The sequence below is a fragment of the Streptomyces lusitanus genome, from assembly GCF_042647945.1.
GTDB classification, from domain to species: domain Bacteria; phylum Actinomycetota; class Actinomycetes; order Streptomycetales; family Streptomycetaceae; genus Streptomyces; species Streptomyces pseudogriseolus.
Genome location: NZ_JBHRWL010000009.1, coordinates 55,708 through 110,782, shown reverse-complemented (window position 1 = coordinate 110,782; position 55,075 = coordinate 55,708). Strand labels below are relative to the sequence as shown.

Sequence of the window (55,075 nt, the reverse complement as noted above, 5' to 3'; positions counted from 1 at the left end):
TGGAGTACTCCTGCTTCGGCTTCTCGGATTCGCATGCCCGTCGCGCCCCGCGGTGAGCTCTCGGATTCCGTATTACGGAAACTTACTTCTACTATCTGGAATGAATGTAAGAGCGGTCGCCCGAGGCCGTCAAGAGAGCCGCAACTGCGGGACATCCGCGGGCCGGAGGAGGACGATGGACCGGCTTCGAGAACTCCGGGAGTGGACCCATGTCCGAGAGCCTTCCGGTGCGCTGCCCCGCCTGCCGGCGCTCGCACCGCTACACGGCACCGGCGTACCCCTGCGCCTGCGGTGCGCCCGTCGCCGCGCCGCTGGACCCCGACCGCGTGCCGGACGCCGCCGGGCACCGCTCCTGGAGCGAGGAGTGGGTCACCGTCCGGTGCGGCAGCTGCGGCACGCGCGGTGAGTGGCCGCAGCCCGAACTGGGCTGCCCCTGCGGGACGGTGCTGCGCATCCCGGTCGTGGGCGAGCGGGCGGACGGGCGGGCCGGCGGAGGGGCGCGGCGGCCCGCCGTCCCCACCGTGCCGATCCGCAGCGCGCGCGACGCGGTCACGGCCGCCGTGCTGTATCTGCGCCACCTCGGCCACGACGACATCCGGCGCGCGGACCAGCGGCCCACGTCCGGCATCGGGCTGGCGGGCCGGGGCGTGCTGGCCCAACTCGACCCGTCGGCGCGGCCCGCGACCTCGCGGGACGTGGAGTGTCTGTGGCTGACCGCGATGACGGAGTCCGCGACCTGCCTCTACTTCTCCCTGGCCGGCTACACCGCCGAGGCCCGCGCCCGCGCCGACACCCTGGACGTCCCGCTGTTCGTCCTCGACCCCTCGGGCGCCGCCTGCCCCGAGAACACCCCGGCCCTGACCCTGGACGCGGACGCGTCCTGAAACTCCGGCGACGGGTGGGGCGGGTGCGTCCGATACTCGTCGGATGCGCATCCGTCCCGCCGCCCCCGGTGAACTGCCCGCCCTCCAGGACGTCGAACGGGCGGCCGGCGCGCCGTTCCGCGACCTCGGCATGGCGGAGATCGCCGACGACGACCCGCCCGCCCTGCAGGAGCTGGAGCGATACCGGGCGGCCGGCCGCTGCTGGGTCGCGGCCGACGAACGGAACGATCCCGTCGCGTACGTGACCGCCGAGCCGGTCGACGGCGCCCTTCATGTGGAGCAGGTCTCCGTCCACCCGCGCGCCGCCCGCCGGGGCGTGGGCCGCGCCCTGCTCGCGCACGCCGCCGAGCACGCCCGCGAGGAGGGCCTGAGCGCCCTCACCCTGACCACGTTCGCCGACGTCCCGTGGAACGCCCCGTACTACGCCCGCCTCGGCTTCCGCACCCTGACCGGGCCGGACCTCACCCCGGGCCTGCGCCGCATCCGCGCCGAGGAGGCCGCACACGGGCTCGACCGGTGGCCGCGCGTGTGCATGCGCTTCGAACTGCCGGACGGCGGCGGGACGTTCGGCACACTGTCGTGATGACGATCAGGCCGGCGCGCGCGGACGACTTTCCCGGTTTCCTCGGCCTGGCGGCCCAGGTCGAGCAGTGGTTCGGGCCGATGGTCGAGGAGCCCGGCTTCCACGACGCGGTGCGCGAGCACCTCGACGGCCGGGACGGCCACGCGGCCCTCGTCGCCCCGTCGGCCTCCGGCCCCGGCCTGCTCGGCGGGTTGCTGTTCGGGACGCAGGGGCCGACGTACCACGTGCACTGGCTCGTCGTCTCCGGCCGGGCCCGCGGCACGGGCGTCGGGCGCGCACTGGTGGCGGAGGCGGTACGCCGCTGGGTGCGCGGTCCCGGTGAGATCGAGGTGGTCACCTTCGGGCCGGACCACCCCGGGGCCGACGTCAGCGGCGCCCGCGTCTTCTACGAGCGGCTCGGCTTCACCCCCGCCGAGGCCGCCGCTCCGGGACCGGAGGGCGGCTCCCGGCAGGTGTTCCGGCGGGCGGTCGGCCACCGGCGGGGGGTCGGCTGAGCCGGCTCAGCCCGCCGCGTACCGCTCCCTCAGCTCGATCTTGCGGACCTTGCCCGAGACCGTCATCGGGAAGGTCTCCAGGAGTTCCAGGCGGCTGGGGACCTTGTAGTGGGCCAGCTGCCCGTCGCAATAGGCGTGCAGCTCGGCCAGGGTGAGCGGGTCGGCCGGGTCGCGGGGGATGACGCAGGCCAGGACCTCCTCGCCGTAGCGCTCGTGCGGGACGCCGACGACCTGGACGTCCGCGACCTTCGGGTGGCCGTAGAGGAACTCCTCGATCTCGCGCGGGTAGATGTTCTCGCCGCCCCGGATGATCATGTCCTTGATGCGGCCGACGATCTCCACGTAGCCGTCGTCCCGCATCACCGCGAGGTCGCCGGTGTGCATCCAGCGGCCCCGGTCGATCGCCTCGGCGGTCTTCTCGGGCTCGTCCCAGTAGCCCAGCATCACGCTGTAGCCGCGGGTGCACAGTTCGCCGGAGGTGCCGCGCGGGACGGTGACGCCGGTGGCCGGGTCGACGATCTTCACCTCGATGTGCGGCAGGACGCGGCCCACGGTGCCGGTGCGGTGTTCGAGGTCGTCCTCCATGCGGGTCTGGAGGGACACCGGGGAGGTCTCCGTCATGCCGTAGCAGATGGAGACCTGCTCCATGTGCATCTCGGCGACCACCCGCTTCATCACCTCCACCGGGCACGGGGAGCCCGCCATGATGCCGGTGCGCAGGGAGGTCAGGTCGTAGGAGGCGAAGTCGGGCAGGTTCAGCTCGGCGATGAACATCGTCGGCACCCCGTACAGCGAGGTGCAGCGCTCCTGCTGGACCGCGCGCAGGGTGGCCGCCGGGTCGAACGACGGGGCGGGGATGACCATGCACGCGCCGTGCGAGGTGGCCGCGAGGTTGCCCATCACCATGCCGAAGCAGTGGTAGAACGGCACCGGGATGCAGACCCGGTCCTGCTCGGTGTACGCGATCAACTCCCCCACGAAATAGCCGTTGTTGAGGATGTTGTGGTGGGAGAGGGTGGCGCCCTTGGGGAAGCCGGTGGTGCCCGAGGTGTACTGGATGTTGACCGGGTCGTCGCAGGACAGCTCCGGGTACGCGGGGTCGGGCGTGGCGCGGGCGATCAGCGCGTCCCAGGTCGGATCGCCGATGTACACGACCTCACGCAGCTCGGGGCATCTGCCGCGCACCTCCTCCGCCATCGCTCGGTAGTCGCTCGTCTTGTGGCTGACGGAGGCGATCAGCAGGCGGATGCCGGACTGCTTGAGGACGTACTCCACCTCGTGCGTGCGGTACGCCGGGTTGATGTTCACCATGATCGCGCCGATCCGGGCGGTGGCGTACTGGGTGAACACCCACTCGGGGCAGTTGACCGCCCAGATGCCCACCCGGTCGCCCTCGGTGACACCGGAGTTGAGCAGCGCCGACGCCAGCTCCTCCACCCGCGCGGCGAACTCGGCGTAGGTCCAGCGCCGTCCGGACGGCACGTCGACGAGGGCCTCGCGGTCGGGCCAGGCGGCGACGGCGCGGTCCAGGTTGGCGCCGATGGTGTCGCCGAGCAGGGTCGTCCCGCCGGCACCGTGGCTGTAGGAGAGCGTGGTCACCGGAAGTCCTCCTCGCGGTACTCGGCGGTCGATCCCGCCGCCGTGGCCTCGCGCAGCTCGATGCGGCGGATCTTGCCGGAGACGGTCTTGGGCAGTTCGCCGAACTCCAGGCGGCGCAGGCGCTTGTAGGGGGCCAGCGTCTGCCGGGAGTGCTCGAAGAGGACCTTCGCCGTGTCGGGTCCTGGCTCCCAGCCGTCGGCGAGCACGACGTACGCCTTCGGCACGGCCAGCCGCAGCGCGTCCGGGGCGGGCACCACGGCCGCCTCCGCGACCGCCTCGTGCTCCAGCAGCGCGCTCTCCAGCTCGAACGGGCTGATCTTGTAGTCGGACGCCTTGAACACGTCGTCCGCGCGTCCGACGTAGGTGATGTAGCCGTCCGCGTCGCGGGAGCCGATGTCGCCGGTGCGGTAGTAGCCGCCGGCCATCGCCTCCGCCGTGCGGTCCGGGTCGCCGTGGTAGCCCGTCATCAGGCCGACGGGCCGCTCGGACAGGTCGAGCGCGATCTCGCCCTCGGCCGCGCCGGGCGCGCCGGAGACCGGGTCGAGGAGCTCGACGCGGTAGCCGGGGCTGGGGCGGCCCATGGAACCGGTCTTGAGGACCTGGCCGGGGCTGTTGGACACCTGCACGGCGGTCTCGGTCTGCCCGAAGCCGTCCCGGATGGTGACGCCCCAGGCGCGCCGCACCTGCTCGATGACCTCCGGGTTGAGGGGTTCGCCGGCGGCGACGACCTCGCGGGGCGGGGTGCGCAGCAGGCCCAGGTCGGCCTGGATGAGCATGCGCCACACGGTCGGCGGCGCGCAGAAGGTGGTGACGCCCGCCTTGTCCATCTCGGCCATCAGGCGGGGCGCGTCGAAGCGGGTGTAGTTGTGCAGGAAGACGGTCGCCTCGGCGTTCCACGGGGCGAACAGGTTGGACCAGGCGTGCTTGGCCCAGCCGGGCGAGGAGATGTTGAGGTGCACGTCGCCGGGGCGCAGGCCGATCCAGTACATGGTCGCCAGGTGCCCGATCGGGTACGAGGTGTGGGTGTGCTCCACCAGCTTGGGGCGGGCGGTGGTGCCCGAGGTGAAGTACAGCATCAGCGGGTCGTCGGCGAGGGTCGGCCCGTCGGCGGCGAAGGCGTCCGACGCGCCGTAGGCGTCGGCGTAGGGCAGCCAGGCCCCGCCGGGCTCCTCCCCCACGGCGATGCGGGTGTAGCCGCCGGGCACCTCGTCGAACTTCGCGGCGTCGGCGGAGCGCACGATCACATGGCGGACCCGGCCGCGCTCGACGCGGTCGCGCAGGTCGGCGGGGCCGAGCAGCGGGGTGGCGGGGATGACGACGGCGCGCAGCTTCATCGCGGCGAGGGCGGTCTCCCAGAGCTCGGCCTGGTTGCCGAGCATCACCAGCACCCGGTCCTCGGCGGCCACGCCCCGCTGCCGCAGCCAGTTCGCGACCTGGTCGGAGCGGCGCGACAGCTCGGCGAAGGACAGGCGGGTTTCGCCGCCGTCCTCCTCGACCAGGTGCAGGGCCGTGCGGTCGTTGCCGTCGGCGATCGCGTCGAACCAGTCCAGGGCCCAGTTGAAACGGTCGGGCCGGGGCCAGTCGAAGTCCCGGTAGGCGGTGGCGTAGTCCTCACGGTGTTCCAGCAGGAAGTCCCGGGCCCTGCGGAACTGCTCCGTCGCCGTCGTCATGCGTCCTCCTCGGTGCCGGACCTTGCCGGGCGGCTCACGGTCATCGTGTAATCCGTGATGCAGGTCTCACTACCCCCGAACGGGGGTGTGCGCCGCACACGGGCCGCGGTGAAGGGGCGAACAGGTGACAGCAGACCCGACGAGGACGAGCGAGGCGGTGGAGATCCGGGGTGCGCTGGCCCGGCTGCGGCGCGCGACGGGACTGCCGGTGGCGTTCGGCGGGCTGGTGGAGCCGGGGCGCCGGCACGTGCGGATCAGCGAGCTGAGCGGCACCGCCACGCCGGCGCTCAGCTCGCTCGCCGTGACCTCGGGCAACGGTCTTGGCGGCAAGGCGGTGGCGCTGGCCCGGCCGTGCGCGGTGACGGACTACTCCGTCTCCCGGCAGATCAGCCACGAGTACGACGCCCCGGTCGCCGCCGAGGGCCTGCGCGCGGTGGTGGCCGTGCCGGTGGTCGTACGGCGGCGGGTGCGGGCGGTGCTGTACGGGGCGCTGCGCACCGCCGTGCCGCTCGGCGACCGCACGCTCGGGGAGACGGTGCAGGTCGCGCGGGACGTGGAGCAGGCGCTGCTGGTGCGGGAGGAGGCGGCGGAGCTGCTGGCGGCGGCCGGCCCGGCGCCGGGGGCGGACCCGTGGCGGGAGCCCGGCGCGGGCGCGCAACGGGAGCGGGTGCGGGAGGCGCACGCGGCGCTGCGGGCGCTGGCCCCGCGGATCGCCGACCCGGCGCTGCGGGCGGAGCTGCTGGAGGCGTGCGCCCTGCTCACGGCGCGGCAGACGCCGTCCGGTGCGGTGCGGCTCGCGCCCCGGGAGGTGGACGTGCTGGCCTGTGTGGCGGCGGGGGCGACGAACTCGGCGGCGGCCGGCCGGCTGGGGCTGACGGCCGAAACCGTGAAGGCCTATCTGCGGTCCGCGATGCGGAAGCTCGGGGCGCGGACCCGGGGCGAGGCGGTGGTCGCCGCCCGCCGGGCCGGGTGGTTGCCGTAGATTTGCGGTGTTCTCCCCCCGGGCGGTAATAGCAGGAGTGCACCCTTTGATTAACAGTTGATCGGAACGTTGTCATTCACCTCACTCCACCGTCCGCCGGAATTGAGGACCCTGTTGCCTAATATTGGCCAGGACACGCCACACGGAGGGGAGCGGTGACCGTGCGACGGGACGACAAGGAGCCTGCCAGGTACCGCCCCGACCTGGTCATCGGCCGGGACGAGCTGTTCGCCGACGCCAGGGCGCAGCTCGCGCGCGGCGGCAGCGTGCTGCTCCACGGCCCCGCCGGAATAGGTAAATCGACCGTGCTGCGGGCACTTGCGGCGGAAAACGCCGGGGCGAGCTCGCGGGTGTTGCGCTGCTCGGCCACGGAGTCCGAATCCCATCTTCCGTTCCTCGCCCTGGCCGATCTGTTCGGGTTGGTGCTGGACGAGGTGGCCCCCCGGCTGCCCGCCGCCCAGCGCACCGCCCTGGAGTCGGCGCTCACCGGGCGCGGCGAGTCCACCCTCCAGCGGGACGGCCTGGCGCTGCGGCTCGCCGTGCTGTCCACGCTGCGCGCGCTGTCCGCCGAGGGCCCGGTCCTCGTGGTCGCCGACGACCTCCAGTGGCTCGACCCGGCCAGCGCCGAACTGCTCGGCTTCGCCGCCCGCCGCCTGGGCGACAGCCCGGTGCGCATGCTGTGCGCGGTGCGCACGGAGGGCGAGGAGTACGACCGTCATCTGCGCGCCTGCCCGCCGGACACGCTGGCGGTGCGGCTGGGCCCGTTCTCCCGCGCCGAGGTCTCCGCGCTGCTCGACCACCGCGGCTACACCACCCTGTCCCGCTCGACGGTGCGTGACATCCACCGCACCAGCGGCGGCAACCCGCTGTTCGCGCTGGAGCTGGGCCGCGCCCTCGCGGAGAGCCCCACCCGGCCCCGGCCCGGCGAGCCGCTGCCGGTGCCGACGTCGCTGCGGGCGCTGGTCCTCAGCCGCCTGGAGATGCTGTCCGACGCGGCCCGCCGCACCCTGCTGGTGGCCAGCGCCGGCGCCCGCCCCACCCTCGCCCTGCTGCACGCGGCCGGCCGGGACAACGCCGAGGCCGAGACCGCCCAGGCGGCCTCCCTCGGGCTGCTCATCACCGACCCCGAGGACCCGGCGCTGCGCTTCACGCACCCGCTGATCTCCGCCGCCCTCTACGCGGAGGCCCCCGCGCAGGAGCGGCGGGCCGCCCACACGGCGCTGTCCACCGCCGCCTCCGACCCGATCGAGCGGGCCCGGCACCTGGCGCTCGCCGCCACGGGACCCGACCCGGAGGTCGCCGCCCGGCTCGCCGAGGCCGCCGCGATGGCCCGCGACCGTGGCGCGCCGTCGGTCGCCGCCTCCCTCGGGCTGCTCGCCGCCCGGCACACCCCCGCCGACGGCGCGCCCGCCCCCGACGAGCGGCGGCTCGAGGCCGCCGAGGACGCCATCACCGCCGGCGAGGTCGACCTGGCCCGCGACATCGCCCGCGAGGTGCTGACCCGGGCGACCGTGCCGGCCGAGCGGGTGCGGGCGTGGATGGTGGTCATCGAGGCGGCCGGGCAGGCGCTCGGCGAGGTCGACGCCGTGTTCCCGCAGGTGCTCGCCGACGCCGGGGACGACCCCCGGCTGCTCGCCCTGGTCCACTACCAGCTCGCCTGGCGCGAGGTCGTGGTCAACGGCGACTTCGCGAAGTCCCGCCAGGAGGCCGCGCACGCGGCGGAGCTGGCCGCACGCGGCGGGGACCGGCGCACCGAGCTGATGGCGCTCGCCTTCCAGTCGTCCACCGAGACCCTGATGGGCCACCCGGACGCCCCCGCCACCATCCGGCGCGCGCTCCAGGAACCCCAGGACCCCGACGTCGCCAGCCACCACAACGGGGCCGCGATGTCCCGGTTCCGCTGGCTGCTGATGAGCGACCAGCTGCCCGAGGCCCGTACGGCCATCACCGCGCTGCTGCGGGAGGCCCGGCGGCGCGGCATGGTCGAGAGCGAGGTGCACTTCTCCCGGCTGCTCGCCGACACCGAGCTGCGCTTCGGGCACTGCGGGCGCGCCCTGGACCTGGCCGGGGAGAGCCTGCGGCTGGCCCGCGACTCCGGCATCGGGGAGAGCGCGTCCGCGATGCTCGCCTCCGTCGCGGAGGCGTCCGGCGGGGACGTGGAGCGGGCGATGGCCCTGGCCCGCGAGTCCGCCGACCACGCCGAGGTGGACGGCGACCAGCTGTACCTCTCCCTGGCCCTGGCGGCCCTCGGGTATGCGCAGCTGGTGTCCGGGGACGCGCAGGCCGCGGTGCACTCGCTGCGCCGGGTGCGCGAGCTGGAGCAGGGCATGGGCATCACCGACCCGGCGCGCGGCCGCTGGCAGGGCGACCTCGCCGAGGCGCTGGTGCGGATCGGCGAGCCCGGCGAGGCGCAGGAGCTGATCAACACCACCCGGGTGCACGCGCTACGGCTCAACCGGGCGAGCGTGCTCGCGGTGCTGGACCGCGCGGAGGCGCTGGTGCGCGCGGCGCGCGGCGAACACCAGGCCGCGATCGCCCAGTTGACGTCGGCTCAGGAGCGCCTGGCGAAGCTCGGTTACGGCCTGGAAGAGGCGCGCGCCGCCTTCGCGCGGGCCCGGCTGCGCTCCCGGGGGCCGGGTCCCGCCGGGTACGACGAGGCGGCGCGGCTGTTCCGGCGGTGCCGTGCGCTGCCGTGGCTGCGGCAGGTCGACGAGGCGGTGGCGTCGGGACCGGCGGAGGCCGACCCGATGCCCGCGGCGACCCCGGCCGCGCTGGACGGGCTGGCCTCGATGGAGCGTCAGGTCGCGGCGCTGGTCATGGAGGGGGCGACCAACCGGGAGATAGCCGGGCGCCTGTTCATCAGCGTCAAGACGGTCGAGGCGACGCTCACCCGGGTCTACCGCAAGCTGGGGATACGCTCCCGCGTGGACATCGTGCGGCTGGCGGCGGGGCGCAGGGCGCCGTAGGGGCCGTAACGGCGTGTCGAGGGTGCCGCAACGGCCTTGCAGGGGTGCGGTATTCGGCCGTGCTGACCGGAAACCGGCGGGTCAGGGCCGCGGCGACCGAGGGTTTTCCCTGTCCCGGTCCCCTTAGGGGGTTCCCTCATTGGGAGGGCGCCGGGACCGGTTCTAGCGTGTGACACGTGCCGATCGCTCGGGCACATCGGGGCCCGCCCCGATGCCCGGCCCCCACCCCCGCGCGACCCCCCACCGGCAACTGGAGGAGACCCATGTCAGGGCTCGCCCGCATCAGACGGTCCGCCCCCGGGCGCGCCATCGCCGCCGCGCCCGTCTCCTTCTCCGCCACCCTTGTCCGCCCCGCCGCCGTGAAGTGCCGCCGTCCGGGGCCGACCCCTTGATTTCCTGAGCGACCCTCAGGTGACGACCAGGGGGCGTTGCGGGCTTCCACGAGCAGCCCGCAACGCCCCCTATCCAATGCACCCTCGCTTCCCCCTCGGGGTTTCTCCGGGGTTCCTGCGGGGCTTGTCCGGGTTCACTCCCGCACCGTCCCGAAGCGGACGTCGTACGTCCGGCCCGGGTGCAGCACCCCGAGCATCCGCTCCGCCTCGGCCGTGACCTCCGCCCGCCGCGCCCGCTCGAGGCGTCCGAAGGGCTCGATCACCAGGGCGTCGTCGTCCAGGCGCCACAGTCCCGCCAGGAAGCCGTCCACGAGCAGGGTGCGGTAGGCGACGTTCCCCTTCCAGTGCCGGCCCTTCAGCCCGGGCGGCACGACGCGGGTGCGGTCGGCGTGGGAGAGCAGCAGGTTGTCGAACTCGGGCAGGAAGCGGGGCGGGGCCGGGGTGTCCGGGTCGGGGCGGGGCGCGTCGGGGAGGTCGAAGAGTTCGGTGCCGGTCTCGTCCCGGAAGGTGACAAGGCGGGGCCTCAGGCGTTCGAACGCCTCGCGGAGCCGGGTGAGGCCGGCCCAGGTCTGCATGTCCTTCACGGACGCGGGACCGAACGCGGCGAGGTAGCGCAGCACGGTGGCGTCCGGGGCCGGGACGGGTTCGGCGGGTCTGCCCAGCCAGTGCTCGGCGGTGGTCAGCCGCACCTGGCCACTGCGGCCCCACAGCCCGCGCGGGGTGACCTGCACGAGTGGCAGGGTGCAGCGGGCGGCCACGGAGAGGGCCTGCGGGTCGGCGTCCGGCCAGTACTCCAGGAGCGCCTCACGCAGCTCCTTCATGGTGCGCGGCTCCTCCTCGACGAGGGCGCGGGCCCGGACGGCGAGGCGCTCCAGGTCGACACCGGCGAGCCCGGCGCGGAAGTGGTGCAGCTCCCGGTCGCGGGCGGCCTGCACCAAAGGCCGCAGGGTGAGGCAGTCGTCGGCGGTGTGGGTGTGGATGGTGGAGCGCAGGGTGACGATACGGACCACCTCGCGGTCGGCGAGGGGCCGGGACAGCGCCTCCGGGGTGAAGCCGTCGAGGCGGGCGGCGAGGGCGTAGTACGGCGGCTTGACGTTCTGCGCCTGGAGACCGACCAGATGCTCGACGGCGGCCGTCGCGGACATCGGGGAGCGGCTCAGCAGAAGCTGCCGGGCCAGGGTCGCCCGGTTCAGCGCGCGGGGGCCGAGGACGGGCGGCGACGGCGGGGCGGTGGTCCGCTGCGAGGTGGTCATGGGGGCACGGTAGCGAGGAAGTAGGCCGGATCCCGTCCTCTTTCTCGTATCCGGACAGCTGCCTCGTCCATGGACAAAACCCGGCGGAGTGTAACGCCCTGCCCGTCCGGCGGCGCTGAACATCTGGGGCCGGACACCGGCCCCGCGTGCACGACATCCCCCCACGAAGGAAAGACCCCATGACTTCCCCCGACGACCTCCCCGTCTACGACAGACTCGTGCGCGAGCGCGGTGACGTCGTGGCCGAGGTCCGCGAGGTGGCCGAACGGACCCAGTTCGAGGTCCGCCAGGCCCTGGCGGGCACGGTCCGTCCCCGCCCGCCCCAGACGGGCCCCCGCCAGCAGCAGGGGCCCGGCGGCCCACGCCATCCCCAGGCGGGCCCGCGGGCTCCGCAGGGCGGGCCGCGCCAGCCGCAGGGCGGGCCGAGGCAGCAGGAGCCGGGCGGGCCCGGGCAGGGGCAGGGGCTGCCGCACGGGCAGGGTGGTGAGCCGCCTCAGGGCCGTGGGCCTTCGCAGGGTCCGGGGCAGGGTCACGAGCTTCCGCAGCGGCCGGGCGCCGACGCGCAGGGACCGGGTCATGGCGGCCCCGGGCAGCCGCAGGGACCCGGCTCCCGTCCGCAGGAGGGCGGATTCGGACAGCAGCGTCCGGGACTGCCGCAGAGGCAGGGGCCCGGGCCGTCGCGGGGACCGGGTCACGGGCCCGGCGGGCAGACGCAAGGCCCCGGTGCCCAGGGACCCGGCCCGCGTCCGCAGGAGGGCGAGCCGGGGCAGTAGGGACCGGGGCTGCCGCAGAGGCAGGGGCCCGGGCCGTCGCGGGGACCGGGTCACGGGCCCGGCGGGCAGACGCAAGGCCCCGGTGCCCAGGGACCCGGCCCGCGTCCGCAGGAGGGCGAGCCCGGGCAGTAGGGACCGGGGCTGCCGCAGAGGCATGGTCCCGGGCCGTCGCAGGGGCAGATCGAGGGACCAGGCAAGCGCCGGGCCCCCGCTCCGCAGGTCGCCGGGCCACGGTCCCGGCCGGGGTGCTCGGACCGCGTCCGCAGGACGGCGAGCCCGGGCAGCAGAGGCCCGGGCGGTCGCAGGAACCCGGCTCCCGTCCGCAGAAGGGCGGGCCCGGACAGTGGAGGCAGGGGCTGACGCGGAGGCAGGGTCCTGCGCCGTCGCAGGGGCCGGGTCAGGCCGGCGGGTGGCCGCGCCGGGCGCAGGGGGCACGGCGCGCGTCCGCAGGAGAGTGGGCCACGGGGCGGCCGGGACACAGGCCCGTACACGCACAACGCCCCGGCGCGTAGGCGCCCTGCGCGGGCCGCGTCCGCAAGAGACGAGGACGGGCAGGGCGTCGGAAGGGCCCGGGAGGTATCCCGGCGTTCCGATCTCCCGCGGCCCGATTGCCTGCCCGTCCCCCGGGGCACTCGGTGCGCCGTGCGAGAAGAACGGCGTTCAGGGCCGCGCAAGGTCCTCCTGACCGGGTGGTTCAGCTTTCGGGACGGGGAGGCGACCGCCGGGGACGTGCTGGCCCTGCGGCGGGTCGAGACGGTGCTGCTCGGGTCCGGTACGCCGTACGACGTCGCCTGGAGCCCCGGTTTCCGGCCGGACGCGCTGCACCTCGACGACGTACGGCCCCACGACTACTCGCACCTCGTGTTCGTGTGCGGGCCGCTGCACGGACCGCAGGTGGAGGAGCTGCACCGGCGGTTCGCGCACTGCGTGCGGATCGCCGTGGGGACGTCGGTGATCGACCCCGGCGAGCCGGCGGTCACCGGGTTCCAGCGGGTGCTGGCCCGGGACGCGCCCGGTCGCGCGCCCACCGAGGATCTGGCGGCCCGCGCCCCCGACGTGCCGCCGCGGCCGGTGGTCGGGGTGATCCTGACCCACGGACAGCACGAGTACGGCGCGCAGCGGCGGCACGCGGAGGTCGCCGAGCGGGTGACGCACTGGCTGGCCGGGAAGGACTGCGCCCGGCTGGAGCTGGAAACGCGGCTGGACACCCGGGACTGGCATCTGAACGCGACGCCGGCGCAGGTGCAGTCGGTGCTGGCGCGGCTGGACCTGGTCGTCACCGACCGGCTGCACGGGCTGGTGCTGGCGCTGCGGGTCGGCACGCCGGTGATCGCGATCGACCCGGTGGCGGGCGGCGCGAAGGTGGCGGCGCAGGCGCGGGCCTGCGGGTGGCCGGCGCTGCTGCCGGCGGAGCAGGTGGACGGGCGGCGGCTGGACCGGTGGTGGGACTGGTGCCTGACGTCGGGCCGGGTGGCCGCGCGGCAGGCGCGCGAGACGTTCCGCGAGGGCCGGCTGCCGGACGGCGCGGACCGTCTGCTGGAGGCGCTCACATCCCACGCCGGCGCCGGTCACGGCGCCGGTTAGGCCGTACGTCCGCCGGGCACCCGGATCGCACGTCCACCCTGGCGGAGCGTTGGAGGAGAGACGGTGTCCCTCGGTCGGCTCCCTGAACACGAACAGCACATCCTCGACGAGATCGAGCGGTCGCTGCGGCGGGACCGCCGTCTCAACCGGCTGATGCGGGGCCGTCGGGCCCGCCGCGGCCCTGATCTGAGGCGGGTCGCGGGCCGCGTGGCCCGCTGCGAGCCGCGCGGCCGGACGGTGGCCCTCCTGGTCGCGGTGTCGGTGGCCCTGATGGTGACCGGCGTCGTCACGGCGGCCCCGTGGGCGATCTGGGTGTTCGTCACGGTGTGGCCGGTGACGCTGTTCGCGGCGTTCCGGCTGCTGTCCCGGTGGTCGGGCGACGCGGGCGGCCCGCGCCGCGGGCGGTGAGCGCCGGCCCCGGTCAGCCCGTGTAGCGCCGGGCCTTCGACGCGCGCTGGACGGGTTCCAGGAGGCGGAGGCGGCTCTCCACCTCGGCGGGCAGCACACGGCGTTCGCGCAGGATCCAGGGGAGGGCGGCCGCCGCCTCCGTGAAGGCGAGGAGCGACGTCGTGTCGCGCGGAACCGTGCGGGCGAGATTGACGGTGCGGCGCAGGGCGGGGCCGACCGGGCGGCGCAGCCAGGTGAACCACAGGGTGTTGCGGATGCCGTGCCGCCGGCGCAGGGTCGCGTCCCGCGCCTCGGACGCCTGGTGGTGGATCGTGAGATGGTCGGCGTAGACGAGCCACCAGCCGTCGGCGGCGAGGTCGACGGCGAGCAGTTCCTCCTCCCCGCCGAGCCACAGCTTGGGGTGGAAGCCGCCCGCCTTCCGGAAGGCGTCCGTCCGCAGCACGGTCGCGGCGGCGAGGAAGGAGCCGAGGGCCGGTCCGGGCAGCCACGGCGGTCCCGGCACGGGCGACTCCCGCAGCTCGCGGACGATCGGGTCCTCGGTGCCGTGCGGTTCGACGACGATGCGCGCGGTGACGGAGACGACGGCGGGGTGACGGTCGAGCAGGTCGGCGGCTCCGGCCAGGGAGCCGGGCGCCCACCAGGAGTCGTCGTCGCAGAAGGCGACGTACGGGGTGGTGACGTCACGGACGGCCAGGTTGCGGCCGACCGCGCCGAGGTTGCGGCCGGGGCGCAGCAGCCGGACCTCGGGGTGGTGGCGGGCGACCGCGTCGGCGGTGCCGTCGGTGGAGCCGTTGTCGGTGACGATCACCTCGGGTCGTTCGGGGAGTTCGGCGAGCCGGTCGAGGGTGCGCAGCAGCTCGCGGCGGCGGTTGTGGGTGATGACGACGACGGTCGTGCGGACGTCGGTCATGCGGTCGCCCCTTCCAGCTCCAGGAGACGGACGGCGCGTTCCACGTGCGGGGGCAGCGGGCGGCGGGCGCGCAGCGCGGCGGGCAGCAGGGCGAGCGTCTGGCGCAGCGCGCGCCGGGCGGTGGTGTCGGCGCGGGCCTCGGCGGCGAGGGCGCCGGTGCGGGCGAGGGCGTGGCGGACGGGGCGGCGCAGCCATGCGGTGAGCACCTCGTTGCGGCGCTGCTGAGCGGGCCGGCCGGGGCGTCCGGAGGTGGCCGGGTGGTGGTGGGCGACGACGTCGGGGCAGTGGGTGACGCCCCAGCCGCGGGCGGCGAGGTCGTAGGCGAGGCAGGTCTCCTCGCCGCCGAAGAACAGCACCCGGTGGAAGCCGCCCGCGTCGAGGTAGGCGCTGCGGCGGACGACGGAGGCGCAGGCGAGGAAGCCGAGCACCTGGACGCCGGGGAGGTCGGTGGCGGGGCCGAGCGGGGAGCGGGCGAGGAGGTCGTTGAGCGGGTCGGGGGCGTTCTCGGGGCCGACGAGGGTGTGGGCGGCGATCAGTCCGAGCCGGGGGTGGGCGTCGAACAGGCCGGCGGCGCGGGCGAGTGCGCCGGGCGCCCACCAGGAGTCGTCGTCGGCGAACGCGATGTACGGGGTGTCCAGGGCGCGGGCGCCGTGGTTGCGGGCGAGGGCGCCGTGGTTGCGGGTGAGGGCGAGGACCCGTACGTGGGGGAAGTCCCGGGCGACCATGGCGCGGGTGCCGTCGGTGGAGGCGTTGTCGGCGACGAGGATCTCCGGCCGTTCGGGCAGGTCGCCGAGGTGCCGCAGGGTGACCGCGAGGCGTTCCCTGCGGTCGCGGGTGGCGATGACGACGCCGACGCGGGGGTGGCCGGTCATGGGGCGGGCTCCTCGGGGGCGGGCAGACGGTGCAGGGCGTCCAGCACCTCGTCGGGGGTGACGCGCAGCAGCGCGGGGTTGGGGCGGCGGGCGTGCGGGTCGCCCTCGGGGCCGTGCCACAGGGCGATGTGGCGGGGGTGCGGGGGCGGGCCCCAGTGGCGGGGCGGGACCGGGCCGAACAGGGTGACGGTGGGGGTGGCGTGGGCGACCGCGAGGTGGGCGATGCCGGTGTCGCCGCTGACGACGGCGCGGGCGCCGGCGACGAGGGCGGACAGCCGGGGGAAGGGCAGGCCGCCGGAGAAGACGTCCGTGTCGGGCAGCCGGGCCTCCTTGGCGAGCCGGGCCACGAGGTCGTCCTCCCCCGTGCCCCCGGTGGCGACGACCCGCAGCCCGCGCGTCCGGAGGGCGGCGGCGACCGCCGCGTACCGCTCGACGGGCCAGCAGCGGGCGGGCGCGCCCGCGCCGGGGTGCAGGACGACCGCGCCGGGGGCGGGCGAGGGGGTGTCGGGTCGGGGCAGCCGCAGGTCGGCCGGGTCGGCGTCGAGGCCGTAGAAGCGCAGCAGCCGGCACCAGCGGTCGCGTTCGTGTTCGTCGCGGCGCCAGGGCGGGCCCTGGATCTCGGGAGTGTCCGGGTGCGCGAAGGCGAACAGCCGCGCCGGGCGCAGGGATCGCAGCAGGCGGTGGCTGGGCGGTCCGTTGCCGTGCAGGTCGACGGCGAGGTCCGGGGGCGGCCCGGTCCAGTCGAGGGTGCGGGGGACGGCGCGGCCGGGCGCGGAGGCGGGCAGCAGCCGGTCGACGGCCCCGGTCGCCCTGGCGACGGGGGCGAGTTCGGCGGGCGCGGCCAGCACCGTCTCGTGGTCCGGGAGGCCCCGCCGCAGCGCGCGCAGCGCGGGCACCCCGGCGAGGAGGTCGCCGAGCCCGAGCGCCCGCAGCACGAGCACCCGGGGTGCCGTCATCGGGTGACCTCCTTGAGGAGGCGTTCCCAGTCGTCGAGGAAGCGGGGCAGGCCGTACCGGGCGAGGGCGGCGGCCCGGGCGAGCTCGCCGGTACGGCGCGCGCTCAGCGGGTCGGCGGTGAACTCCCGCACGGCGTCGGTGAGGACGTCGATCCGGTTGGAGACCACGCCCGCGCCGGGCGGCACCGCCTCGGTGACCTCGGTGGTGGCGAGGGCGACGACGGGCATGCCGAGATGCATGGCCTCGAGGAGGGACAGGCCGAGGGAGGTCCAGCGCACCGGGTGGACGTAGACGCGGCGGCGGGCCATCTCGGCGTGCAGCCGGGCCTGGGTCAGCTCGTGGGTGCGGCACCGGTCGGCGGGCAGGCCGAGGTGTCCGGCGAGTCCGTCGGTGCCCATGCCGAACACGTCCAGCGGCGCGGCGGCGGCGAACGCGGGCAGCAGGTCGGTGCCGGTCGTACGGCCGCGCCGCACCGGCTCGTTGACGACGACGGCGGCGTGCGGCAGCTCCCCCGTCCACAGCGGGCCGGGGTCGACGATGCCGTGCTCGATCACCGTCGTGGGGGTGGCGCCCGCGTCCCACATCAGCCGGTTGAAGTGGGTGACGTGCACGAGGGTCACGCCGGGGAGGTCCGCGGCGGGGTGCCGGGTGTCGGGGACGTCGCCGTGCGGGGCGTTGTGCTCCAGGTAGACCAGCGGCGGGCGGCGCCGCAGCCACCGGTCCACCAGGCCGATCTCGTGCGGGCGTTGCAGCACGACGACGTCGACGTCCTGCTCGGCCAGGCGCTCGGGGGGCACCTCGACGACCGAGTCGGGCCAGTCGAAGGTGCGGGCGCGGCCGAGGCCGTCGGGTCCGCGGTCCGGGGTGACCGGGACGACGTAGGTGTGCGGTCCCTGCACGAAGGCCGTGGTCCACGACCCGTGCACGTGCCACAGCAGGATCCTCATGCCACCTCCACGAGCTTGTCGACCGCGGCGACGACGTCGAGCGCGGTCACGGTGTCCAGGCAGGGATGGCCCGGCACGGGGCAGCGCCGGGCGCGGCTTCCGGCGCACGGGGCGTCCTGGTCGCCGAGCAGCAGATGGGGCACGCCGTAGGGCCGCCACCGTTCGGCGGGGACGACCGGCGCGAACAGCGACACCACGGGGGTGCCGACGGCGGCGGCGAGATGGGCGGGGCCGGTGTTCCCGGCGACGACGCAGTCGGCCCCGGCGAGCACCGCGGCGAGCTGCGCGGCGTCGGTACGGCCGCCGAGGTCGACGGCCCGGCCGCCGGCGACGTACGCGGTGAGCTCGCGTTCGCCCGCGCCGCCGGTGACGACGACGCGCCGTCCGGCGGCGGTCAGTTCGCGCACCGCCTGGGCGCACCGTCCGGGGCTCCAGGCGCGGGCGGGCACGCTGGCCCCGGGGTGGACGACGACGTACGGGCCGTCGCCGGCCGGCCGGTCCCCGGCGGGCGGCGGGAGCACCCGCAGCAGCCCGTCGTCGACGCGGGGGAAGCCGGCCGCCTCCGCGAGGTCCAGCGCGGCCTCGGCCTCGTGGGCGTGCGGGGCGCGGTGGTGGCGTACGTCGAGGAGGCTGCCGGGGTGGTCCTCGCTGTCGGCGGCGATGAACGGGACGCCGGCCAGCCGCAGCAGCAGCGCGGTCGGCAGCGGCGACTGGTGATAGGAGGTGAGGACGAGCGCGGCGTCGGCGTCGACGGACGCGAGCAGCCGTTCGATGTCGTCGCGGTCGACGGGCGGCGGCCGGAACCCGGTCCACGGCGAGTCCCAGACGAGCACCTCGTCCACCCCGGGCAGCAGCCGCGCCGCGGGCGCCCCGTGCGGTCCGCACAGCAGGGTGACGTGGTCGGCGCGGGCGGCGACGGCCCGTACGGCGGGTCCGGCGAGCAGCACGTCGCCGAAGCTGTCGAGCCGGGTGACGAGGGCTTTCACAGGTACCTCCCGGTCCGGGGCGGCGCCGCGTCCGGGCCGGTGGGCAGGCGTCCGGACGCCCACCGCACGTGTTCGGCGCCGGCGTACAGACCCAGGGCCGGGGTGGCGTCGGGGGCCTCCCACGGCGGGCCGTCGAGGACGAGCCGTACGGCGGCGGGCAGGTCCCGCGCCACGTGCGGGGCGGCGGCGGTCTCCTCGGGGCGGGTGACGGGCGTGGGGACGAGCACGGCGTGTGCCCCGGCGCGGCAGGCGGCCTCGACGTCGGAGCCGATGTCGCCGACGACGACGCAGTCGGCGGGGTCCGCGCCCAGCCGTCCGACGGCGTCGAGAATCATGCCGGGCCGGGGTTTGCGGCAGGGGCAGCCGTCGTCGGGGCCGTGCGGGCAGAACGCCCACACGTCGAACGGGCCGAGGAGTTCCTCGACGCGCTTGTTGACGCGCCGGACGTCGGCCTCGGTGAGCAGGCCGCGGGCGACGCCGGACTGGTTGGTGACGACGCCGGTGCGGATGCCGCGGGCGCGCAGCGCGTCGAGCGCCTCGCGCGCCCCTTCGACGGGGCGCACGCGCTCCGGGGCGGCGTTGTAGGGGACGTCGTGCACCAGGGTGCCGTCGCGGTCGAACAGCACCGCCCGCACGGGGCTCATCGGGCCACCTCCCGCCAGGCGGGGGCGTGCCGGTGGCGCCAGGCGCCGGCCAGGCGGTGCCAGGTGGCGGCGGGCGGGATGACCACGCTGGTGGCGAGCACGGTCGCTACCTCCTCGGGGGTGCGCGGCCCGGGCGCGATACGGGCACGGGCGAACTCGGCGGTGCCGGCCGCCCATCCCGCCGCACAGGCCGCGGCGGCTCTGCGGTGTCCGGTGGCGGCGAGCGCGCACGCGGCGGCGCCGGCGGCGGTGATCGCGGCGTGCCGGCGGATGCGGCCGCGCGGCGAGACCGCCTTGTCCCACCAGTCGGCGCCGTGCAGCCGGCGCATCAGGGCGTCGTCGGCGTGGCCGCGCTGCTTGCGGACCGACGCCCAGCGGGACGCGGCGCGCACGGGGTGCAGGGTGGTGCGGCGGCCCCGGCGGATGCGCCAGCCGGCGTCGAGGAGCCGCAGGGCGAGGTCGGCGTCCTCGCGGTGCGCGCGGGGGAAGCGCTCGTCGAAGCCTCCGGCCCGGCGCAGGACGTCGGTACGGTAGGCCATGTCGGCGGTGATCCAGCGGGCGCGGGCCAGTCCGGCGGTGCCGCGTTCCCAGTCGGTGGGGCGGCGTCCGCCGGGCAGCGGCACGGTGATGACGCCCGGTACGCCCGCGGTGTCGGACGTCGCCTCGTCCAGGTCGCGCTGGAGCTGGGCGCACCAGTGCGGCCCCACCTCGACGTCGTCGTCGACGAACACCACCCAGGGTTCGGTGACGGCGCGCAGTCCGGTGTTGCGGGCGGCGGCGGGGCCGCGGGCCTCCCCCGGCAGCACGGTGGTGCGGGCGCGCAGGTCGCCCAGGACGCTCAGCGCGTGCTCGAGGGGCGCCGGGTCGGGGTCGGCCGAGGCGGCGGGGCGGTCGTCCACGAGGACGATGCGCTCCGGGCGCGGCCCGCGCGCGGCGGCCAGCGCGGCGAGACAGTCGGCCAGGGTGTCCCGCACCAGGGTGGGGATCACGACGGCGTACGGCGTCATCACGGCGCCCTCCCGCCGCACCCGGCGCACGGCCCGCCGCACGTGGCGCAGCCCCCGCGGGCGCGCGGCCCGCCCGGGCGCGGACCCGCGGGGGCGGGGCGGCGTCCGGGGAACGGGGCGTGGTCACCGGGGTCGTGCATGGGGAGTGGGCTCCGTCCCTGCGTCGGGCGAGTGGTGGGGGGAGCGGGTGCCGCACCCGACCTGCCTCAAACGGTTGGACATACCGTGTCCCGCTCCGCGTGGATATGCGCTGCTCTGCACCAGCGTGCACCGAGACCGGGATGCGCGCAGGTCGGAGGGCGGGACGGGCCGGGTGGTTGCCCGACCGCCCCGGTGACAACTCTCACAGGGCGTGGTCACCCGTACGGAGGCATGCCGCAGCGGACTATAAACCCGGTGTATAAACCGTGTGTACAGTCCGCGCATGCCTTTTCCGACCAGGAAGACGACGACAACGAGAGCCGCGTTCCGCGCCCTTGCCGCCGTGGCCGCGATGGCCGCGGTGACCGCGCTGACGCCGGCGCTGACGGGGTGCGCGCGCGTGGAGACGACCGCGCCCAGCAGCGTCCGCGCGGCCGACGTGCGGGCACGGTTCGGCACGGTGGACTGCCGCGAGGCGCGGTGCATGGCGCTCACCTTCGACGCGGGGCCGAGCGAGCACTCCGCACGGCTGCTCGACATCCTCGCGGAGGAGCGGGTCCCGGCGACCTTCTTCCTCCTCGGCAGGCGGCACATCGACACGTATCCCGAGCTCGTGCGGCGGATGGCCGACGAGGGCCACGAGGTCGCCAGCCACACCTGGACCCACCGCATCCTGACCGAGCTGGAGCCGGAGGAGATACGCGAGGAGCTGGAGCGCACCAACGACGCGATAGAGCGCCTCACCGGCCGCCGCCCCACCCTGATGCGCCCGCCGCAGGGCCGCACCGACGACACGGTGCACGGGATCAGCCGCGAGCTGGGACTCGCGGAAGTGCTGTGGAGCGTCACGGCGAAGGACTACGCGACCACCGACCCGGACCTGATCACCCGCCGCGTCCTCGCCCAGTCCTCCCGCGACGGCATCATCCTGCTCCACGACCTCTACGACGGGACCGTGCCCGCGGTGCCGGGCATCATCGACGCGCTGAAGAAGCGGGGGTACGTCTTCGTCACCGTGCCGCAGCTGCTCGCACCGGGGAGGGCGGAGCCCGGAGCGGTGTACCGGTGACGGCGGGGAGGGCGGCCTAGGATCGGCCCGTGGCCACCTTCCAGCTCGAACGCACGACGCCCCTCGCCCCCGACGAGGCCTGGCGGCGCGTCACGACGTGGCCCCGGCACGGGGACGTGACCCCGCTGACCCGGATCACCGTCACCACTCCCCCGCCCACCGGCGAGGGCACCGTGTTCGTCGCCCGTACGGGTCCGGGTCCGCTCGGCTTCGACGACCCGATGGAGGTCACGAAGTGGCGGCCCCCGACGGGCGACTCCCCCGGCTTCTGCCGCCTGGAGAAGCGCGGGCGCACGGTCCTGGGCTGGGCGGAGATCGAGGTGCGTCCGGGCCTCGGCGGCCACAGCCGGGTGGTGTGGCGGGAGGACGTCCGCGTGCGTTTCCTCCCGGCCGCGTGCGACGGGCTGCTGGCATGGGCGGGGCGCGTGATGTTCGGGCGGACGGTCGACCAGTTGCTGCGGCGGGGCTGAACCCGACTGATTCGGCTGACGGTTGCCGTCCGGGGGGCCGGAAAAGCCGTCGCGTCCCGCGGTGCGGGGCCACTACCTTCCGGGTGGCAGCTGGACGCAACCCGACCACGGAAGGCCTGACATGGGCACCGAGGGCGCACGGACCGACCGCTTGAGCATTCTGCTGGAGCAGTTCGACAAGGCGACGGACATGGCCCGTGCGCGGCTGGCGGGACTCGGCGACGAGGAGTACCTGTGGGAGCCGGCGCCCGGCTGCTGGTCGATCCGGCCCCGTGGCGAGGCGGTGACGCCCAGGGCCTTCGGGCCCGGCGAGTGGGTGCTCGACCTGGGCGACCCGGACATCCCGGCGGGCGAGTACGCGGAGGTGGCCCGGCAGGCGGCCGGCGGCATGAGCGTCGAAAAGATCGCCGAGGACTGGAGCGTGAGCGTGGCGCGGGTCGAGGAGGTCCTCGCCCACACCGGGGAACCGGAGCCCGACGACACGCCGCTCACCACCATCGCGTGGCGGCTGGGGCATCTGCATCACGCGTTCGCGGGCGGCTGGGAGTGGGCGTTCGGCGAGCGGCGGCAGGACCCGAAGCTGATGGTCGACTTCTCCCCCTCCGCCGGCGTCGCGCTACGGCGTTTCTGGGCCGCCGTCGACCGCTGGCGGGCCGCCGTCGGCGCCGTCACCGAGGAGCAGCTCGACACGATCGGCTTCTCGCAGTACCCCTACGGTTCCGACGCCGACGAGCCGTTCGTCGGCGTGATCGCGGGGGCCGGCCTGGAGTTCATCCACCACATGGCCGAGATCGCGCTGCTCCGCGACCTGTGGCGGGTCCGCCACACGCTGTCGGGACGCTGACGCCCGGGGCCGGTCGGACGGGCCCGCTCAGGCGACCGAGCCGATGCGGCGGGCCGGGGCCTGCTGATCGTGGTGGATGGGGGTCTTCGCGCCGGTGAGGGCGGCTCCGGTGCCGCCTCGGCGGTTCGCGACGATCTCCGCCGCGATGGACAGGGCCGTCTCCTCCGGGGTGCGGGCGCCCAGGTCGAGGCCGATGGGGGACCTGAGCCGGGCCAGTTCCAGGTCGGTGACGCCGGCCTCGCGCAGGCGGGCCTCGCGGTCCAGGTGGGTGCGGCGGGAGCCCATCGCGCCGACATAGGCCACGGGCAGGCGCAGCGCCAGCTCCAGCAGCGGCACGTCGAACTTGGCGTCGTGGGTGAGGACGCACAGCACCGTGCGCGCGTCGACCGTCGTGCGGGCCAGGTACTCGTGCGGCCACTCCACGACGATCTCGTCCGCCTCGGGGAAACGGGCCCGCGTCGCGAACACGGGCCGCGCGTCGCACACGGTGACGTGGTGGCCGAGGAACTTGCCGACCCGTACCAGCGCCGCCGCGAAGTCGATCGCGCCGAACACGATCATCCGCGGCGGCGGCACGGACGACTCCACGAGCACGGTCAGCGGCGCCCCGCAGCGCGCGCCCTCCTCACCCACGTCCACGGTGCCCGTACGGCCCGCGTCCAGGAAGGCGCCCGCCTCGGCGGCGACCGTGCGGTCCAGCTCCTCGCCCGCGCCCAGGCCGCCCTCGTACGAGCCGTCGGGGCGGACGGTGAGCGCGCGGCCGCGCAGGTGCCCGGGGCCCTCGACGACGCGCGCGAGCGCCGCCGCCCGCCCGCCGGCCGCCGCGGCGAGCGCGGAGGCCAGCACGGGGCGGGCGGGGTCGGACGCCCGTACCGGGGTGACGAGGACGTCGACGACCCCGCCGCAGGTGAGACCCACGGCGAAGGCGTCCTCGTCGCTGTAGCCGAAGCGTTCGACGACGGTCACGCCGTCCTCGAGCGCCCGCACGCACAGCTCGTACACCGCCCCCTCCACGCACCCGCCGGAGACCGAGCCGACCGCGGTGCCGTCGGCGTCGACGGCGAGCGCGGCGCCGGCCCCGCGGGGCGCGCTGCCGCCGACGGCCACCACGGTGGCGACGGCGAAGTCACGGCCCTCGGCGACCCACCGGTCCAGCTCTTCGGCGATGTCCAGCATGTCTCGCTCTCCTCGACTGCGGTGAAGGGGACGACAGGGTTCTGAGAGTTCAGCGCACGCCCAGCCAGCTCTCGATCGGGGCGAGGGCGAAGAAGACCAGGAAGACCAGGGTCAGCCCCCACATGAACGGTCCGACCTCCCGCGCCCGCCCCTGGCCCGTCCTGATCGCGGTGTACGCGATGACGCCGGCGGCCACGCCCGCGGTGATCGAGTAGGTGAACGGCATGACCACCACGGTCAGGAACACCGGGATCGCGGTGGCGCGGTCGGCCCAGTCGACGTGCCGGGCGTTCGACATCATCATCGCGCCGATCACCACCAGGGCCGCGGCGGCCACCTCGCCCGGGACGATCGCCGTGAGCGGGGTGAAGAACAGGCACGCGGCGAAGAACAGCCCGGTGACGACGGAGGACAGCCCGGTACGGGCGCCCTCGCCCACGCCGGTCGCCGACTCCACGAACACCGTCTGCCCGGACGCGCCCGAGACGCCGCCGATCGCGCCGCCGGCGCCGTCGATGAACAGCGCCTTCGACAGGCCCGGCATCCGGCCCTTGTCGTCGGCGAGCTTCGCCTCCGTGCCGACGCCGATGATGGTCGCCATCGCGTCGAAGAACCCGGCCAGCACGAGGGTGAAGACGATCATCCCCACGGTCATCGCGCCGACCTCGCCCCAGCCGCCGAACTCGACGTGCCCGAAGAGCGAGAAGTCCGGCATCGACACCGCGCCGCCGTTCAGCTCGGGCGGGCCGCTCGCCCACTGCTTGGGGTCGATCACCCCGAACGCGTTGAGCGTGACGGCGAGTACGGTGCCGCCGACGATGCCGATGAGGATGGCGCCGGGGACCCCTCGGGCTTGCAGCACGAAGACGGCGAGCAGGGTGACCGCGAACAACAGCACGGGCCAGCCCGCGAGTTCGCCCGCCGGGCCGAGGGTGACCGGGGTGGACTCGCCCTGGTGGACGAAGCCGGCCTTGTAGAAGCCGATCAGCGCGATGAACAGGCCGATGCCCATGGTGATCGCGTGCTTCAGGGCGAGCGGGATGGCGTTCATGATCATCTCGCGGAGGCCGGTGACGACCAGCAGCATGATGACCACGCCGTACATCACGCACATGCCCATCGCCTGCGGCCAGGTCATGACCGGGGCGACCTGGGAGGCGAGGACGCCGGACACGGAGAGGCCGGCGGCGAGGGCGAGGGGGACCTTGCCGAAGAAGCCCATGAGGAGCGTGGAGAGGGCGGCGGCGAAGGCGGTGGCGGTGATCAGGGCGGTGGGGGCGAGGGTGTTCCCGGCGGCGTCCTCTCCGGAGAGGATCAGGGGGTTGAGGAGGAGGATGTACGCCATCGCCATGAAGGTGGTGGTGCCGCCGCGGAGTTCTCGGGCGAGGGTCGATCCTCTGCGGGTGATGTGGAAGTGGCGGTCCAGCCAGGGGCGGTTTTCGGGAACGGGGGTTTTCGTGCCGCCCGCGTCGGCGGTGGTCGTCGGTTGCAGTGACTGGTGGGTCATGTGGGCCTGCTCCCAAGGTTCATAGGGGCACCCGGTCGTCCCCAGGGAGGGGGCGTCGGGATTTGGGGAGGTGCACGACCCGGGGGACGGCCCGAGACGAACGGGGGACGCCTGCACGGCGGCGGGCGTGACGGCGACGCGCCTTCAGGGGCGCGGGGAACTGCGCGACCAGCCACGGAACACCCGCACCCGGCGTCGGCGGGATGCCGCTGCGCCCACCCGTGCCACCCAGCGGCACGACTGCCCGCAGCGGCAGGCGTATCGGCACGTGGCCCGCCCGGCCGGCGTGGCGGCCACGCGCCCTCAGGGGCGCGGGGAACTGCGCGACCAGCCACGGAACACCCGCACCCGGCGTCGGCGGGATGCCGCTGCGCCCACCCGTGCCACCCAGCGGCACGACTGCCCGCAGCGGCAGGCGTGTCGGCATCTGCGTTACGCCGTGCCTGTCAGGTGTTCCGGCCGGACCGGCGTTCTGTTCAACTCCAGACCCGTCGCCGCCCGGATCGCCGCCAACACCGCCGGTGTCGACGACAACGTCGGCGCTTCGCCGATGCCTCTCAGACCGTACGGCGCGTGGTCGTCGGCGAGTTCCAGGACGTCGACCGGGATGGTCGGGGTGTCGAGGATGGTCGGGATCAGGTAGTCCGTGAAGGACGGGTTCCGTACCTTCGCCGTCACCGGGTCGACCAGGATCTCCTCCATGACCGCCACGCCCAGCCCCTGCGTGGTCCCGCCCTGGATCTGGCCCTCGACGGACAGCGGGTTGAGCGCCTTGCCGACGTCCTGGGCGCACGCCAGCTCGATCACCTTGACCAGACCCAGCTCCGTGTCGACCTCGACGACCGCGCGGTGCGCGGCGAAGGAGTACTGGACGTGGCCGTTGCCCTGGCCGGTGCGCAGGTCGAAGGGCTCGGTGGGGCGGTGACGCCACTCCTCCTCGACCTCGACGGCCTCGTCGCCGAGGACGTCCACCAGGTCGGCGAGGACCTCGCCGCCGTCGGTGACGACCTTGCCGCCCTCCAGCAGGAGTTCGGCGTGCGCCCAGGCGGGGTGGGAGGAGCCCAGCTTGCGCCGGCCGAGGTCGAGGACCTTCTCCCGGACCCGTTCGCAGGCGTTCTTGATCGCGCCGCCGGTGACGTACGTCTGGCGGGACGCGGACGTCGAACCGGCCGAGCCGACGCGGGTGTCGGCCGGGTGGATGGTCACCTGGGCGACGCCCAGCTCGGTGCGGGCGATCTGGGCGTGGACGGTGACGCCGCCCTGGCCGACCTCGGCCATCGCGGTGTGCACGGTGGCGACCGGTTCGCCGCCGGCCACCTCCATGCGGACGCGGGCGGTGGAATAGTCGTCGAAGCCCTCGGAGAAGCCGACGTTCTTGATGCCGACCGCGTAGCCGACGCCCCGGACGACGCCCTCGCCGTGCGTGGTGTTGGACAGGCCGCCGGGGAGCTGGCGCACGTCGGCGCCCTCGCTGGACTCCCACTGGCGCTCGGGCGGCAGGGGCATCGCCTTGACGCGGCGCAGGAGTTCGGCGACCGGGGCCGGGGAGTCGACCGGCTGTCCCGTGGGCAGGAGGGTGCCCTGCTCCATGGCGTTGCGCCGGCGCAGCTCCACCGGGTCCATGCCGAGCCGCGCCGCCAGCTTGTCCATCTGCGCCTCGTAGGCGAAGCACGCCTGGACGGCGCCGAAGCCGCGCATGGCGCCGCAGGGCGGGTTGTTGGTGTAGAGGGCGATCGCCTCGATGTCGACGTCGTCCACGGCGTACGGGCCGACGCCGAGCGAGGAGGCGTTGCCGACCACGGCCGGGGAGGCGGAGGCGTACGCGCCGCCGTCGAGGACGATGCGCGCCTTGACGTGGGTCAGCTTGCCGTCGGCGGTGGCGCCGTGCTCGTAGTGGAGCCTCGCGGGGTGGCGGTGGACGTGGCCGAAGAAGGACTCGAAGCGGTTGTAGACGATCTTGACGGGTTTGCCGGTGCGCAGGGCGAGCAGGCAGGCGTGGATCTGCATGGACAGGTCCTCGCGTCCGCCGAAGGCGCCGCCGACGCCGGCCAGGGTCATCCGCACCTTGTCCTCGGGGAGGCCGAGCACGGGCGCGATCTGGCGCAGGTCGGAGTGGAGCCACTGGGTGGCGATGTAGAGGTGGACGCCGCCGTCCTCCTCGGGCACGGCGAGCCCGGACTCGGGGCCGAGGAAGGCCTGGTCCTGCATGCCGAAGGTGTACTCGCCCTCGACGATCACGTCGGCGCGCTCCCGGGCCGCCGTGACGTCGCCGCGCACGATGGGCTGGCGGTGGACGATGTTGGGGTGCGGGACGTGGCCGATGTGGTGGTCGTCGCGGTGTTCGTGGACGAGGATCGCGTCCGGGGCGGTCGCGGACGCCTCGTCGGTGACGACGGGGAGTTCGCGGTAGTCCACCTTGATCTTCGCGGCGGCGCGGCGGGCCGTCTCGGGGTGGTCGGCGGCGACGATCGCGACGGGTTCGCCGTGGTGGCGGACCTTGCCGTGGGCGAGGACCGGGGTGTCCTGGATCTCCAGGCCGTAGTGCTTCACGTCGGTGGGCAGGTCGTCGTACGTCATGACGGCGTACACGCCCGGGGTGGCGAGGGCCTCGCTCGTGTCGACGGAGACGATCTCGGCGTGGGCGACGGTGGAGCGCAGGATCTGGCCCCAGAGCATGTCCTCGTGCCACATGTCGGAGGAGTACGCGAACTCGCCGGTGACCTTGAGGGTGCCGTCGGGGCGGAGGGTGGACGCGCCGATGCCGCCCTGGACGCCGGAGCCTTGTGTGATGGTCGTGGGAACGCCGTTCGTGGGCATGCTCAGACCCCCTCGGACTGGCGGGCGGCCGCGAGGCGGACCGCGTCCATGATCTTCTCGTAGCCGGTGCAGCGGCACAGGTTGCCGGAGAGCGCCTCGCGGATGTCCGCGTCGGACGGGCTGGGGTTGCGCTCCAGCATCTCGTCGGCGGCGACCAGCAGTCCGGGGGTGCAGAAGCCGCACTGGACGGCGCCGGCGTCGATGAACGCCTGCTGCACGGGGGAGAGTTCGGCGCCCTCGCCGGTCTGCGAGTCGGTGCCGTGGGCCTGCCATCCCTTTGCCTCGTCGAGGGAGATGCCGCCCGTGCCGCAGGCGTCACCGGTGCCGCAGGCGTCACCGGTGCCGCAGGCGCGCTGCCGGGCGAAGTCCGCCAGGCCCTCCACGGTGACGACCTCGCGGCCCTCGGCCTGTCCGGCGGCGACCAGGCAGGAGCACACGGGCACGCCGTCGAGCCGTACCGTGCAGGAGCCGCACTCGCCCTGTTCGCAGGCGTTCTTGGAGCCGGGCAGGCCGAGGCGCTCGCGCAGGACGTAGAGCAGGGACTCGCCCTCCCAGACGTCGTCGGCCTGCTGGGGGCGTCCGTTGACGGTGATGTTGACGCGCATTACGCGGCTCCCTCCGTGGTGCGGCGGGCGCCGCGGTACGACTCCCAGGTCCAGGTCAGGGTGCGGCGGGCCATCACGCCGACCGCGTGACGGCGGTAGCTCGCGGTGCCGCGCACGTCGTCGATGGGGTTGCAGGCGGCGGCGCACAGGTCGGCGAACTGCTTGGCGACGGACGGGGTGATGATCTTCCCGTTGTCCCAGAAGCCCCCTTCCTCCAGGGCCGCGTTGAGGAAGTCCTCGGCGGCCCGCGCCCGGACGGGGGTCGGGGCGGCCGAGCCGACGCCGGTGCGGACCGTGCGGGTGGCGGGGTGCAGGGCGAGGCCGAAGGCGCACACGGCGATGACCATCGCGTTGCGGGTGCCGACCTTGGAGTACTGCTGCGGTCCGTCGGCCTTGTCGATGTGGACGGCGCGGATCAGTTCGTCGGGCGCGAGCGCGTTGCGCTTCACGCCGGTGTAGAAGTCGTCGACGGGGATGCGGCGGGAGCCGCGTACGGACTCCACCTCGACCTCGGCGCCGGCCGCGAGCAGGGCGGGGTGGGCGTCGCCGGCCGGGGAGGCGGTGCCGAGGTTGCCGCCGACGCCCCCGCGGTTGCGGATCTGCGGGGAGGCGACCGTGTGGGAGGCGAGGGCGAGGCCCGGCAGCTCGGTCCGCAGATGCTCCATGATCGTCGCGTAGGGGACGGAGGCGCCGAGCCGTACGGTGTCCTGGCCCACCTCCCACTCGTAGAGATCACCGATGCGGGTGAGGTCCATCAGGTACTCGGGACGGCGGTGGTCGAAGTTGATCTCGACCATCACGTCGGTGCCGCCCGCGATCGGCACAGCGGTGGGGTGCTCGGCCTTCGCGGCGAGCGCCTCCTCCCAGCTGGCGGGGCGAAGGAAGTCCATGACCGGCTCTCTTCTTCGTCTCGTGGGGCGTACGGATCAAGCCAATCCGGGTACGGCGGGCGCGGCTCGTTCCTGGGATGTTCACCTGGAGTACGCCCAGTACACCGCCGTGTGCTCCGCCCGGGTCAGTCACGGAAACCATGAAGGAGTTGGCTGGCCAACGCGGGCATCTTGTAGATTCGTATGAACGGAGAGCTCCTGTGACCTTCCGGTCTTCCTCCAGTAACACGGGAGGAGAACCGGACGCCGGCGGAGCATGCCCGCAGGCCAGTCCCACGGGCCTCTCCCGACCATCCCCCTTCACCCTGCCACGGGTACCGAGACATGGAACGGCGGCGACGAGAATGCGGCTGCGCGCACTGCTGGACACCGACGCGCTGGGCCTGAAGCTGCTCGGCGGGGAGGACGAGCTGGACCGCGGTGTGCGCGGGGTGATGACCACCGACCTGCGCGACCCCAGCCGCTATCTGTCCGGCGGCGAGCTGGTGCTCACCGGTCTGGCCTGGCGCCGCGACGCCGCCGACTCCGAGCCGTTCGTACGGATCCTGGTGCAGGCCGGGGTGGCGGCGCTGGCCGCGGGCGAGGCGGAGCTGGGGGACGTGCCCGAGGACCTGGTCGTGGCGTGCGCGCGGCACCGGCTGCCGCTGTTCGCGGTGCACGAGTCGGTGGCCTTCGCGACCATCACCGAGCACGTGGTGCGGCAGGTCTCCGGCGAGCGCGCCGGGGACCTGGCGGCCGTGGTGGACCGGCACCGGCGGATGATGACCTCGGGACCGGCGGGCGGCGGCCCCGACGTGGTGCTCGACCTGCTCGGCTCCGACCTGGACCTGCGCGCCTGGGTGCTCTCCCCCACCGGCCGGCTGATCGCGGCGCCCAAGGAGACCGCGGGGGCGCGCGGCGCCGTGCCCGCGCTGGACGCCGAGGCGTGCGCGCGGCTCGCGGCGGAGCATCTGGCGGCCGTGCGGACCGGGCGGCGCGGCCCGCACCGGGTGGTGCTCGACCGCACGACGTACAGCCTCTTCCCGGTGCGGGGCAGCGGGCCCGGTCCGGCCTCGGAGCCGGACGACCCGCGCGCGACGATGCTGTCGGACTGGCTGCTGGCGGTCGAGGCGGACGCCGGGGACTGGGCCGAGGAGCGGCTCGACCTGCTCCAGGGCGTCACCCAGCTGATCGCCGTCGAGCGGGACCGGCGGGACGCGGCGCGCACCGTGCGGCGGCGGCTCGCGCAGGAGGTGCTGGAGCTGGTGCAGACGGGCGCCGCACCGGCGGAGATCGCGGCGCGCCTGCGGGTGGCCGCGCCGGTGCTGCTGCCCGGTCTCGGCACCGCGCCGCACTGGCAGGTCGTGGTCGCCCGCGTCGAGTGGGAGGACGGGCGCGGCGACGGCGGCCCGGTCACCCAGGCGCTCCTGGAGGAGATCCTGGTCGACCCGGCGGCGACCGGACCCGAGCCGTCCGACCGGATCGCGGTGGCGCACGCCGGCGACGAGGCGGTCGCGCTGGTCCCGCTGCCCTCGGTGACCGACGAGCACGAGGCGGCCGGACCCGGGGTGCCGGCCGACGCGCTCCTGGAGTCCGTGCGCGGGCCGCTGACGGCGGGCCTCGACGGCGACGGCCGGCTCACCGTCGGCGTGTCGGCCGCGGTGCACTCGGCGGAGGGGCTGCGCGGCGCGCTGGAGGAGGCGCGGCACGCACGGCGGGTCGCCGCGGCCCGCCCCGGCCGGGTCTGCGCGGCCGGGCACCAGGAGCTGGCCTCGCACGTGCTGCTGCTGCCGTTCGTCCCGGACGACGTGCGGCGCGCGTTCACCGCGCGTCTCCTCGACCCGTTGCGCGAGTACGACCGCCGGCACCGCGCCGAGCTGATCCCCACGCTGGAGGCGTTCCTCGACTGCGACGGCTCCTGGACCCGCTGCGCCACCCGCCTCCACCTGCACGTCAACACGCTGCGCTACCGCGTCGGCCGGATCGAGCAGTTGACGGGGCGTGACCTGTCGCGCCTCGAGGACAAGCTGGACTTCTTCCTGGCGTTGCGGATGAGCTGAGCGCCGGCCCGGGAGGGGCGGGCTGAGGGACGGGTGGGGCGACGGGCCGGACTCCCCGGTTCCGCGCCACTCCCCATGACTTTGTGAAATCCTTCACCCGCCCTCTTGGCCGGGCCCGGTGGTTCGTGCTGAGATGCGGCCACCACTCAACAGCTCGATGGCGTGCTCGGGGAGGGCAACGTGGCGCATACCGCCATGTCCGGTGACGGAACGACCGCCGAAGACGATCCTCTCCAGACGGCGGTGTGGCGGCTGCGCTCCCGCGCCTGCTGGGTGGACGCGGCCGCGCTGCTCACCCCCTCCACCCCTCAGGCGGCCCTTCAGCGGGCGTCGCTGCTGGCGGAACGGTGCCTGTACACCGAGGCGGGGTGGGAGGACGCGGAGGACGCGCTGCGTACGGCCGAGGCGCTGGCGCACACCGACGACGAGCGGGGCGCCGCCGCTTGTGAACGCGGGTACTTGGCCTACGCGGCCACGCTGTTCCAGGTCCGCGACCGGGCCGACGAGGCGCGCGCCGCGCTGGGCCGGGCCGCGGCGCTGATCGCGCCGGGCGCTGCGGGGCGGCCGCTGCTGGACTTCCGGCGCGGACTGATCGCGGAGAACCTCACGCGCTCCCCGCAGGCCGCCCGTGCGGCCTACCGGCGGGCCCACGCGGGCGCCACCGCCCACGCCGACCCGCTGCTGCTCTCCGCCACCTGGCGCCATCTCGCCGGACTCGCCCTGCGCGAGGGCGAGCTGACGGAGGCACGGCACGGGTTCGCGGAGTCGCTGCGGATCCGGGAGGAGCTGGGGTACCTGGTCGGCACGGCGCCGGCGCTGGTGTCCCTCGCGGACACGGAGACGGAGCCGGAGGCGTCCCGGCTGCGCGAGGAAGCGCGCCGGCTGTTCCGCCTCCTGGGCGGCGTGCCCACCTGGCTGTCCCAGCGGCTGTCTCCGCCGGAAGCGGACGCGGCGACGGCGTGAGGTGCGGTGTGGGTCCCCCGATGGGGTGAACCGGGATGTACCGGGGGTTCGGGGGGCGCGGCAGCCGAGGCGCGTGGGGCCGTGTGGCCCTGTGTGCGCCCCTGCGACTCGCGGCCGGAGGGAGTGCTGCGGCGGTACGCCCGCACGGCGTTCACGGTGCCGCTGCGCCCCTCCCCCCATCGCCCTGCGGCACGACTGCCCGTAGCGGCAGGCGTGTGGGCACGGGGTCCCTGGCCCACCCGCACCGAGTCCCAGTGCCCGGGGCCGATGTCACCAGGCGGGCGCGCTCGCGAGCCCGGCGTTCGAGGAGCCGGGGCCGCCCCGCGGCACGACTGCCCTCAGCGGCGGGCGTGGGCGGAGCCCTCCGGGGGGTCGAGGGGGGGGCCGTAGGTCCCCTTACTCCGCGCCGTTGAAGTGTTCGCCCACCAGGGACCGCACCACGTCCGAATCTCCCGCGATCAGCGCGTCGAGCAGCGCCGTGTGTTCGTGGGCGTCGGCGACGAGTTCGGCTCGGGTGCCGCCGCCGGGGGCGCCGCCGCCCATCAGGGGCCACTGCGCGCGCCGGTGCAACTCCTCCGCCACGCCGACCAGTTGCTGGTTGCCCGCGAGGGCGAGGACCGCGCTGTGGAAGGCGCGGTCGGCCTCGGCGTACGTGGCGCGGCAGCCGGAGGACGCGGCGCGGACCGTGGCCTCGGCGAGCGGGCGCAGCCCGGCCCACCGCTCGGGCGGCACCGTACGGGCCAGCCGCAGCATCACCGGCACCTCGATCAGCGCGCGCACCTCCGCCAGCTCGGCGAGTTCGCGCGCGCTGCGTTCGACGACCCGGAAGCCCCGGTTGGGCACGACCTCGACGGCGCCCTCCTGGGCGAGCTGCTGCATGGCCTCGCGGACGGGCGTGGCGGAGACGCCGAAGCGTTCCGCCAGCACGGGCCCCGAGTAGACCTCGCCGGGCCGCAGGTCGCCGGTGACCAGCGCGGTGCGCAGGGCGGCGAGGACCTGGCCGCGTACGGACGACCGCTGGACGGCGGGCCGGGGGCGGGGCAGGGCGGGCTCGCTGTGGGTGTGCTCGCCGCGCGCGGAGCCCCCGCCGTCGATGCCGGCGGGCATGCCGGTGTCGCGGCACCGGTCCGCCTCTCCGGCCGCCGGCTGGGCGGGCACCCGGTAGCGGGCAGCCCCCGCGGCAGCCTCGCCCGTCGTACCGGCGGAGCCCTGCGTGCCCTGCTTCACAAGGTCCTCCTGCGGACGTGTCGGTACTTGGGGTCATTACGGCGGGTTGGCACCTGTGCGTCAAGCACCATAAGCGCTTCGGACGCCAGTTCACATCTCCGCGACATTGGGTAAGGTGAGGCTTACCTTTTATTCGGCGCTCCACGAGACGTGAAGGGGTGGTCCCATGGCCGTGCCCGGTTCGGCGGTGGCGGACGCGTACGCCCGCCTGGCGGAGGCCTTCCCCGCCCTCGCCGTGACCGAACTCGGCGCCGGCGAGGCGGCCCCTCAGGGCGGCGGCTGGGTCGCCGCCGCGGACCTCGCCGCAGGCGGGGACGGGCTCGAGGCCTTCCTCGCCTGGGACGACACGCAGGTGCGGCGGGACTACGGGCAGCAGGGCCGCCCGGACGTCATCGCCAGCTTCGGCCTGCACCGCTACGCCTGGCCGGCCTGCCTGCTGATCACCGTGCCGTGGTTCCTGCACCGCCGGGTCCCGCGCTACCCCGTGACGCACGTCTCGTTCGACCGCACCGCCCCCGGGCTCGCCGTCGGCCGCATGGCCGTACGCCCCGCCGGCTTCGCCTGCCTGCCGGACGACCCCGCCGCCGCCCTGCCCGGCGCGCGCGTCGTGCACGGCGAGGAGGCCCTGCGGGCGGAGGTCCGCGCGGCGGTCGCCGAACACCTGGAGCCCGTGCTGGCCGGATTCGGCCCCCGGATGCGCCGGCGCGGCCGGGCGCTGTGGGGCATGGCGACCGACGAGATCGTCGAGAGCCTCTGGTACGTCGCCCAGCTGCTCGGCGAGGAGGAGCGGGCCATGCGCGAGCTGGAGCTGCTGCTGCCGGGCGCGACGAAGCCGTACGTCGGCGCGGCGACGTTCCGCAGGCCGTCCGGCCCCGGCGGGGAGCCGGCCGCCGCCACCCGCGACCGGGTGAGCTGCTGCATGTTCTACACGCTGCGCCCGGCGGACATCTGCGCCGCCTGCCCGCGCACCTGCGCGAAGGACACGGAGCGTGAGAAGGAGCTGGTCGCGCAGGCCGGTTGACGTGACGCAGGGCAGGCGGCGGGGCGGCCGGACGGCGTAAGATCGTCCGGCCGCCCCGCCGTCGCGTCACCACCGCGGCGCCGTCGCGCGCCGCGCCCGGCGCCGTGAGGTCACGAGCACTTCACAATTTTTCCACCGCCCACGGGAACTCTCCCCGGAACCACCCGTACGGGTAGAGTTATTCGAACTCAACTCCCGCCCCTCACGCGGCAGTTCGAGCAGAATGCCGCCGAGGGCACCCCCCTCGCACTTCGTTGGCGGCCTCTTGCCCCGAAACCCCCTGAGGGACGCCGGGATTGGGACACCATGGCGGGCGTTACGCCCTATCCCAATGCAAGGGACCCCTAGATGAGATTGACCGACATATCGCTGAACTGGCTGCTTCCGGGCGCCGTGCTGCTCCTGGGCATGCTGGCGGCGGTGGCGGTGCTGGCGCGCGGCAAGCGCTCCTCGGTCAAGGACACGAGCGCCGACGACTCGTGGGAGCGCAGCGAGGAGCGCCGCAGGCGCAAGGAGGCCATCTACGGCACCGTCTCCTACGTGCTGCTGTTCTGCTGTGCGGCGGTGGCCGCCGCCCTGTCCTTCCACGGCCTGGTCGGCTTCGGCGAGCAGAACCTCGGCCTGTCCGGCGGGTGGCAGTACCTCGTGCCCTTCGGTCTGGACGGCGCGGCGATGTTCTGCTCGGTGCTCGCCGTGCGCGAGGCCAGCCACGGTGACGCGGCCCTCGGCTCGCGCATACTCGTGTGGACGTTCGCCCTCGCCGCGGCCTGGTTCAACTGGGTCCACGCGCCGCGCGGCGTCGGCCACGCGGGCGCCCCGCACTTCTTCGCGGGCATGTCCCTGTCCGCCGCGGTGCTCTTCGACCGGGCGCTGAAGCAGACCCGCCGCGCCGCGCTGCGGGAACAGGGCCTGGTGCCGCGGCCGTTGCCGCAGATCCGCATCGTCCGCTGGCTGCGCGCCCCGCGTGAGACCTACCGCGCCTGGTCGCTGATGCTGCTGGAGGGCGTGCGCAGCCTGGACGAGGCGGTCGAGGAGGTCCGCGAGGACAAGCTCCGCAAGGACCAGGAGAAGCGGCGCCGGCGCGACCAGGAGCGCATGGACCGGGCCCGGCTGAAGGCGATCAGCCGCGGCCACCGGGGCTTCGGCGGCCGGGGCGGCGGGCGCGAGCTGGAGACCACGGTGGAGCGGGACTCCGACGTGGTCGCAGCGGAGCCTGCCATAGCGGCGCCGGAGGCCCTGCCCGCACCCGCCCCGCGTCCCTCCCTGCAGCCGGTCCGCCGCTCCGGCGGTGAGGCGAGGACCACCGTCGACCTCACGGCCGAGGACGACACCCAGGCGCTGCCGCGTCTGGACAGCCTCGAGCGCAAACTGAAGGATCTGGAGCAGCAGTTCGGCTGACGCCGGTACGACGGCGCGACGCGGCGTGAGGGACGCGGGAAACCGCGTCCCTCACGCGGCGTCGGCGTCCGCCTCCGTGTCCGGGCCGAGCGCGAACCAGACGGACTTGCCCACCCCGTGTCTGCGGACGCCCCAGGCGTCGGCCAGACACTCCACCAGCATCAGGCCCCGCCCGTGCGTGGTGTCGTTGCCGGCCTGAGCGCGCGGCCGGGGCTCGCGGGCGGTGAAGTCCCGTACCTCCACGCGCAGTCCCCAGGGGCCGACGTCCGCGGTGAGGACCGCGTCGCGGTCGGTGTGGACGAGGGCGTTGGTCACGAGTTCGCTGGTAAGCAGTTCCGCGACCGCGGACCGCTCCGGATCGCACCGGTGGCGTAACAGCTCGCGCAGGGCGCGGCGGGACTCGGCCACCGCCCGCAGATCCGCGCGCCCCAGTGTGCGCCTCAGCCGATCCGCCGAAGCCTGTCTTCTCATGACCCCCGCCCCGCGTGCCGCCGCCGATTCCCCCACCTGCTCGTACGCCTACACGGGAATGCTTGCCCGGTCGTTCACATGCCAGTCATAAGGAACGTCCCTGAGCCGTTGTTGGCCGACATGCAACGGCCACACACCCGTGCGGGGCCGTCCTCCCGACCCCCGTGGCGAGAGGACGACCCCGGCTCTCACACGGTGGTCGCGAAACCGAGGAACCTCACAGGACCTCAGTGGAGCTTGGTGACCGCCTTCTTCGCGGTCTTCTTGAACGCGGCGAGCGGGGCGTCGCCGAAGTCGCCCATCTGCCCCCAGCCGACGACGGTCACGGTGCGGCCGTCACGCCCCACGGACAGCAGGTTGACGTCCGTGGCCCCGTACGACGTCTCGGTGTGCAGGCCGTGCACCGTCGCCCCCTCCTCGACGGGCAGCGTGCCGAAGAACCGCCCCTCGGCCTCGATCTCCGGGTACAGCCGCTCCAGCCGCGCCGCGCAGCCGCGGATCTCCTCGTCGAGCCGGGCCGCCAGCGCCTTGCCCTTCGCGGCGGACCCGGTCACGACGGTGACCTGCACGGCGCTGGTGTCCAGCTCGGTGTGGAACAGGCGGTGCCGGTAGTCGTAGGCGGGCACGCCCTCGCCCAGGCAGTACGCCAGCTGCTCCGGGAAGCCGTCGGTGACCGGACCCGCGGTCCAGCCGGTCGGGTGCGGGGGCAGCTCGGACGCCGCCAGGAACCTGGGGGCGGCCGCGGTCCTCTGCGCGGACGCGCCCTTCTGCGCGGTCTCGTTCGGCGCGGCGCCGGCCTGCGTGGTGGCGGTCGCGCCGACGGCGAGGGCGGTGGCGGTGAGCGCGGCGAGCGCCGCGCCACGGGTGCGGATGGGCATGGGTGTCCCCCGTGGGATGTGCGTGGTGGAATGACGACACGCGCACCGCGGCGGCCGGGATGGTCCGTCCGGGCCGTCGGGGCGGTTCGCCGTGGTCAGAGCATCCGCCGTCCCGGACGACCGGCGCAAGCGTCGCCGCCCGGTTCCCCGGCATGGAACCATCCCAGCCCGTCCGACGTGCAGTGATACAGGGTGCCTGGGATGCGCTGACGCCCTGGGACGCCCGGGCGAGGCGGACGAGCGAGCGGACAGGGGACGGGGGACGGACCGGTGCCGGCACAGGACGAGGTGACACAGTTCGCGGCGCTGCTGCGGGAGCTGAAGGGACGCACGGACCGCAGCTACGGCTCACTGGCCCGCCGTCTCCACATGAACACCTCGACGCTGCACCGCTACTGCGCGGGCGACGCGGTCCCCGTCGACTTCGCCCCGGTCGAACGCTTCGCCGCCCTGTGCGGCGCGACGGACGCGGAACGCCTCGAACTCCACCGCCGCTGGCTCCGCGCGGCGGAGGCACGACGCCGGCCGCGGGCGGGTGCGGAGGCGCCTGGGGGGACGGACGCCTCCGGTGGAACGGACGCGTCCGGCGGGGCGGGCACGCCTGGTGGCGCGGACACCCCCGGTGAGGCGGGCGCATCCGGTGAGGCGGGTGCGCCCGGCGGCGCGGACACGCCCGGAGCGGCGGCAGGCACTCCTGGAGCGGCAGGCGCCTCCCGAGAGGCGGGCGGGCGTCCGGCCGTCACGGGGCACGGATCGGAGCCGGACCCGTCGCCTGAAGGCACGGCGCCTCACGCGTCGCCGGACGGCGAGGGGCAGCACCGAGCCGCAGCGCACAGCACCGGGCCGGACGAGGACGACGGGCATGTCGTCACCGGCCCCGTGGGGCGCCCCACCGCGTCCTCCTCACGGCGTTGGCGGCGGAAGCGGGTGGCCGTCGCCGCCGCTGCCATGTGCGCGTTGCTCGCCACCGTGGGGAGTCTGTCGTTCCTGCCGGACGACCGAAGGACCGCGGCCGGGAGCGGGACCGTCGGTACGGCGGAGGGGACGGACGGGACCGGCGCCGGCGACGGTGCGGGCCCCGCGCGGTCCGTCGCGCCCTCCCACTCCCCCTCGGCATCGAGGCCGCCCTCGCCCTCCCCCACCCCCTCCGCCCGCCGCGGCGGGAACGGCGACGCGTCCAAGGCGCCGCGCCCCTCCAACTCGTCCGCCGCGCCCGACCCCGCGCCCGCGGGACCGCCGCCCCTCACCTGGTCCGTGAACTCCCACGCCTGGGCATACGGCTGCGGGCACGACTACGTCGTGGCGAAGCCGCCCGCCCAGGTGCCTCCGCCGCCCGCCCCGCAGGACGCCCGGACCTGGGCGGCGACGCAGGGCGCCGTGCACGGCGGGGAGACGCTGGTGGAGCTGTCGGTGCAGGGGAGGTCCGACACCGCCGTCGTCCTCACGGCCCTGCGCGTGCGGGTGGCGGGCCGTTCCGCGCCCGCGCCCGGCAACGCGTACGCGATGGACCAGGGCTGCGGCGGCGCGCTGACCCCGCGCTACTTCGACGTGGACCTGGACAAGGACCGGCCGATCGCCCGCGCGGTCGCCGGGAACGACGCGGGCGAGCCGATCCCGGCGGTGCGGATGCCGTACCGGGTGTCCGCGACCGACCCCGAGGTCCTGATGGTCACCGCCCGCACCGAGGGCTGCGACTGCCGCTGGTACCTGGAGCTGGACTGGTCCTCGCAGGGCCGCACCGGCACGGTGCGGATCGACGACCGGGGCCGCCCCTTCCGCACCAGCGCCGTCGAGGGGCTGCCGCACTACGAGTACGACACCCTGAACCGCTCCTGGCGGACCCGCACGGGCTGAACGCCTCTACGGGCGTGGCACGTTGCGCAGGTTGGAGCGGGCCATCTGGACCATCCGGCCGACCCCGCCGTCCAGCACGATCTTGGACGCCGACAGGGCGAACCCGGTCACCATCTCCTTGCTGATCTTCGGCGGGATGGACAGCGCGTTGGGGTCGGTCACGACGTCCACCAGCGCGGGCCCCTTGTGCTTGAACGCGGCCTTCAGCGCGCCCGCGAGCTCCTTGGGTTTCTCCACGCGCGCCCCGTAGGCGCCGCAGGCGCGGGCGACGGCGGCGAAGTCGGGGTTCTTCATCGCCGTGCCGTACGAGGGCAGTCCGGCCACCAGCATCTCCAACTCGACCATGCCGAGCGAGGAGTTGTTGAACAGGACCACCTTCACCGGCAGGTCGTACTGGACGAGCGTGAGGAAGTCGCCCATCAGCATGGTGAATCCGCCGTCGCCGGACATCGACACGACCTGCCGGTGCCGGTCGGTGAACTGCGCCCCGATCGCCATCGGCAGCGCGTTGGCCATGGAGCCGTGGGAGAACGAACCGATGATCCTGCGGCGGCCGTTGGGCGAGATGTAGCGGGCGGCCCAGACGTTGCACATGCCGGTGTCGACGGTGAAGACGGCGTCGTCGTCGGCGAGGTCGTCCAGCACGGACGCCACGTACTCGGGGTGGATCGGCACATGCTTCTCCACCTTGCGGGTGTACGCCTTGACCACCCCCTCCAGCGCCTCCGCGTGCTTCTTCAGCATCCGGTCGAGGAACTTCCGGTTGTCCTTGGTGCGCACCCGGGGCGTGAGACAGCGCAGCGTCTCCTTCACGTCGCCCCACACCGCGAGGTCCAGCTTGGAGCGCCGGCCGATGATCTCGGGCCGCACGTCGACCTGGACGATCTTCACGTCGTCGCCGGGCAGGAAGGCGTTGTACGGGAAGTCGGTGCCGAGCAGGATCAGCAGATCGCACTCGTGCGTCGCCTCGTAGGCCGCGCCGTAGCCGAGCAGCCCGCTCATGCCGACGTCGAACGGATTGTCGTACTGGATCCACTCCTTGCCGCGCAGGGCGTGCCCGACCGGCGCCTTGATCTTCCCGGCGAACTCCATCACCTCGGCGTGCGCGCCCTTGGTGCCGGCGCCGCAGAACAGGGTGACCTTCTCAGCGCGGTCGATCATGTCGACGAGCCTGTCGATCTCGTCGTCGCCGGGGCGGACCGTGGGCCGGGAGGTGACCAGGGCGGTCTCGGGCGCCTGGTCGGGGGCGGGTTCGTCGGCGAGGTCGCCGGGCAGCGAGACGACGCTGACGCCGGAACGGCCGACCGCGTGCTGGATGGCGGTGTCCAGCAGCCGGGGCATCTGCCGGGGGCTGGAGATCAGCTCGCAGTAGTGGCTGCACTCCCGGAACAGCTGGTCCGGGTGGGTCTCCTGGAAGTAGCCGAGGCCGATCTCGCTGGACGGGATGTGGGAGGCGAGGGCGAGGACGGGCGCCATGGAGCGGTGGGCGTCGTAGAGGCCGTTGATGAGGTGGAGGTTGCCGGGCCCGCAGGAGCCGGCGCAGGCGGCGAGCCGGCCGGTGACCTGCGCCTCGGCGCCGGCCGCGAACGCGGCGGTCTCCTCGTGCCGGACATGGATCCAGTCGATGGCGGAGTTGCGGCGCACGGCGTCCACGACCGGGTTGAGGCTGTCACCGACCACGCCGTACATGCGTTTGACGCCCGCGCGGACGAGGATGTCGACGAACTGTTCCGCGATGTTCTGTTTGGCCATGGTTCCCGTCTGCCCCTCGGGTGCCTGAGATGCCTGACGGGTTCCATGAAGTCACACCGGGCGCGCTCACGCCTCCCAGACGGCCACGGCCGTACGGTCGTCGGCGTACCCCTTCACCCGTACCTGGACGTCGGCCAGATACGCCGTCAGTCCCGGAGGCTCCGGATCGGACCACCGGCCGGCGAGGTGGGCGCGGAGTCCGGCCTCGCCGCGCAGCGGTTCGGCGAACCCGGTGCCGCACATCAGCAGCACATCACCCGGGCGGGCTACGGAGGTACGGAACCGGAAGGGCTCGCGGGGCGGTTCGGGGGCCGGCTCGTACGGGCTCGGGGGTGTGGGGATGCCGAGGTCCATGGTGAGGCGGTCGCCGTCCCGCGTCTCGTGCGGCGGTGAGCCGAAGCCGAGCACCGGCTCGCCCTTGACCTCCGCGACCTCCGGCTCGATGTCCTGCCACTCGCGGTCCCGCAGCCGGAACAGCCCTCCGGGGCCGACCCCGAAGAACACCCGGGTGCGGCACCCGGGGTCGGCGGACAGCAGCAGGCAGCGCAGGGTGGCGGCGTAGTCGTCGGGGTCGAGGCCCTGCTCGGTCGCGGCGGCGCGCAGCTTGCCGAGCGTGCGGTCGGTGAGGCGGTGCAGGCCGGCCTTGAGGTCGGCGCGGCGGGCGGCCCGGATGTCGTCGGTGAGCCGCTCGTGGCTGCGGCCCACCGCCGCCCCGATCCAGCGGCACGCCTCGGCGGCGGCCAGGTGCGCCCCCTGTGCGGTCCGCACCCCGGTCGCCGTCGCCACCAGCACCAGGGCCCGCTCGCCCGCCCCGAACCGCGCGGTCAGCAGCGCGTCACGGCGGGGCTCACCGCGGTACCGGGCGGAGTCCCCGCGCACGGACACGGCCCGCAGGGTGCAGGCACCGTACCGCGCGCCGTCCAGCACGGTGTCCGGGACGAGCGCGTCCAGGTCGTCGGGGTCGGCGGCGGGAAGCGCGGTGGGCTCCGCGTCGTAGGTGGGCGGACGGGTGCCGACGTAGACGCGGGAGGGGGGCGGGGGCGGGAGCGGCCCGAGCTTGGACGCGGAGGCGGCGGCTGACTTGTCCTCCGGTTCGTCACCGGGAGGGGTGAGGTGCTCGGGAGCGGCGGGGGTCCAGGCGCCGTAGGCGGGGGCGGTGGTGGGGCCGGAGGGGGTGTCGCGGAGCGTGGGGGGACCGGCCTCGGGACGCGGTGGCGCCGGAGGCGCCTCCCGCGCGGGAGGGGGGTCGGCGGGGGCGCCCTGACCTGGACGGCTCGGCGAGACGGACGCCGGCGGCGAGGGCGGGGGCGCCTGGGGTTCCCAGAAGGCGGGGGGTGGTGCGCCCGGGGCGCTGGGGTCAGCGGTGTCCGGGACGCCGGGAGGGGCCGTGCCCGGGTCGGCGGGCGACTGGCCCGGCGGCATCACTCCCGGTGCCGGCGGTGGTGTCCGGCGCTGGGCCGGGAGCACCGGGGTCCCGGGGGCTTCCCGGGAAACCGGGGCCTCCCGCGGAACCGGGGCCTCCCGAGGGTCCGGGGCCGAGGGTGCGTCGGCCCCCGGCCCGCCCGCGTTCACCGCTCCCGCCGCCGAGGCGAACCGGTCGTCCAGGGAGTCGGCCGCGGGCGCCGGCCCCGTGTCGTCGGAGGCGTCGTCGTACAGCTGGCCCCACCAGTCGTCCTCGGGACCGGGACCGGTGGGCCCGCCGGGCCTTCCCCCCTGCTGACTCATGCCCCTAATTGTCCACCGGACGGGCCGGATGAAAACGGGGCATCGGGAAAATCGCCGCCCCGCGCGACGGTCCCGGCGCTTCCGTTCTGCGCCGTTCCCCGCCCTCCTGCACCCTGGACAGATGGGAGCGTGGGACCTCCTGCTCACCGGACTGGTGCTCCTGTTCGGTCTGTGCGGAGTGCTGGTGCCCGGGGTGCCCGGGTCCTGGCTGGTGTGGGCCGCGGTCCTGTGGTGGGCGCTGAAGGACCCGCAGGCGGTCGCCTGGTGGGTGCTGGTGGGGGCGACCGTGGTGCTGTTCCTGTCGCAGGTGGTGCGCTGGGCGCTGCCGCCCCGCAGACTCCGGGCGGGCGGCGTGGACGCCCGGCTGCTGACGTACGCGGGCGGCGGCTCGTTCGCGGGTTTCGTGCTGCTGCCGGTGATCGGCGCGGTGCCGGGTTTCCTCGCCGGGGTGTACGTCCACGAGCGGATCCGCCTCGGCCGGCGCGGGGAGGCGAAGGCGGCGGTGCGTACGGTGATGCGGTCGGGCGGGTGGAGCGTGCTGACGGAGCTGTTCACCTGCCAGCTGATCGCCGGGGCGTGGCTCGGCGCGGTGTTCTGGGGCTGACCCGTGCCCCCAGGGGGCTCACGGGCGTGGCAGCGCGCCCTCGTGGGTGAGCAGCCGCACCTTGCGCTCCAGCCCTCCGGCGTACCCCGTGAGGGAGCCGTCGGCGCCGATGACGCGGTGGCAGGGGCGGACGATCAGCAGCGGGTTCGCCCCGATCGCGCCGCCGACGGCCCGTACGGCGGCGCGGGGCGCCCCGATGCGCGCGGCGATCTCCCCGTAGGTGACGGTCCCGCCGTACGGCACCTCGTCGAGGGCGGCCCACACCTTCTCCCGGAAGGGGGTGCCGACGGCCCGCGTCGGCAGCCGGAACTCCTTGAGGTCGCCGGCGAAGTACGCGGCGAGCTGCCGCTCCGCCTCCCGGAACGGCCCGGGGTCGCGCGTCCAGTCGTCCCGCACCACGGTCGCCTTCTTCTGGCCCGGCACGGTGAGCGAGGTCAGTTCGCCGGTCGGGGCGGCGGTCAGCAGCAGCGGCCCGAGCGGGCCGTCCACGTGCGTCCAGTACATCGTCGTCGTCATGAGGGTCACTCCAACTCCCCTGCGGCACGCAGGTGGTTCAGGGCGTACGAGCGCCAGGGGCGCCAGCTGTCGGGGGCGTCGAGCCCGGCCGGGGCCACGTCGGGGTCGCCGAGCGCGCGGGTGCGGATCGCGGCGGCCGTGCGGTCGTCGAGGCCGGGGACGGCGGCGAGGGCCTCCCGCGCCGCGTCCCGGTCGGCGCCGGGTCCGAGGCGTACGGTGCCGTCGGCGAGGGCGGCGGTGAGCGCGCCCAGGGGGCCGCCGGGCTCGGCGTCGGCGAGGACGGCGGCCTCGGGGAACAGGTGGGTCAGCGCGCCGCAGGGCGCGTCGAGCCGTTTGCCGTAGCGGCGGACCAGCTCTGCGGCCGTGTCGCGGCCCACGAGCGCCCGTACGGCGACCTCGTCGGGGTCGGCGGCGCCGGGCGAGCGCAGTCCGGGGCGGGCCGCGACCAGCGGGGCGAGCCGGGCGTCGGCGCCGAGGCGCTCGTCGACGGCGTACGGGTCGGCGTCCAGGTCGAACAGGCGGCGCAGCCGCTGCACGGCGGTGGTCAGGTCACGCAGGTCGGTGAGGTGCACGCGGGCGTCGAGCCAGCCGCCGGGGCGGGCGCCGGCGCCGCTGTGCGGGCGCTCCTCGACGGCGGCGATGCCGGTGCCGTAGGGCAGGCGCAGGGTGCGCCGGTAGGTGCGCGCGCCGGGCGCCCCGGTGATCTCCTCGACGCCCGGGACGGCCTCCCGTTCCAGCAGGTCGAAGACGGGGCGCGCCTGGTAGGGGCCCCGGTGGGCGAGACGCAGCGGCACGCCGGCGGTGGGGGTGCCGGGGCGGGGCCGGCCCGTACGGGGCGCGGCGGCGCGCAGTCCGGTGGGCGTGGTGGCGTACACGGCGCGGACGGTGTCGTTGAACTGGCGGACGCTGGCGAAACCGGCCGCGAAGGCAACCTCCGTGACCGGCAGCCCGGTGGTCCGCAGCAGCACGCGCGCGGTGTGGGCGCGCTGGGCGCGGGCCAGGGCGACCGGTCCGGCGCCCAGCTCCGCGGTGAGCTGCCGCTGGACCTGCCGGGCGCTGTAGCCGAGGCGGGCGGCGAGCCCGGCGACGCCCTCGCGGTCGACGACGCCGTCGGCGATGAGGCGCATGGCGCGGCCCACGACGTCGGCCCGTACGTTCCACTCGGCGGAGCCGGGCACGGCGTCGGGGCGGCAGCGCCGGCAGGCCCGGAAGCCCGCGCCCTGCGCCGCGGCGGCGGTCGTGAAGAAGCGCACGTGGGCGCGTTTGGGGGTGACCGCGGGGCAGCTGGGCCGGCAGTAGATGCCGGTGGTCTCGACGGCGAAGAAGAACGCGCCGTCGAACCGGGCGTCCCGGCTGCGCACCGCCTCGTACCTGCTGTCTTCGTCCGTCATGGGGTCCAGTGTCCCCTGGCGGGAGCGGCGCGGCTGGCGGGAATCGGACATGGAGCCCGGGCTCGGGACCTTCGCAGGGCGCGCTTGACCCTGACACGGTGAGAAGGTCTTCACTGGCGGGCCTGGAGGTGCTCCGATGACCACGCCCAAGGCGGAGACGACAACAGTGACGACGGCTTCACGTGTGCTGGCAGGACTGCGGCACGACGACTCCTCGGTACGGCTGCGCGCGGCGCTGGCGGCCGGGGCGGACCCGGACCCTGAGTTCGTGGAGCCGCTGGTGGAGCGGTGCGGGGTGGAACCCGTGTTCCATGTGCGGGACATGCTGACGTGGGCCCTGACCCGGCACCCGGAGGAGGCGACGGTGCCGCGGGTGCTGGCCGAGCTGCGGTCGCCGAACGCCCGCGCGCGGAGCCAGGCGCTGCACACCCTGTCCAAGATCCGGGACCGGGGCGTGTGGCCGGCGATCACGCGGTCGCTGCTGACCGACCCGGACGACGAGGTGGCGCGGACCGCCTGGCGCACGGCGGTGCTGCTGGCGCCGGAGGCCGAGGCGGCGGCGCTGGCGGAGGTGCTGGTGTCCCAGCTGGGCCGGGGCGGGCGGGAGACGCGGCTCAGTCTCAGCCGGGCGCTGATCGAGCTCGGCGAGCCGGCGGACCCCCCGGTGCGGGCCGCGGCGGCCGGTCACCCGGACCCGCGGGTACGGGAGCACGCGCTCGCCACGGAGCGGCTGCGGCGCGACCCCGAGGCGGGGTTCGCGGACGCGGTGGAGGAGGCGAAGCGCGTGGTGTCGCTGGGTCCGGACGGGCCTCCCGGTGAGTGAGGAGTGAGACAGGGGTGCTGATCGGTGAGGTGGCGCGGCGGTCCGGGGTCAGCCCCCGGATGCTGCGGCACTACGAGTCGCTGGGCCTGGTACGGCCGACGGGCCGCACGGCGGCGGGCTACCGCGCGTACACGGAGGAGGACATCCGGCGGATCTTCCACGTGGAGAGCCTGCGGTCGCTGGGCCTGTCGCTGCGGGACGCGGGCCGCGCCCTGGACGACCCCGGCTTCACCCCGTCCGGTCTGGTCGCGGACCTGGCCCGGCGGACGCGGGAGCGCATCGCGCGGGAGACGGAGCTGCTGACCCGGCTCCGGCGGATCGACGCGGCGGAACCCGCCGACTGGCAGGAGGTCCTCCAGGTCGTCGCGCTGCTGCGGAACCTGCGGTCGGGGGACGCGGGGATGCGGCAGCGGGCGGCCCTGTCGTCGGTGGACACGGCGCCGGTGCCGGTGGAGGCGCTGGTGGAGGCGGTGCTGAGCGAGACGGACCCGCATGTCGCCGGGGCGCTGCGGTGGGCGCTGGCGCAGGCGGGCGAGCGGGGGCCCGAGCTGCTGGCGGCGGGGCTGGGGTCGGCGCTGCCAAAGGTGCGGGGGCGGGCGGTGCGGTGCCTGGTGGAGATCCCGGGCGAGCGGGCGACGGCACTGCTGCGGGACGCCCTCGGGGACGCGGACCCGTCCGTGCGGCGGACCGCGGCTCTGGAGCTGGGGGCGCGCGGGGTGGCTCAGGCGATGCCGGAACTGGTCTGCATGGTCGTCGAGGAGGCGAACGACGTCGACGCGGCGGACGCCCTGGGCACGCTGGCGGGGGACGCGGCGGTGGCGGGGCGCATCGTGGCGGAGCTGGCGGGCCGCCTCGCGGACGCCGCCATGGATCCGCCGGCGCGCCGCCGTCTGACGCAGGCGCTGGCGGAGATCCCCGGCCCGGCGGCCACGGAGACGCTGAGGTCGCTGACCGGGGACGGTGACCGGGCGGTGGCGCTGACGGCGCGGTACGTGCTGGAGCTGCGGGAGTCCGGCTGAGCCGCCCCGCCGGGTGCCGCTGGGGGCGCCCGGCGGGGCGGGGTGTCAGCGCAACCGCCCCCGCTTGGCCTCCATGGCCGCCTTGCCGATGGCGCCCTTGCGCTTCCAGTCCTTGCGGATCTCCGCGCGGAGGCGGGCGTCGGTCTTGGCGACGATGTACTGGTTCTCCCGGAGCAGCTTGCGGTAACTGTCCAGGCGCCGCTGCGGCAGCTCGCCGGTCTCGACGGCGTCGAGGACGGCGCAGCCGGGCTCGCTCTCGTGGGCGCAGTCGTGGAACCGGCACTGCTCGGCGAGATCCTGGATCTCGGAGAACACCTGGCCCACACCGGTGCCGGCGTCCCACAGGCCGACGCCCCGCAGGCCGGGGGTGTCGATGAGGACTCCCCCGCCGGGCAGCAGGAGCAGGTTGCGGGTCGTGGTGGTGTGGCGGCCCTTGCCGTCGACGTCCCGGGTGGCCTGGACGTCCATGACGTCCTCGCCGAGGAGGGCGTTGGCGAGGGTGGACTTGCCCGCGCCGGACTGCCCGAGCAGCACCGTGGTCCCGCCGGACACGACGGCGGCGAGCACGTCGAGTCCTTCGCCGTCCTGCGCGCTGACGGTGAGGACGGGCACGCCCGGCGCGGTCGTCTCGACGTCCTGCACGAGGTACGACCGGGTCGCCGCGTCCGGTACGAGGTCGGCCTTGGTGAGCACCACGACGGGCTGTGCCCCGGACTCCCACGCCAGCGCGAGGAACCGTTCGATCCGGGCGAGGTCCAGCTCGACGGCGAGCGACACGGCGACGACCGCGTGGTCGACGTTGGCGGCGAGGATCTGCCCCTCGGACCGCTTGGAGGAGGTGGAGCGCACGAACGCGGTACGGCGCGGCAGCAGCGTACGCACATAGCGGGGCTGGGCGCCCTCGGGATCGACGGCGGCCCAGTCGCCCGTGCAGACGACCTTCATGGGGTCGCGGGGGACGACGTACTCGGTGTCGGCGCGGATCACGCCGTCCGGGGTGGCCATGTCGCACAGCCCGCGGTCGACCCGGACCACGCGGCCCGGTACGAGCCCCTGCGCGGCGAACGGGGCGAAGGCGTCCGCCCATGCCTCGTCCCAGCCGTAGGGAGCGAGAGCGTGCGCGGGGGTGGAGAGAGAGGAGAGATTCAAGGGGAACCCTTCGAAGAGCGGCCCCGGCGGCGCGCGTTCACCGACGCGCGAAGAGAGGTTGGGTCAGCCGGAGGCCACGGAGGTGGACGGAACGAACGACTGGATGCGGGCACGGCCCATCACAGAGACAGCCATCGGTCACACCTCCCAAGAACCTCGTCACGAACGGCACCCGTTGGGCGCCCTGCCGACACGGCACACAGTAGAGGGCGCCGCGTCGGTCCGCCAGCGAATTGTCCGGCCCCAGCTTGTCGGCACTCGTCTGCCCTTGTCGGCATGGGGCGCGTCGCCGGCCTCAGCCGCGGGCCACGGCCAGCAGGGCGAACGCGGCGGCGATGAGGGCGAGGCGGCCGTAGTGGTAGCGGGCCCAGCGGTTCAGCTGGTCGCGCCAGTCGTCGGGGCGGTTCTCGGGCGTCCAGGTCTTGTTGCGGTTGTTGATCGGGACGAGCAGGAGCAGGGACATGATCACGCTGAGGACGAGCAGCGTGGCGGCGGTCACGAGGAGACCGGTACCGGGGTCGGTGTCGTTCCGTCCGGCGACGGCCCAGGCGACGACGAGTACGAGCGAGCCGATGTACCAGACCGGCATGAGCGCGCCGAGCATGCGTCCGCCGTGGGCGTGGGCCTGCTGGGCGCTGTCCTCGGGCAGGGCGTCGATGACGCGGTTCATGACGAAGACGACGGAGAACTCCACGCCGACCATCAGGCCGACGATCACGACGGTGGCGACTTCGAGTGTGCTGAGCATGTGATCCCCCTGGATCCGCGTGGATCCGATCTGATGCGATCCGATGCGATTCGATGCGATCCGATGCGATTCGATGCGATCTAGCAGTGCTAGCTGATGGGTCAACGCTAGACCTGTCACCGCTCGCTTGTCTAGCAGTGCTAGAATCAAGGCATGCCGGTACAGGAACGCAAGCAGCGTGAGCGGGCGGAGCGGGAGCGGCTGATCGTCGCCACGGCGCGGGAACTCGCCGAACAGCAGGGGTGGGACGCGGTCACGACGCGTCGGCTCGCGGAGCGGATCGAGTACAGTCAGCCCGTGCTGTACAGCCACTTCCGGGGGAAGCGGGAGATCATCGGGGCGGTGGCGCTCCAGGGGGCCGCGGAGCTGGCGGCGGAGTTGCGGGGCGCGGTGGCGGAAGCTACCGGGGGTGGCGCACCGGAGCGGGTGCGGGCGCTGGCCCGGACGTATCTGGACTTCGCCGAGCGGAATCCCGCCGTGTACGACGCGATGTTCCGGCTGGACGGGGGGCTGGAGTTCGCGGCGGAGGAGACGCCTCAGGCGCTGAAGGACGGGTTCGCCGCGCTGGAGGAGACGTTGGCGGAGGTGGCGGGGGACGGGGTTCCCGCGGCGTTGCTCACGGAGGTGTTCTGGGCGTCGCTGCACGGGCTGGCGATGCTGACCCGGGCGGGGCGGTTGCCGGCGGGGGATGCGGCGGCGCGGGTGGAGTTGTTGGCGGGGCGGCTGGCCGCTGTCTGAGGGAGGGTCACGCCACCGCGCAGGTCTCCCCGTTGAGGGCGAAGTCGGTCGCGTAGGTGTTGTCGGTCCGGCGGGCGGCGATGAAGCCGAAGGCCAGGGTGCTGTCCTGGGCGACCGTGGCGTTGTAGTCGGCCGCCGTCGCCGTGACGCGGGAGCCCGTCTGGCGGGACGAGGCGTCCCACATCTGGGTGATGCGGTGGCCCTCGGGGAGGGTGAAGGCGACGTGCCAGCCGTTCAGGGGGTGGTGGGGCGTCACGGTGACGGTGGCCTGGTAGCCGTCCGGCCACTCGTTGACCACGTCGTAGTCGACCGAGCAGGACGCCGGGGGCGTGGCCGCGGTGCCGGAGGAGGTGCCCTGCGGCTCCGGGTCGGGCTCGGGTGTCGGGTCCGCCGTGCGGGTGGGCGGGGCGGGGCGGCTCGGTTCGGCACTGGGAGTCGGGGGTTCGGGTGACCCCGGGGTCGCCGTGCCGGAGGGCGCCGTACCGATCGGCGGCAGGGACGGGGCAGGCGCGGCCACCGGGCCGCCGCGGTCGTTGCCGGAGGCGGCCGTACCGCCGTCCCCGCCCTCCCCGAACGGCATCAGCGACACCGCGAGGGCGAGCAGCGACACGAGGACGGCCGCGGCCATCGGCCCGTGCCGGACGACCCGCGCCTTGCGGCCCCGTCCGGGCGCCGGGTCGTCGGCGTCCGGGTCGGCGCCGTGCGAGTGCCCGGCGCCCAGCCGCACCTCGGCGGCACGGCGGCGGCGCTCCAGGTAGGCGAGGCCGCCCCAGCCGATGACGCCGCCGGCCAGCGCGCCGGGCAGGGTGCCGCCGTTCAGACGCAGGCAGGCGGCGGCCTCCGCGCACTGGCGGCAGGTGGCGAGGTGCAGGGTCAGGTCGGCGGGGGCGTCCGCGGCGGGCGAGCGGGTGACGGCGTCGAGCAGCCGGGCGTAGCTGCGGCACTCGGCGTCCATCGGGGAGTCGAGGTGGTTACGGTGGCAGCGGTCCCGGAACAGGCGGCTGACCTGGGCGAGTTCGTCGGCCGTGGTGGCGGGGTCGAGACCCAGCCGACGGGCCACCAGGGGCAACGGGAGCGCCTCCGCCTCGGCCAGCCAGAGCAGTTCGGCGTCGGCCTGCTGGAGATCGCGCAGCCCGCGCAGGGCGACGGGGCGTTCGAGGGGCGGCCCGGTGTAGCGGGCGGCCTCGTCGGAGTGCAGCCACAGCCGCAGTTCGGGGTCGAGCTTGTGCCCCTTCCCCTCCTTCTCCCACGCGGCGGCCGTGTCGCGTACGGCGGTCAGCAGCAGGGGGATGCGGGGCAGCCGGGAGGAACGGCGGCCGGTCCCCCGCACGCTTCCCGACTCGGCCGCGCGCAGTTCCCGTATGCCCTCGGCGAAGGCCTCACGGGCCAGTTCCGCACCGGCGCTCGACCCGGCCGTGCACAGGTCGGCGTAGGAGAGGACCGCGTCCCAGCATTCGGAGAACAGGGCGGCCTCGGAGGCGTCCTGGGGGCTCGGCAGGTCGGGCATGAGACTCCTGCATCCACGAGCGAGGTCAACTCGTCATACCGTCGGGCCAAGTTGTCGGGAACCTCGCGGCAGTGGACGAGAGCTTCGCACGTCCGCGACGGGACTGACAAGCGCTGTCTTCACTTTACGTGGCGGCCCGGCGACCCCTCGCAGGGATCACCTGGGCGGTTGCCGCAGCGGCGTGTTTCCGAGTCTCCCGGCGTCGAGCGCGGGCTGTCGGCTGCTGTGATGATCGCTACTCACCCACAGCTGAGGAGGCGGGCCCCAGATGAATAGCTGGTCGCCAGAGGTGGACGGGGTGTTGACGGCGTCGGGATGGACACCTGGACGGAGGGTGGACACGGCTCGCTGGCGATCCATGTTCGAAGCAGTCGGCCTCGTCATGCACGACGCTGCCGAGGCCTTCCTGCAGGAGTTCGGCGGTTTGACGGTGAACGTCAGCGGACCAGGTGTCAGCTGTGCACGCGAGCCGTTCGAGCTGGACCCCGAGCTGGCCTGGGGCGAGGAGGACAGGTTCACGGAATGGAGCGAAGCGATCGGGCGTCATCTTTACCCGCTTGGCGAGCTGGATCACGGCCGGTTCTTTCTGGGCATCGATGAAGTGGGCGTAATTTATCTCGTCGAAACCTGGGTGGCCAGCTTCGGACCGATTCCTCAGGCCATGGAGAGCTTGGTTCTTGGCGTGGCTCCTCGCCGAATCGATGAGGCATGGGAGCCAGCGGGACAGCCGCCCTGAGGCGTCGGTCACCTTGACGTGACACGGCAACTGGCCGATCGGCGCCCGAACGCCCCTACCTGGTGGCAAGACGCGCGAAGCCAGCGGTGCCTGCGAACACCACCGCGGCGACGACGACTGCCCAGTCACGCCATGCCCACCAGCCCGCCATCGTGCCGACGAGGTAGCCCAGGGCTGCGAGGAACAGCGCGCTGGTCACGGCGAAGACAAGCAGTCCCGTACTGCGGGCACGTCGCGGTGTGTTCCCGACCGGCTCTGGCTCCTGCATCGTCACGCCCCTTTCATGTTCCGCCTCTTAGCGCTACCCGCGCCCCGGGGCTCGCAGGCCTCCAGCCCGGGCGGCGCACAGCGGCCTGCCCACAGAGACGGTGTCTTGATTACAACTCCCGCCACTCGCCCAGCTCGTCGGGTCTCCCCGCCTGGACGAAGGTGAGCATGAGGGCCCATGCGTGATCGACAGCGAGAACGCAGTCGCCACCGAACGCAGCCGAGTCGTCCGTGATCGGCACTTGCACGACCGCATCCGCTGCGGCGGTGCCATCGCCGACGTGCAGGGACGACCTTTCAGGATCGCTGAACAGATGGATGACCGCTTGATCGTCCCGGAAGCCCAAGGCCAGCAAGGGAAACTCGCCGGCCGGCAGGCGGACTTCCAAGTACCCCTGGCCATGCGTGCGTAGAGCGGTGAAGTGATCCGTCAGATCTGTCAGGTCCGAGCTTCGTTCCATCGCGGAGAAACGTCGCGATCCCAAGTCCGTTGCTGTCCACGACACGAGCATCTCCACCTCCTGTTGCCCAGCTGTCCTGCCCTGCGCTCATAACGGCGGTGTAGGCGACGGCACCCGTTCAGCCAGGTACATCGTCCGCTGCACAGCGCCGACACCGGAGCCCGGTGTCACCACGCTCCCCCCGCAGGGGCCGTACGCGGGAAAGGCCGGAACCTTTCAGTTCCGGCCTTTCCCGAACGGCGCCGTCCGCTGCGGCGTTCCGCCAACCCCCGCGCTCAGACCGCCTCCGCGGCCTCCGTCGCCTCCACCGGCTCGGTGGCAGGCAAGCTGTCCATGAACGAGCTCACCGAGAACACCGCGCGGCCCGGGCCGGGAGGGCCGTAGCCGGGGGGTGAGGAGAGGCCGAAGTCCTCCATCGTCTGGCGGTACGCCTGGAGCAGGCGGATGTGGTACTCCAGCGGGGCGCCGTCGGGGTTGGTCTTGCCGAGCGGGGTGGTGGGCTCCGGGCACCAGGTGGTGAAGCGGGGCGTGATCCCCTTCGACATGAAGAAGCGCAGGCCCTCCGTGGTGGACGCGATCGCCTCGTCGACGGTCTTGAAGCCGAACGGCTCGGCCATCTCCACGCCCGCCACGAAGTTGGGGATCACGTTGCGCGCGCCGAAGATCTCGGCGGAGTCGAGGATGCGGCGGTGCCACTCGTCACGGCCGACGTACCGCTCCTTGCCGGGGCAGTACATCTTGAACAGGTACTCGTCCCACACCTCGTAGTTGGGGTGGTAGATCTGGACGCCGTAGTCCTTGAAGCGCTGCACGTCGTCCTTGGGCAGCGCCTGGGCGACGACCTTGCCGATCCAGCGGCCGGGGAAGCGCTCCTCGATGGCCTTGGCGTAGTGGCCGTAGAAGTCGGCCTCGTCACGGCCGGAGACGGTCTTGGTGATGGCTCCGCCGGTGAGGGTGTAGGCGGTGGACGCCTTCGCCGTGTCGTACTTGTCGATGATCTCGAGGGCCTCGAGGACCTCCTCGACGTCCTTCACGCCCGTGTAGGGCCGGCCGGCCGCCTTGTGCTGGCGCCAGTTGTGATTGATGTCGCAGTACTGGCACTCCTCCTTGGCGCCGAAGTACTGGCAGACCCGGAACACCGTCAGGTAGATCAGGTAGCCCCACTGGATGGTGGGGGCGACCTCCATCACCGACTTCCCGTTGGACAGCTTGTGCCGGTAGTACTCCGGCATCGGCGGCACGCCGACGTCGGAGATCCGCTTGCCGTCCAGGTAGAGGCCGAGCATGCCGTGCTCGTCGGCGGCGACCCGGTACGGGGACGCCGGGTTCACCCGGACGGACACGACCGTGCGGCGCAGGTCGTAGGGTCCCCCGGTGAGGATGATCTCCTCCGGCGGGCGGCGCAGCGCGGCCTCGCCCAGCTCCGGCAGGGTGCCGTGGTCGAAGGAGAAGATGAAGTACGACTTCGGTTTGACCTCGCCGCCCTCGTTGTCGCTGAGCGCGGAGGGGTCGAAGGCCACGCCGCCGCGCAGCAGGTCCTCCTTGAAGACGGCCTCGCGCGGAACGTGCGGGAACCGCTCCATCAGATCCTCGACCAGCGCGGTACGGCTGCCCATCGCGTGTTCTCCTCCCGGTGCCGACGTACGACTCCTCACGGTATGCCTCCGGCCGGACATCCGGAGCGCCGGGTCCCCCCACCGGCGCGGATCACTCCCGGGGTAGGTTCCGTCGGGGCCCTGTCACGGGCCCGCCGGCGGGAAGGACGAGGAATGACCGAGAGCGTGACCAACTGGGCGGGCAACATCACCTACGCGGCCAAGGAGCTGCACCGGCCGCGCACCGTGGAGGCGCTGCGCGCACTGGTCGCGGACTCCTCCCGGGTGCGGGTGCTGGGCAGCGGCCACTCCTTCAACGACATCGCCGACGCCGGCGAGGACGGCGTCCTGCTGTCCCTGGCCGCGCTGCCCCCGGTGATCGAGGTGGACGCCGGCGCGCGCACGGTGCGGGTCGGCGGCGGGGTGCGGTACGCGGAGCTGGCCCGCGAGGTGCACCGGCACGGGCTGGCCCTGGCCAACATGGCGTCCCTCCCGCACATCTCGGTCGCCGGGTCGGTCGCCACCGGCACGCACGGCTCGGGCGTCGGCAACGGCCCCCTGTCGTCGTCCGTGCGCGCGGTGGAGCTGGTCACGGCGGACGGCTCGACGGTCACCGTCGGGCGCGGCGACGAGCGGTTCGGCGGCGCGGTCACCGCGCTGGGCGCGCTCGGCGTGGTCACGGCGCTCACCCTGGACCTGGAGCCGGCGTACGAGGTGGAGCAGCGGGTGTACACCGAGCTGCCGCTCGACGTGCTTGACGCGGG

The 55,075-nt window shown here is 74.5% G+C and carries 50 protein-coding genes (2 of these 50 running past the window's edge); 21 read left to right on the top strand and 29 right to left on the bottom strand.

Annotated features, from left to right (window positions below; genetic code table 11):
* Position 1 carries a 1-nt sliver of a glyoxylate carboligase gene (gene gcl / locus ACFOSY_RS16120; RefSeq protein ID WP_394307505.1) on the bottom strand. 1,784 nt of this gene lie to the left of the window's left edge, so just 1 of its 1,785 coding nucleotides falls inside the window; its start codon straddles the left edge of the window (only 1 of its three bases is visible, at position 1); the stop codon falls past the left edge of the window.
* Positions 2–209: 208 nt separating this feature from the next.
* Here gcl and ACFOSY_RS16115 point away from each other — a divergent pair, with 208 nt between their 5' ends.
* The 3 genes from ACFOSY_RS16115 to ACFOSY_RS16105 are packed head-to-tail and all read left to right on the top strand — an operon-like array spanning position 210 to position 1,961.
* Positions 210–884: a hypothetical protein gene (locus ACFOSY_RS16115; RefSeq protein WP_394307504.1), complete on the top strand. Its 675-nt coding sequence runs from the start codon at positions 210–212 to the stop codon at positions 882–884.
* 43 nt (positions 885–927) lie between these two features.
* Positions 928–1,467 (top strand): GNAT family N-acetyltransferase, encoded by a 540-nt coding sequence (locus ACFOSY_RS16110; protein WP_394307503.1) that lies wholly within the window; start codon positions 928–930, stop codon positions 1,465–1,467.
* The gene (locus tag ACFOSY_RS16105; RefSeq protein WP_394307502.1) at positions 1,467–1,961 is read left to right on the top strand and encodes a GNAT family N-acetyltransferase; all 495 of its coding nucleotides are present in this window, start codon (positions 1,467–1,469) and stop codon (positions 1,959–1,961) included. The genes ACFOSY_RS16110 and ACFOSY_RS16105 overlap by 1 nt, the downstream gene beginning before the upstream one ends.
* 6 nt (positions 1,962–1,967) lie before the next feature.
* Here the strand turns inward: ACFOSY_RS16105 and ACFOSY_RS16100 are convergent, their stop codons facing one another.
* Together ACFOSY_RS16100 and ACFOSY_RS16095 are read right to left on the bottom strand one after the other, a co-directional pair.
* Positions 1,968–3,560 carry an AMP-binding protein gene (locus tag ACFOSY_RS16100; protein ID WP_394307501.1) on the bottom strand — a complete coding sequence of 531 codons (1,593 nt, stop codon included), beginning with the start codon at positions 3,558–3,560 and terminating at the stop codon, positions 1,968–1,970.
* Positions 3,557–5,230 carry an AMP-binding protein gene (locus ACFOSY_RS16095; protein WP_394307500.1) on the bottom strand — a complete coding sequence of 558 codons (1,674 nt, stop codon included), beginning with the start codon at positions 5,228–5,230 and terminating at the stop codon, positions 3,557–3,559. Before ACFOSY_RS16095 ends, ACFOSY_RS16100 begins: the two co-directional genes overlap by 4 nt.
* A 157-nt stretch (positions 5,231–5,387) precedes the next feature.
* On the opposite strand from ACFOSY_RS16095, the gene ACFOSY_RS16090 reads away from it, so the two are divergent.
* Positions 5,388–6,212, top strand: coding sequence for a helix-turn-helix transcriptional regulator (locus ACFOSY_RS16090; RefSeq protein ID WP_394307756.1), 825 nt, complete (start codon positions 5,388–5,390; stop codon positions 6,210–6,212).
* A 155-nt stretch (positions 6,213–6,367) separates the two neighbouring features.
* Positions 6,368–9,178: an ATP-binding protein gene (locus ACFOSY_RS16085; RefSeq protein ID WP_394307499.1), complete on the top strand. Its 2,811-nt coding sequence runs from the start codon at positions 6,368–6,370 to the stop codon at positions 9,176–9,178.
* A gap of 526 nt (positions 9,179–9,704) precedes the next feature.
* Here the strand turns inward: ACFOSY_RS16085 and ACFOSY_RS16080 are convergent.
* On the bottom strand, positions 9,705–10,823 hold the full coding sequence (locus tag ACFOSY_RS16080; protein ID WP_394307498.1) for a winged helix DNA-binding domain-containing protein: 1,119 nt from the start codon (positions 10,821–10,823) through the stop codon (positions 9,705–9,707).
* 1,415 nt (positions 10,824–12,238) lie between these two features.
* Between ACFOSY_RS16080 and ACFOSY_RS16075 the strand changes: the two genes are divergently transcribed.
* Both ACFOSY_RS16075 and ACFOSY_RS16070 read left to right on the top strand, forming a co-directional pair.
* Complete coding sequence (locus tag ACFOSY_RS16075; RefSeq protein WP_394307497.1) at positions 12,239–13,180, top strand: polysaccharide pyruvyl transferase family protein; 942 nt, start codon at positions 12,239–12,241, stop codon at positions 13,178–13,180.
* Between the two features lie 63 nt (positions 13,181–13,243).
* On the top strand, positions 13,244–13,588 hold the full coding sequence (locus ACFOSY_RS16070; RefSeq protein WP_394307496.1) for a DUF3040 domain-containing protein: 345 nt from the start codon (positions 13,244–13,246) through the stop codon (positions 13,586–13,588).
* 13 nt (positions 13,589–13,601) lie between these two features.
* On the opposite strand, the gene ACFOSY_RS16065 is transcribed toward ACFOSY_RS16070, so the two are convergent.
* The 7 genes from ACFOSY_RS16065 to ACFOSY_RS16035 are packed head-to-tail and all read right to left on the bottom strand — an operon-like array spanning position 13,602 to position 19,910.
* On the bottom strand, positions 13,602–14,498 hold the full coding sequence (locus ACFOSY_RS16065) for a glycosyltransferase family 2 protein (protein WP_394307495.1): 897 nt from the start codon (positions 14,496–14,498) through the stop codon (positions 13,602–13,604).
* The gene (locus ACFOSY_RS16060; protein WP_394307494.1) at positions 14,495–15,370 is read right to left on the bottom strand and encodes a glycosyltransferase family 2 protein; all 876 of its coding nucleotides are present in this window, start codon (positions 15,368–15,370) and stop codon (positions 14,495–14,497) included. Before ACFOSY_RS16060 ends, ACFOSY_RS16065 begins: the two co-directional genes overlap by 4 nt.
* Complete coding sequence (locus ACFOSY_RS16055) at positions 15,367–16,326, bottom strand: glycosyltransferase family 9 protein (RefSeq protein ID WP_394307493.1); 960 nt, start codon at positions 16,324–16,326, stop codon at positions 15,367–15,369. The genes ACFOSY_RS16060 and ACFOSY_RS16055 overlap by 4 nt, the downstream gene beginning before the upstream one ends.
* Positions 16,323–17,273 carry a glycosyltransferase gene (locus ACFOSY_RS16050; RefSeq protein ID WP_394307492.1) on the bottom strand — a complete coding sequence of 317 codons (951 nt, stop codon included), beginning with the start codon at positions 17,271–17,273 and terminating at the stop codon, positions 16,323–16,325. The genes ACFOSY_RS16055 and ACFOSY_RS16050 overlap by 4 nt, the downstream gene beginning before the upstream one ends.
* Positions 17,270–18,259 carry a glycosyltransferase family 9 protein gene (locus ACFOSY_RS16045; RefSeq protein ID WP_394307491.1) on the bottom strand — a complete coding sequence of 330 codons (990 nt, stop codon included), beginning with the start codon at positions 18,257–18,259 and terminating at the stop codon, positions 17,270–17,272. Before ACFOSY_RS16045 ends, ACFOSY_RS16050 begins: the two co-directional genes overlap by 4 nt.
* The gene (locus ACFOSY_RS16040) at positions 18,256–18,903 is read right to left on the bottom strand and encodes a D-glycero-alpha-D-manno-heptose-1,7-bisphosphate 7-phosphatase (protein ID WP_394307490.1); all 648 of its coding nucleotides are present in this window, start codon (positions 18,901–18,903) and stop codon (positions 18,256–18,258) included. The genes ACFOSY_RS16045 and ACFOSY_RS16040 overlap by 4 nt, the downstream gene beginning before the upstream one ends.
* Positions 18,900–19,910 (bottom strand): glycosyltransferase family 2 protein, encoded by a 1,011-nt coding sequence (locus tag ACFOSY_RS16035; RefSeq protein WP_394307755.1) that lies wholly within the window; start codon positions 19,908–19,910, stop codon positions 18,900–18,902. Before ACFOSY_RS16035 ends, ACFOSY_RS16040 begins: the two co-directional genes overlap by 4 nt.
* A 424-nt stretch (positions 19,911–20,334) precedes the next feature.
* Between ACFOSY_RS16035 and ACFOSY_RS16030 the strand changes: the two genes are divergently transcribed.
* The 3 genes from ACFOSY_RS16030 (at position 20,335) to ACFOSY_RS16020 (ending at position 22,434) form a co-directional block, all read left to right on the top strand.
* Complete coding sequence (locus tag ACFOSY_RS16030; protein ID WP_394307489.1) at positions 20,335–21,120, top strand: polysaccharide deacetylase family protein; 786 nt, start codon at positions 20,335–20,337, stop codon at positions 21,118–21,120.
* A gap of 29 nt (positions 21,121–21,149) precedes the next feature.
* Positions 21,150–21,590 (top strand): SRPBCC family protein, encoded by a 441-nt coding sequence (locus tag ACFOSY_RS16025; protein WP_394307488.1) that lies wholly within the window; start codon positions 21,150–21,152, stop codon positions 21,588–21,590.
* A 121-nt stretch (positions 21,591–21,711) separates the two neighbouring features.
* Positions 21,712–22,434 carry a DinB family protein gene (locus tag ACFOSY_RS16020; protein ID WP_394307487.1) on the top strand — a complete coding sequence of 241 codons (723 nt, stop codon included), beginning with the start codon at positions 21,712–21,714 and terminating at the stop codon, positions 22,432–22,434.
* Between the two features lie 27 nt (positions 22,435–22,461).
* Here the strand turns inward: ACFOSY_RS16020 and ACFOSY_RS16015 are convergent, their stop codons facing one another.
* From ACFOSY_RS16015 to ACFOSY_RS15995, 5 genes are all read right to left on the bottom strand, one after another.
* The gene (locus tag ACFOSY_RS16015) at positions 22,462–23,610 is read right to left on the bottom strand and encodes an XdhC family protein (protein ID WP_394307486.1); all 1,149 of its coding nucleotides are present in this window, start codon (positions 23,608–23,610) and stop codon (positions 22,462–22,464) included.
* Between the two features lie 49 nt (positions 23,611–23,659).
* Positions 23,660–25,117 (bottom strand): NCS2 family permease, encoded by a 1,458-nt coding sequence (locus ACFOSY_RS16010; protein WP_394307485.1) that lies wholly within the window; start codon positions 25,115–25,117, stop codon positions 23,660–23,662.
* Positions 25,118–25,549: 432 nt separating this feature from the next.
* A complete protein-coding gene (gene pucD / locus ACFOSY_RS16005; RefSeq protein ID WP_394307484.1) occupies positions 25,550–27,934 on the bottom strand; it encodes a xanthine dehydrogenase subunit D in 2,385 nt (794 codons plus the stop codon).
* Positions 27,935–27,936: 2 nt separating this feature from the next.
* Entirely contained in the window at positions 27,937–28,539 is a 603-nt protein-coding gene (locus ACFOSY_RS16000; RefSeq protein WP_394307483.1) for a (2Fe-2S)-binding protein, read from the bottom strand.
* Positions 28,539–29,429, bottom strand: a complete 891-nt coding sequence (locus ACFOSY_RS15995; protein WP_394307482.1) for an FAD binding domain-containing protein — start codon at positions 29,427–29,429, stop codon at positions 28,539–28,541. Before ACFOSY_RS15995 ends, ACFOSY_RS16000 begins: the two co-directional genes overlap by 1 nt.
* A 344-nt stretch (positions 29,430–29,773) precedes the next feature.
* Here ACFOSY_RS15995 and ACFOSY_RS15990 point away from each other — a divergent pair, with 344 nt between their 5' ends.
* Both ACFOSY_RS15990 and ACFOSY_RS15985 read left to right on the top strand, forming a co-directional pair.
* Positions 29,774–31,468 (top strand): PucR family transcriptional regulator, encoded by a 1,695-nt coding sequence (locus ACFOSY_RS15990; protein WP_394307481.1) that lies wholly within the window; start codon positions 29,774–29,776, stop codon positions 31,466–31,468.
* Between the two features lie 195 nt (positions 31,469–31,663).
* Positions 31,664–32,431 carry a hypothetical protein gene (locus tag ACFOSY_RS15985; RefSeq protein ID WP_394307754.1) on the top strand — a complete coding sequence of 256 codons (768 nt, stop codon included), beginning with the start codon at positions 31,664–31,666 and terminating at the stop codon, positions 32,429–32,431.
* A 396-nt stretch (positions 32,432–32,827) separates the two neighbouring features.
* On the opposite strand, the gene ACFOSY_RS15980 is transcribed toward ACFOSY_RS15985, so the two are convergent.
* A complete protein-coding gene (locus tag ACFOSY_RS15980; protein WP_394307480.1) occupies positions 32,828–33,658 on the bottom strand; it encodes a GntR family transcriptional regulator in 831 nt (276 codons plus the stop codon).
* 166 nt (positions 33,659–33,824) lie between these two features.
* Between ACFOSY_RS15980 and ACFOSY_RS15975 the strand changes: the two genes are divergently transcribed.
* On the top strand, positions 33,825–34,679 hold the full coding sequence (locus ACFOSY_RS15975; RefSeq protein ID WP_394307479.1) for a (2Fe-2S)-binding protein: 855 nt from the start codon (positions 33,825–33,827) through the stop codon (positions 34,677–34,679).
* A gap of 348 nt (positions 34,680–35,027) precedes the next feature.
* Positions 35,028–36,077 (top strand): DUF2637 domain-containing protein, encoded by a 1,050-nt coding sequence (locus ACFOSY_RS15970; protein WP_394307478.1) that lies wholly within the window; start codon positions 35,028–35,030, stop codon positions 36,075–36,077.
* Positions 36,078–36,128: 51 nt separating this feature from the next.
* On the opposite strand, the gene ACFOSY_RS15965 is transcribed toward ACFOSY_RS15970, so the two are convergent.
* Together ACFOSY_RS15965 and ACFOSY_RS15960 are read right to left on the bottom strand one after the other, a co-directional pair.
* Complete coding sequence (locus ACFOSY_RS15965; protein ID WP_394307477.1) at positions 36,129–36,548, bottom strand: ATP-binding protein; 420 nt, start codon at positions 36,546–36,548, stop codon at positions 36,129–36,131.
* 227 nt (positions 36,549–36,775) lie between these two features.
* Positions 36,776–37,426 (bottom strand): hypothetical protein, encoded by a 651-nt coding sequence (locus ACFOSY_RS15960; RefSeq protein WP_394307476.1) that lies wholly within the window; start codon positions 37,424–37,426, stop codon positions 36,776–36,778.
* Positions 37,427–37,696: 270 nt separating this feature from the next.
* Here ACFOSY_RS15960 and ACFOSY_RS15955 point away from each other — a divergent pair, with 270 nt between their 5' ends.
* Positions 37,697–39,280 carry a helix-turn-helix domain-containing protein gene (locus ACFOSY_RS15955; RefSeq protein WP_394307475.1) on the top strand — a complete coding sequence of 528 codons (1,584 nt, stop codon included), beginning with the start codon at positions 37,697–37,699 and terminating at the stop codon, positions 39,278–39,280.
* 6 nt (positions 39,281–39,286) lie between these two features.
* Here ACFOSY_RS15955 and ACFOSY_RS15950 read toward each other — a convergent pair whose 3' ends face one another.
* Both ACFOSY_RS15950 and ACFOSY_RS15945 read right to left on the bottom strand, forming a co-directional pair.
* Positions 39,287–41,032, bottom strand: coding sequence for a pyruvate dehydrogenase (locus ACFOSY_RS15950; protein WP_394307474.1), 1,746 nt, complete (start codon positions 41,030–41,032; stop codon positions 39,287–39,289).
* 66 nt (positions 41,033–41,098) lie between these two features.
* Complete coding sequence (locus ACFOSY_RS15945) at positions 41,099–42,757, bottom strand: protein phosphatase 2C domain-containing protein (protein WP_394307473.1); 1,659 nt, start codon at positions 42,755–42,757, stop codon at positions 41,099–41,101.
* A gap of 121 nt (positions 42,758–42,878) precedes the next feature.
* On the opposite strand from ACFOSY_RS15945, the gene ACFOSY_RS15940 reads away from it, so the two are divergent.
* Positions 42,879–43,361, top strand: coding sequence for a DUF456 domain-containing protein (locus ACFOSY_RS15940; RefSeq protein ID WP_225654683.1), 483 nt, complete (start codon positions 42,879–42,881; stop codon positions 43,359–43,361).
* An 18-nt stretch (positions 43,362–43,379) separates the two neighbouring features.
* On the opposite strand, the gene ACFOSY_RS15935 is transcribed toward ACFOSY_RS15940, so the two are convergent.
* Together ACFOSY_RS15935 and ACFOSY_RS15930 are read right to left on the bottom strand one after the other, a co-directional pair.
* Complete coding sequence (locus ACFOSY_RS15935) at positions 43,380–43,877, bottom strand: methylated-DNA--[protein]-cysteine S-methyltransferase (protein WP_394307472.1); 498 nt, start codon at positions 43,875–43,877, stop codon at positions 43,380–43,382.
* Between the two features lie 5 nt (positions 43,878–43,882).
* Positions 43,883–45,268 carry a bifunctional transcriptional activator/DNA repair enzyme AdaA gene (locus ACFOSY_RS15930; protein ID WP_394307471.1) on the bottom strand — a complete coding sequence of 462 codons (1,386 nt, stop codon included), beginning with the start codon at positions 45,266–45,268 and terminating at the stop codon, positions 43,883–43,885.
* Between the two features lie 136 nt (positions 45,269–45,404).
* Here ACFOSY_RS15930 and ACFOSY_RS15925 point away from each other — a divergent pair, with 136 nt between their 5' ends.
* Both ACFOSY_RS15925 and ACFOSY_RS15920 read left to right on the top strand, forming a co-directional pair.
* Entirely contained in the window at positions 45,405–46,091 is a 687-nt protein-coding gene (locus tag ACFOSY_RS15925; RefSeq protein ID WP_394307470.1) for a HEAT repeat domain-containing protein, read from the top strand.
* Between the two features lie 14 nt (positions 46,092–46,105).
* Complete coding sequence (locus tag ACFOSY_RS15920) at positions 46,106–47,110, top strand: HEAT repeat domain-containing protein (protein WP_394307469.1); 1,005 nt, start codon at positions 46,106–46,108, stop codon at positions 47,108–47,110.
* Between the two features lie 45 nt (positions 47,111–47,155).
* Here the strand turns inward: ACFOSY_RS15920 and rsgA are convergent, their stop codons facing one another.
* Both rsgA and ACFOSY_RS15910 read right to left on the bottom strand, forming a co-directional pair.
* Entirely contained in the window at positions 47,156–48,259 is a 1,104-nt protein-coding gene (gene rsgA, locus ACFOSY_RS15915) for a ribosome small subunit-dependent GTPase A (RefSeq protein ID WP_394307468.1), read from the bottom strand.
* Positions 48,260–48,554: 295 nt separating this feature from the next.
* Positions 48,555–49,007, bottom strand: a complete 453-nt coding sequence (locus ACFOSY_RS15910) for an anthrone oxygenase family protein (protein WP_394307467.1) — start codon at positions 49,005–49,007, stop codon at positions 48,555–48,557.
* Positions 49,008–49,160: 153 nt separating this feature from the next.
* Between ACFOSY_RS15910 and ACFOSY_RS15905 the strand changes: the two genes are divergently transcribed.
* Positions 49,161–49,745, top strand: coding sequence for a TetR/AcrR family transcriptional regulator (locus ACFOSY_RS15905; protein WP_394307466.1), 585 nt, complete (start codon positions 49,161–49,163; stop codon positions 49,743–49,745).
* 7 nt (positions 49,746–49,752) lie between these two features.
* Here the strand turns inward: ACFOSY_RS15905 and ACFOSY_RS15900 are convergent, their stop codons facing one another.
* Entirely contained in the window at positions 49,753–51,252 is a 1,500-nt protein-coding gene (locus ACFOSY_RS15900) for a cellulose binding domain-containing protein (protein ID WP_394307465.1), read from the bottom strand.
* A 268-nt stretch (positions 51,253–51,520) separates the two neighbouring features.
* On the opposite strand from ACFOSY_RS15900, the gene ACFOSY_RS15895 reads away from it, so the two are divergent.
* Positions 51,521–51,988, top strand: coding sequence for an SUKH-3 domain-containing protein (locus ACFOSY_RS15895; protein WP_394307464.1), 468 nt, complete (start codon positions 51,521–51,523; stop codon positions 51,986–51,988).
* Between the two features lie 55 nt (positions 51,989–52,043).
* Here the strand turns inward: ACFOSY_RS15895 and ACFOSY_RS15890 are convergent, their stop codons facing one another.
* From ACFOSY_RS15890 to ACFOSY_RS15880, 3 genes are all read right to left on the bottom strand, one after another.
* Positions 52,044–52,262 (bottom strand): hypothetical protein, encoded by a 219-nt coding sequence (locus tag ACFOSY_RS15890; RefSeq protein WP_394307463.1) that lies wholly within the window; start codon positions 52,260–52,262, stop codon positions 52,044–52,046.
* Between the two features lie 103 nt (positions 52,263–52,365).
* Positions 52,366–52,767, bottom strand: a complete 402-nt coding sequence (locus ACFOSY_RS15885; protein WP_394307753.1) for a hypothetical protein — start codon at positions 52,765–52,767, stop codon at positions 52,366–52,368.
* Between the two features lie 224 nt (positions 52,768–52,991).
* Positions 52,992–54,332, bottom strand: a complete 1,341-nt coding sequence (locus tag ACFOSY_RS15880) for a radical SAM protein (protein ID WP_394307462.1) — start codon at positions 54,330–54,332, stop codon at positions 52,992–52,994.
* Between the two features lie 153 nt (positions 54,333–54,485).
* Between ACFOSY_RS15880 and ACFOSY_RS15875 the strand changes: the two genes are divergently transcribed.
* Positions 54,486–55,075: the 5' end (the start) of an FAD-binding protein gene (locus ACFOSY_RS15875; RefSeq protein ID WP_394307461.1), read on the top strand. It continues 664 nt past the right edge of the window; the window shows 590 of its 1,254 coding nt (coding positions 1–590); its start codon is at positions 54,486–54,488; its stop codon lies off the right edge, out of view.

What these genes read in the sequence shown, in the direction of transcription:
- ACFOSY_RS16115 (WP_394307504.1), top strand. Translation starts at nt 210, where the DNA reads ATGTCCGAGAGCCTTCCGGTGCGCTGCCCCGCCTGCCGGCGCTCGCAC.
- ACFOSY_RS16110 (WP_394307503.1), top strand. Translation starts at nt 928, where the DNA reads ATGCGCATCCGTCCCGCCGCCCCCGGTGAACTGCCCGCCCTCCAGGAC.
- ACFOSY_RS16105 (WP_394307502.1), top strand. Translation starts at nt 1,467, where the DNA reads ATGACGATCAGGCCGGCGCGCGCGGACGACTTTCCCGGTTTCCTCGGC.
- ACFOSY_RS16095 (WP_394307500.1), bottom strand. Translation starts at nt 5,230, where the DNA reads ATGACGACGGCGACGGAGCAGTTCCGCAGGGCCCGGGACTTCCTGCTG.
- ACFOSY_RS16080 (WP_394307498.1), bottom strand. Translation starts at nt 10,823, where the DNA reads ATGACCACCTCGCAGCGGACCACCGCCCCGCCGTCGCCGCCCGTCCTC.
- ACFOSY_RS16065 (WP_394307495.1), bottom strand. Translation starts at nt 14,498, where the DNA reads ATGACCGACGTCCGCACGACCGTCGTCGTCATCACCCACAACCGCCGC.
- ACFOSY_RS16060 (WP_394307494.1), bottom strand. Translation starts at nt 15,370, where the DNA reads ATGACCGGCCACCCCCGCGTCGGCGTCGTCATCGCCACCCGCGACCGC.
- ACFOSY_RS16055 (WP_394307493.1), bottom strand. Translation starts at nt 16,326, where the DNA reads ATGACGGCACCCCGGGTGCTCGTGCTGCGGGCGCTCGGGCTCGGCGAC.
- ACFOSY_RS16050 (WP_394307492.1), bottom strand. Translation starts at nt 17,273, where the DNA reads ATGAGGATCCTGCTGTGGCACGTGCACGGGTCGTGGACCACGGCCTTC.
- ACFOSY_RS16040 (WP_394307490.1), bottom strand. Translation starts at nt 18,903, where the DNA reads ATGAGCCCCGTGCGGGCGGTGCTGTTCGACCGCGACGGCACCCTGGTG.
- ACFOSY_RS16035 (WP_394307755.1), bottom strand. Translation starts at nt 19,910, where the DNA reads ATGACGCCGTACGCCGTCGTGATCCCCACCCTGGTGCGGGACACCCTG.
- ACFOSY_RS16030 (WP_394307489.1), top strand. Translation starts at nt 20,335, where the DNA reads ATGCCTTTTCCGACCAGGAAGACGACGACAACGAGAGCCGCGTTCCGC.
- ACFOSY_RS16020 (WP_394307487.1), top strand. Translation starts at nt 21,712, where the DNA reads ATGGGCACCGAGGGCGCACGGACCGACCGCTTGAGCATTCTGCTGGAG.
- ACFOSY_RS16015 (WP_394307486.1), bottom strand. Translation starts at nt 23,610, where the DNA reads ATGCTGGACATCGCCGAAGAGCTGGACCGGTGGGTCGCCGAGGGCCGT.
- ACFOSY_RS16010 (WP_394307485.1), bottom strand. Translation starts at nt 25,117, where the DNA reads ATGACCCACCAGTCACTGCAACCGACGACCACCGCCGACGCGGGCGGC.
- pucD (WP_394307484.1), bottom strand. Translation starts at nt 27,934, where the DNA reads ATGCCCACGAACGGCGTTCCCACGACCATCACACAAGGCTCCGGCGTC.
- ACFOSY_RS16000 (WP_394307483.1), bottom strand. Translation starts at nt 28,539, where the DNA reads ATGCGCGTCAACATCACCGTCAACGGACGCCCCCAGCAGGCCGACGAC.
- ACFOSY_RS15995 (WP_394307482.1), bottom strand. Translation starts at nt 29,429, where the DNA reads ATGGACTTCCTTCGCCCCGCCAGCTGGGAGGAGGCGCTCGCCGCGAAG.
- ACFOSY_RS15990 (WP_394307481.1), top strand. Translation starts at nt 29,774, where the DNA reads ATGCGGCTGCGCGCACTGCTGGACACCGACGCGCTGGGCCTGAAGCTG.
- ACFOSY_RS15985 (WP_394307754.1), top strand. Translation starts at nt 31,664, where the DNA reads ATGTCCGGTGACGGAACGACCGCCGAAGACGATCCTCTCCAGACGGCG.
- ACFOSY_RS15975 (WP_394307479.1), top strand. Translation starts at nt 33,825, where the DNA reads ATGGCCGTGCCCGGTTCGGCGGTGGCGGACGCGTACGCCCGCCTGGCG.
- ACFOSY_RS15970 (WP_394307478.1), top strand. Translation starts at nt 35,028, where the DNA reads ATGAGATTGACCGACATATCGCTGAACTGGCTGCTTCCGGGCGCCGTG.
- ACFOSY_RS15965 (WP_394307477.1), bottom strand. Translation starts at nt 36,548, where the DNA reads ATGAGAAGACAGGCTTCGGCGGATCGGCTGAGGCGCACACTGGGGCGC.
- ACFOSY_RS15960 (WP_394307476.1), bottom strand. Translation starts at nt 37,426, where the DNA reads ATGCCCATCCGCACCCGTGGCGCGGCGCTCGCCGCGCTCACCGCCACC.
- ACFOSY_RS15950 (WP_394307474.1), bottom strand. Translation starts at nt 41,032, where the DNA reads ATGGCCAAACAGAACATCGCGGAACAGTTCGTCGACATCCTCGTCCGC.
- ACFOSY_RS15945 (WP_394307473.1), bottom strand. Translation starts at nt 42,757, where the DNA reads ATGAGTCAGCAGGGGGGAAGGCCCGGCGGGCCCACCGGTCCCGGTCCC.
- ACFOSY_RS15940 (WP_225654683.1), top strand. Translation starts at nt 42,879, where the DNA reads ATGGGAGCGTGGGACCTCCTGCTCACCGGACTGGTGCTCCTGTTCGGT.
- ACFOSY_RS15935 (WP_394307472.1), bottom strand. Translation starts at nt 43,877, where the DNA reads ATGACGACGACGATGTACTGGACGCACGTGGACGGCCCGCTCGGGCCG.
- ACFOSY_RS15930 (WP_394307471.1), bottom strand. Translation starts at nt 45,268, where the DNA reads ATGACGGACGAAGACAGCAGGTACGAGGCGGTGCGCAGCCGGGACGCC.
- ACFOSY_RS15925 (WP_394307470.1), top strand. Translation starts at nt 45,405, where the DNA reads ATGACCACGCCCAAGGCGGAGACGACAACAGTGACGACGGCTTCACGT.
- ACFOSY_RS15910 (WP_394307467.1), bottom strand. Translation starts at nt 49,007, where the DNA reads ATGCTCAGCACACTCGAAGTCGCCACCGTCGTGATCGTCGGCCTGATG.
- ACFOSY_RS15905 (WP_394307466.1), top strand. Translation starts at nt 49,161, where the DNA reads ATGCCGGTACAGGAACGCAAGCAGCGTGAGCGGGCGGAGCGGGAGCGG.
- ACFOSY_RS15900 (WP_394307465.1), bottom strand. Translation starts at nt 51,252, where the DNA reads ATGCCCGACCTGCCGAGCCCCCAGGACGCCTCCGAGGCCGCCCTGTTC.
- ACFOSY_RS15895 (WP_394307464.1), top strand. Translation starts at nt 51,521, where the DNA reads ATGAATAGCTGGTCGCCAGAGGTGGACGGGGTGTTGACGGCGTCGGGA.
- ACFOSY_RS15885 (WP_394307753.1), bottom strand. Translation starts at nt 52,767, where the DNA reads ATGCTCGTGTCGTGGACAGCAACGGACTTGGGATCGCGACGTTTCTCC.
- ACFOSY_RS15880 (WP_394307462.1), bottom strand. Translation starts at nt 54,332, where the DNA reads ATGGGCAGCCGTACCGCGCTGGTCGAGGATCTGATGGAGCGGTTCCCG.